Annotated in this window: 60 protein-coding genes (1 of these 60 running past the window's edge); 39 read left to right on the forward strand and 21 right to left on the reverse strand. The window is 42.6% G+C overall.

Annotated features, from left to right (window positions below):
* The first annotated feature begins 102 nt into the window (after positions 1-102).
* From GGE08_RS16255 to GGE08_RS15240, 3 genes are all read left to right on the forward strand, one after another.
* Positions 103-411 (forward strand): type II CAAX prenyl endopeptidase Rce1 family protein, encoded by a 309-nt coding sequence (locus tag GGE08_RS16255; RefSeq protein ID WP_409553499.1) that lies wholly within the window; start codon positions 103-105, stop codon positions 409-411.
* Between the two features lie 111 nt (positions 412-522).
* Entirely contained in the window at positions 523-765 is a 243-nt protein-coding gene (locus GGE08_RS15235) for a hypothetical protein (RefSeq protein WP_179385745.1), read from the forward strand.
* Positions 766-1,077: 312 nt separating this feature from the next.
* On the forward strand, positions 1,078-1,851 hold the full coding sequence (locus tag GGE08_RS15240; RefSeq protein ID WP_179385746.1) for a CPBP family intramembrane glutamic endopeptidase: 774 nt from the start codon (positions 1,078-1,080) through the stop codon (positions 1,849-1,851).
* Between the two features lies 1 nt (position 1,852).
* On the opposite strand, the gene GGE08_RS15245 is transcribed toward GGE08_RS15240, so the two are convergent.
* The 7 genes from GGE08_RS15245 to GGE08_RS15270 all read right to left on the reverse strand — a co-directional run bounded on the left by GGE08_RS15245 (position 1,853) and on the right by GGE08_RS15270 (position 7,000).
* Positions 1,853-2,323, reverse strand: coding sequence for a helix-turn-helix domain-containing protein (locus tag GGE08_RS15245; RefSeq protein ID WP_179385747.1), 471 nt, complete (start codon positions 2,321-2,323; stop codon positions 1,853-1,855).
* Between the two features lie 132 nt (positions 2,324-2,455).
* Positions 2,456-2,833, reverse strand: a complete 378-nt coding sequence (locus GGE08_RS15250) for a DUF4258 domain-containing protein (RefSeq protein WP_179385748.1) — start codon at positions 2,831-2,833, stop codon at positions 2,456-2,458.
* A 5-nt stretch (positions 2,834-2,838) separates the two neighbouring features.
* On the reverse strand, positions 2,839-4,038 hold the full coding sequence (locus tag GGE08_RS15255; RefSeq protein ID WP_127141945.1) for an alanine dehydrogenase: 1,200 nt from the start codon (positions 4,036-4,038) through the stop codon (positions 2,839-2,841).
* 44 nt (positions 4,039-4,082) lie between these two features.
* Positions 4,083-4,628, reverse strand: a complete 546-nt coding sequence (locus GGE08_RS15260; protein ID WP_179385749.1) for a hypothetical protein — start codon at positions 4,626-4,628, stop codon at positions 4,083-4,085.
* 93 nt (positions 4,629-4,721) lie between these two features.
* Complete coding sequence (locus tag GGE08_RS16140) at positions 4,722-4,856, reverse strand: hypothetical protein (RefSeq protein WP_257024048.1); 135 nt, start codon at positions 4,854-4,856, stop codon at positions 4,722-4,724.
* Positions 4,857-5,031: 175 nt separating this feature from the next.
* The gene (gene tsaE, locus GGE08_RS15265) at positions 5,032-5,448 is read right to left on the reverse strand and encodes a tRNA (adenosine(37)-N6)-threonylcarbamoyltransferase complex ATPase subunit type 1 TsaE (protein ID WP_179385750.1); all 417 of its coding nucleotides are present in this window, start codon (positions 5,446-5,448) and stop codon (positions 5,032-5,034) included.
* A gap of 7 nt (positions 5,449-5,455) precedes the next feature.
* Positions 5,456-7,000, reverse strand: a complete 1,545-nt coding sequence (locus GGE08_RS15270) for a PglZ domain-containing protein (protein ID WP_179385751.1) — start codon at positions 6,998-7,000, stop codon at positions 5,456-5,458.
* A 37-nt stretch (positions 7,001-7,037) separates the two neighbouring features.
* Between GGE08_RS15270 and GGE08_RS15275 the strand changes: the two genes are divergently transcribed.
* The 21 genes from GGE08_RS15275 to GGE08_RS15375 all read left to right on the forward strand — a co-directional run bounded on the left by GGE08_RS15275 (position 7,038) and on the right by GGE08_RS15375 (position 28,253).
* The gene (locus GGE08_RS15275; protein WP_179385752.1) at positions 7,038-8,261 is read left to right on the forward strand and encodes an HD domain-containing protein; all 1,224 of its coding nucleotides are present in this window, start codon (positions 7,038-7,040) and stop codon (positions 8,259-8,261) included.
* Between the two features lie 23 nt (positions 8,262-8,284).
* A complete protein-coding gene (lpxD, locus tag GGE08_RS15280) occupies positions 8,285-9,322 on the forward strand; it encodes a UDP-3-O-(3-hydroxymyristoyl)glucosamine N-acyltransferase (RefSeq protein ID WP_179385753.1) in 1,038 nt (345 codons plus the stop codon).
* Positions 9,303-10,715 carry a bifunctional UDP-3-O-[3-hydroxymyristoyl] N-acetylglucosamine deacetylase/3-hydroxyacyl-ACP dehydratase gene (locus tag GGE08_RS15285; protein ID WP_179385754.1) on the forward strand — a complete coding sequence of 471 codons (1,413 nt, stop codon included), beginning with the start codon at positions 9,303-9,305 and terminating at the stop codon, positions 10,713-10,715. Before lpxD ends, GGE08_RS15285 begins: the two co-directional genes overlap by 20 nt.
* A complete protein-coding gene (gene lpxA, locus GGE08_RS15290) occupies positions 10,716-11,501 on the forward strand; it encodes an acyl-ACP--UDP-N-acetylglucosamine O-acyltransferase (protein WP_179385755.1) in 786 nt (261 codons plus the stop codon).
* A gap of 4 nt (positions 11,502-11,505) precedes the next feature.
* Positions 11,506-12,072: an elongation factor P gene (gene efp, locus GGE08_RS15295; RefSeq protein WP_179385756.1), complete on the forward strand. Its 567-nt coding sequence runs from the start codon at positions 11,506-11,508 to the stop codon at positions 12,070-12,072.
* 5 nt (positions 12,073-12,077) lie between these two features.
* Entirely contained in the window at positions 12,078-13,013 is a 936-nt protein-coding gene (locus GGE08_RS15300) for a UDP-3-O-(3-hydroxymyristoyl)glucosamine N-acyltransferase (protein WP_179385757.1), read from the forward strand.
* A 62-nt stretch (positions 13,014-13,075) separates the two neighbouring features.
* A complete protein-coding gene (sucD, locus tag GGE08_RS15305; protein ID WP_179385758.1) occupies positions 13,076-13,948 on the forward strand; it encodes a succinate--CoA ligase subunit alpha in 873 nt (290 codons plus the stop codon).
* Between the two features lie 107 nt (positions 13,949-14,055).
* Positions 14,056-14,805 carry a 3-oxoacyl-[acyl-carrier-protein] reductase gene (gene fabG / locus GGE08_RS15310; protein ID WP_179385759.1) on the forward strand — a complete coding sequence of 250 codons (750 nt, stop codon included), beginning with the start codon at positions 14,056-14,058 and terminating at the stop codon, positions 14,803-14,805.
* Between the two features lie 103 nt (positions 14,806-14,908).
* The gene (locus tag GGE08_RS15315) at positions 14,909-16,843 is read left to right on the forward strand and encodes a vWA domain-containing protein (RefSeq protein WP_257024049.1); all 1,935 of its coding nucleotides are present in this window, start codon (positions 14,909-14,911) and stop codon (positions 16,841-16,843) included.
* 13 nt (positions 16,844-16,856) lie between these two features.
* Positions 16,857-17,672 (forward strand): prohibitin family protein, encoded by an 816-nt coding sequence (locus GGE08_RS15320; protein WP_179385761.1) that lies wholly within the window; start codon positions 16,857-16,859, stop codon positions 17,670-17,672.
* Between the two features lie 199 nt (positions 17,673-17,871).
* Complete coding sequence (gene hisG / locus GGE08_RS15325) at positions 17,872-18,729, forward strand: ATP phosphoribosyltransferase (RefSeq protein ID WP_179385762.1); 858 nt, start codon at positions 17,872-17,874, stop codon at positions 18,727-18,729.
* On the forward strand, positions 18,729-20,012 hold the full coding sequence (hisD, locus tag GGE08_RS15330) for a histidinol dehydrogenase (RefSeq protein WP_179385763.1): 1,284 nt from the start codon (positions 18,729-18,731) through the stop codon (positions 20,010-20,012). Before hisG ends, hisD begins: the two co-directional genes overlap by 1 nt.
* Positions 20,012-21,058: a histidinol-phosphate transaminase gene (gene hisC, locus GGE08_RS15335; protein ID WP_179385764.1), complete on the forward strand. Its 1,047-nt coding sequence runs from the start codon at positions 20,012-20,014 to the stop codon at positions 21,056-21,058. Before hisD ends, hisC begins: the two co-directional genes overlap by 1 nt.
* A complete protein-coding gene (gene hisB, locus GGE08_RS15340; RefSeq protein WP_179385765.1) occupies positions 21,058-22,194 on the forward strand; it encodes a bifunctional histidinol-phosphatase/imidazoleglycerol-phosphate dehydratase HisB in 1,137 nt (378 codons plus the stop codon). The genes hisC and hisB overlap by 1 nt, the downstream gene beginning before the upstream one ends.
* Positions 22,195-22,275: 81 nt before the next feature.
* A complete protein-coding gene (gene hisH / locus GGE08_RS15345) occupies positions 22,276-22,857 on the forward strand; it encodes an imidazole glycerol phosphate synthase subunit HisH (protein WP_179385766.1) in 582 nt (193 codons plus the stop codon).
* A 2-nt stretch (positions 22,858-22,859) separates the two neighbouring features.
* On the forward strand, positions 22,860-23,591 hold the full coding sequence (gene hisA, locus GGE08_RS15350; RefSeq protein ID WP_179385767.1) for a 1-(5-phosphoribosyl)-5-[(5-phosphoribosylamino)methylideneamino]imidazole-4-carboxamide isomerase: 732 nt from the start codon (positions 22,860-22,862) through the stop codon (positions 23,589-23,591).
* On the forward strand, positions 23,584-24,099 hold the full coding sequence (locus GGE08_RS15355; RefSeq protein ID WP_179385768.1) for a DinB family protein: 516 nt from the start codon (positions 23,584-23,586) through the stop codon (positions 24,097-24,099). Before hisA ends, GGE08_RS15355 begins: the two co-directional genes overlap by 8 nt.
* 13 nt (positions 24,100-24,112) lie before the next feature.
* Positions 24,113-24,868, forward strand: coding sequence for an imidazole glycerol phosphate synthase subunit HisF (gene hisF, locus GGE08_RS15360; protein WP_179385769.1), 756 nt, complete (start codon positions 24,113-24,115; stop codon positions 24,866-24,868).
* A gap of 80 nt (positions 24,869-24,948) precedes the next feature.
* Positions 24,949-25,545: a bifunctional phosphoribosyl-AMP cyclohydrolase/phosphoribosyl-ATP diphosphatase HisIE gene (hisIE, locus tag GGE08_RS15365; protein WP_179385770.1), complete on the forward strand. Its 597-nt coding sequence runs from the start codon at positions 24,949-24,951 to the stop codon at positions 25,543-25,545.
* A gap of 63 nt (positions 25,546-25,608) precedes the next feature.
* Positions 25,609-26,775 (forward strand): VWA domain-containing protein, encoded by a 1,167-nt coding sequence (locus GGE08_RS15370; RefSeq protein ID WP_179385771.1) that lies wholly within the window; start codon positions 25,609-25,611, stop codon positions 26,773-26,775.
* Between the two features lie 8 nt (positions 26,776-26,783).
* Positions 26,784-28,253, forward strand: coding sequence for a magnesium chelatase (locus GGE08_RS15375; protein WP_179385772.1), 1,470 nt, complete (start codon positions 26,784-26,786; stop codon positions 28,251-28,253).
* Position 28,254: 1 nt separating this feature from the next.
* On the opposite strand, the gene GGE08_RS15380 is transcribed toward GGE08_RS15375, so the two are convergent.
* The 3 genes from GGE08_RS15380 to epsC all read right to left on the reverse strand — a co-directional run bounded on the left by GGE08_RS15380 (position 28,255) and on the right by epsC (position 30,559).
* Entirely contained in the window at positions 28,255-28,737 is a 483-nt protein-coding gene (locus tag GGE08_RS15380) for a hypothetical protein (RefSeq protein WP_179385773.1), read from the reverse strand.
* 153 nt (positions 28,738-28,890) lie between these two features.
* Complete coding sequence (gene cysM, locus GGE08_RS15385; RefSeq protein WP_179385774.1) at positions 28,891-29,775, reverse strand: cysteine synthase CysM; 885 nt, start codon at positions 29,773-29,775, stop codon at positions 28,891-28,893.
* Positions 29,768-30,559 carry a serine O-acetyltransferase EpsC gene (gene epsC / locus GGE08_RS15390; RefSeq protein ID WP_179385775.1) on the reverse strand — a complete coding sequence of 264 codons (792 nt, stop codon included), beginning with the start codon at positions 30,557-30,559 and terminating at the stop codon, positions 29,768-29,770. The genes cysM and epsC overlap by 8 nt, the downstream gene beginning before the upstream one ends.
* 91 nt (positions 30,560-30,650) lie before the next feature.
* On the opposite strand from epsC, the gene GGE08_RS15395 reads away from it, so the two are divergent.
* The gene (locus GGE08_RS15395) at positions 30,651-31,334 is read left to right on the forward strand and encodes a DUF2461 domain-containing protein (protein WP_179385776.1); all 684 of its coding nucleotides are present in this window, start codon (positions 30,651-30,653) and stop codon (positions 31,332-31,334) included.
* Here GGE08_RS15395 and GGE08_RS15400 read toward each other — a convergent pair.
* Positions 31,320-31,733: a glyoxalase gene (locus tag GGE08_RS15400; RefSeq protein WP_179385777.1), complete on the reverse strand. Its 414-nt coding sequence runs from the start codon at positions 31,731-31,733 to the stop codon at positions 31,320-31,322. The genes GGE08_RS15395 and GGE08_RS15400 overlap by 15 nt on opposite strands.
* Positions 31,734-32,049: 316 nt before the next feature.
* Between GGE08_RS15400 and GGE08_RS15405 the strand changes: the two genes are divergently transcribed.
* Entirely contained in the window at positions 32,050-32,949 is a 900-nt protein-coding gene (locus GGE08_RS15405) for a DUF72 domain-containing protein (protein WP_179385778.1), read from the forward strand.
* A gap of 171 nt (positions 32,950-33,120) precedes the next feature.
* Positions 33,121-33,540 carry an acyl-CoA thioesterase gene (locus GGE08_RS15410; protein ID WP_179385779.1) on the forward strand — a complete coding sequence of 140 codons (420 nt, stop codon included), beginning with the start codon at positions 33,121-33,123 and terminating at the stop codon, positions 33,538-33,540.
* Here the strand turns inward: GGE08_RS15410 and GGE08_RS15415 are convergent.
* Positions 33,537-34,820 carry a dipeptidase gene (locus tag GGE08_RS15415; RefSeq protein ID WP_179385780.1) on the reverse strand — a complete coding sequence of 428 codons (1,284 nt, stop codon included), beginning with the start codon at positions 34,818-34,820 and terminating at the stop codon, positions 33,537-33,539. The two genes, GGE08_RS15410 and GGE08_RS15415, sit on opposite strands and share 4 nt — an antisense overlap.
* A gap of 129 nt (positions 34,821-34,949) precedes the next feature.
* Between GGE08_RS15415 and GGE08_RS15420 the strand changes: the two genes are divergently transcribed.
* Both GGE08_RS15420 and GGE08_RS15425 read left to right on the forward strand, forming a co-directional pair.
* Positions 34,950-35,729: a hypothetical protein gene (locus tag GGE08_RS15420; protein WP_179385781.1), complete on the forward strand. Its 780-nt coding sequence runs from the start codon at positions 34,950-34,952 to the stop codon at positions 35,727-35,729.
* Between the two features lie 10 nt (positions 35,730-35,739).
* Positions 35,740-36,093: a hypothetical protein gene (locus GGE08_RS15425; protein WP_179385782.1), complete on the forward strand. Its 354-nt coding sequence runs from the start codon at positions 35,740-35,742 to the stop codon at positions 36,091-36,093.
* Between the two features lie 418 nt (positions 36,094-36,511).
* On the opposite strand, the gene GGE08_RS15430 is transcribed toward GGE08_RS15425, so the two are convergent.
* Entirely contained in the window at positions 36,512-37,375 is an 864-nt protein-coding gene (locus GGE08_RS15430) for an RNA polymerase sigma factor RpoD/SigA (protein ID WP_100818963.1), read from the reverse strand.
* Between the two features lie 244 nt (positions 37,376-37,619).
* Between GGE08_RS15430 and GGE08_RS15435 the strand changes: the two genes are divergently transcribed.
* From GGE08_RS15435 to GGE08_RS15445, 3 genes are all read left to right on the forward strand, one after another.
* A complete protein-coding gene (locus GGE08_RS15435; RefSeq protein WP_179385783.1) occupies positions 37,620-39,131 on the forward strand; it encodes a DEAD/DEAH box helicase in 1,512 nt (503 codons plus the stop codon).
* 165 nt (positions 39,132-39,296) lie between these two features.
* Positions 39,297-40,535, forward strand: a complete 1,239-nt coding sequence (locus GGE08_RS15440) for a glycosyltransferase (RefSeq protein WP_179385784.1) — start codon at positions 39,297-39,299, stop codon at positions 40,533-40,535.
* Between the two features lie 132 nt (positions 40,536-40,667).
* Positions 40,668-41,288 (forward strand): SDR family oxidoreductase, encoded by a 621-nt coding sequence (locus GGE08_RS15445; RefSeq protein ID WP_179385785.1) that lies wholly within the window; start codon positions 40,668-40,670, stop codon positions 41,286-41,288.
* A 113-nt stretch (positions 41,289-41,401) separates the two neighbouring features.
* On the opposite strand, the gene GGE08_RS15450 is transcribed toward GGE08_RS15445, so the two are convergent.
* The 4 genes from GGE08_RS15450 to GGE08_RS15460 form a co-directional block, all read right to left on the reverse strand.
* Positions 41,402-41,791: a hypothetical protein gene (locus tag GGE08_RS15450; protein WP_179385786.1), complete on the reverse strand. Its 390-nt coding sequence runs from the start codon at positions 41,789-41,791 to the stop codon at positions 41,402-41,404.
* A gap of 53 nt (positions 41,792-41,844) precedes the next feature.
* Positions 41,845-42,492, reverse strand: coding sequence for a beta-lactamase family protein (locus GGE08_RS16145; RefSeq protein WP_257024050.1), 648 nt, complete (start codon positions 42,490-42,492; stop codon positions 41,845-41,847).
* Positions 42,493-42,499: 7 nt separating this feature from the next.
* Positions 42,500-43,195: a serine hydrolase domain-containing protein gene (locus tag GGE08_RS16150; protein ID WP_257024051.1), complete on the reverse strand. Its 696-nt coding sequence runs from the start codon at positions 43,193-43,195 to the stop codon at positions 42,500-42,502.
* Positions 43,196-43,264: 69 nt separating this feature from the next.
* Positions 43,265-43,978, reverse strand: a complete 714-nt coding sequence (locus GGE08_RS15460) for an NUDIX hydrolase (protein WP_179385787.1) — start codon at positions 43,976-43,978, stop codon at positions 43,265-43,267.
* An 82-nt stretch (positions 43,979-44,060) separates the two neighbouring features.
* Here GGE08_RS15460 and GGE08_RS15465 point away from each other — a divergent pair, with 82 nt between their 5' ends.
* Positions 44,061-46,472 (forward strand): glycoside hydrolase family 3 C-terminal domain-containing protein, encoded by a 2,412-nt coding sequence (locus tag GGE08_RS15465; protein ID WP_179385788.1) that lies wholly within the window; start codon positions 44,061-44,063, stop codon positions 46,470-46,472.
* 66 nt (positions 46,473-46,538) lie between these two features.
* Here the strand turns inward: GGE08_RS15465 and GGE08_RS15470 are convergent, their stop codons facing one another.
* The 3 genes from GGE08_RS15470 to GGE08_RS15480 all read right to left on the reverse strand — a co-directional run bounded on the left by GGE08_RS15470 (position 46,539) and on the right by GGE08_RS15480 (position 49,907).
* Positions 46,539-48,296, reverse strand: coding sequence for a serine hydrolase (locus GGE08_RS15470; RefSeq protein ID WP_257024052.1), 1,758 nt, complete (start codon positions 48,294-48,296; stop codon positions 46,539-46,541).
* A gap of 183 nt (positions 48,297-48,479) precedes the next feature.
* Entirely contained in the window at positions 48,480-49,103 is a 624-nt protein-coding gene (locus tag GGE08_RS15475) for a bifunctional 2-polyprenyl-6-hydroxyphenol methylase/3-demethylubiquinol 3-O-methyltransferase UbiG (RefSeq protein WP_179385790.1), read from the reverse strand.
* A gap of 57 nt (positions 49,104-49,160) precedes the next feature.
* Positions 49,161-49,907, reverse strand: coding sequence for a hypothetical protein (locus GGE08_RS15480; RefSeq protein ID WP_179385791.1), 747 nt, complete (start codon positions 49,905-49,907; stop codon positions 49,161-49,163).
* Between the two features lie 44 nt (positions 49,908-49,951).
* Between GGE08_RS15480 and GGE08_RS15485 the strand changes: the two genes are divergently transcribed.
* Positions 49,952-50,794, forward strand: coding sequence for a 1,4-dihydroxy-2-naphthoyl-CoA synthase (locus GGE08_RS15485; protein ID WP_179385792.1), 843 nt, complete (start codon positions 49,952-49,954; stop codon positions 50,792-50,794).
* Between the two features lie 648 nt (positions 50,795-51,442).
* Here GGE08_RS15485 and GGE08_RS15490 read toward each other — a convergent pair.
* Entirely contained in the window at positions 51,443-52,777 is a 1,335-nt protein-coding gene (locus GGE08_RS15490) for a serine hydrolase domain-containing protein (RefSeq protein WP_179385793.1), read from the reverse strand.
* A 52-nt stretch (positions 52,778-52,829) separates the two neighbouring features.
* Between GGE08_RS15490 and GGE08_RS15495 the strand changes: the two genes are divergently transcribed.
* From GGE08_RS15495 to GGE08_RS15515, 5 genes are all read left to right on the forward strand, one after another.
* Positions 52,830-53,702 (forward strand): pirin family protein, encoded by an 873-nt coding sequence (locus GGE08_RS15495; protein WP_179385794.1) that lies wholly within the window; start codon positions 52,830-52,832, stop codon positions 53,700-53,702.
* A gap of 71 nt (positions 53,703-53,773) precedes the next feature.
* Positions 53,774-55,222 (forward strand): VCBS repeat-containing protein, encoded by a 1,449-nt coding sequence (locus GGE08_RS15500; RefSeq protein ID WP_179385795.1) that lies wholly within the window; start codon positions 53,774-53,776, stop codon positions 55,220-55,222.
* Complete coding sequence (locus GGE08_RS15505) at positions 55,219-55,659, forward strand: 3D domain-containing protein (protein ID WP_257024053.1); 441 nt, start codon at positions 55,219-55,221, stop codon at positions 55,657-55,659. The genes GGE08_RS15500 and GGE08_RS15505 overlap by 4 nt, the downstream gene beginning before the upstream one ends.
* The gene (locus tag GGE08_RS15510) at positions 55,646-56,308 is read left to right on the forward strand and encodes a peptidoglycan recognition family protein (protein ID WP_179385796.1); all 663 of its coding nucleotides are present in this window, start codon (positions 55,646-55,648) and stop codon (positions 56,306-56,308) included. Before GGE08_RS15505 ends, GGE08_RS15510 begins: the two co-directional genes overlap by 14 nt.
* A 5-nt stretch (positions 56,309-56,313) precedes the next feature.
* A protein-coding gene (locus GGE08_RS15515) for a M14 metallopeptidase family protein (RefSeq protein WP_179385797.1) crosses the window boundary here: on the forward strand, positions 56,314-57,671 show its 5' portion. 94 nt of this gene lie beyond the right edge of the window; 1,358 of the gene's 1,452 nt are visible here — the first part of the coding sequence; its start codon is at positions 56,314-56,316; its stop codon lies beyond the right edge, outside the window.

Raw genomic sequence — 57,671 nt, forward strand, 5'->3', positions numbered from 1 at the left:
GCTCTCGGTAAACTTGCTTTTTTTCATGTGACAGTTAAAATTTAAAGTTAGAAAATCTGAATTTTAAACTGTCCTATTTTTAGGGAAGGCTACAGGGTTTTTATTGTTTCAATAGTTCTTGGTCCTTTAGTTGAAACCTTCGTTTTTCAATTTGGAGTGATTTTGCTACTAAAAAAAGTCAACCTTCCTAATAAAATAATCATTGCAATATCATCTTTGCTTTTTTCAATTTCCCATAACTATAACTTAGTATATATTTTAGCCGTAATTATACCTGGGCTAATTTACGCTTGGTATTTTGTAGAACTGGAAAAACGAAATAGGATGGTCGCATTTTTTTTCGTTTTTCTTCTGCATGCATCATCTAATTTTTATGCTTTTTTGGTGGATGATTTATTGGGTTGGTTTTAAAATTTAAATGAAAAATGTCGTCAAATCCAAAAACAGGCAAGACCATTTACTTGCTACTAATATTGATTTTTATAGCTGCGTTTGCTATCGGTTATTTTGTAAGCAAAAATTATGGGTAACATAGAAAACAAAAATATCATCCAACAAGAATTTGAAGATGACATTCTTTTGAGTGAATCTTCCAAAGAGTTCAAACGGATACGTGCCAAAGCGGATAGTATTTATAATAAAAAAATTAACACTCAACGTAATTACGCGAAAAAGCAAATTGTTCTTTTCAAAAAAAGGATCTTTATCCTAAAAGAAAAAACTAAGTTTAGGCTTAAAAGGTTTTATAGATTATATTCTCGCTAGCGTTATAAAATCAGAAGTATTTTTATGCACTTTTTATTAAGTTATTCACATGAAAAAAAGAGATTATTTTTGGGTTAGTCTTATAGTTGCGTTGATAATACTAGGGTCTGTTTATTATTTAGGAAAGAGCGACGGAAAGCAGCATAAAGCCGAACCAATAGTTGTTGTAAAATAATGGACTAATTATTCCGCTGTTCAATTTTGGCAAATAGATTGGAATACAAGACAAATAAAGATTCAAAAATCAAGGGCTGGGCTAGGGTACTCCTTATTATAATCCCATATTTTTTAATAGTAGGCCTCTTTCAGGTTATGGGGGCTTATTTAACAGGTAGGGATTTAGGCGACGAACTTGCTTATGAAACTACCGAACAACATCTAGTTATCTCATTTTTTGGCTTATTGGGTACCTTTTTGGTCATCTACTTGTTTGTGAAGTTTGTTGATGGTGAGCCCTTTGCCAATATTGGACTATACTTTAAAAACGATAAAAAAGGTTTTTGGGTAGGGGTGTTGGCAGGTTTTCTTATTATGGTTTTTGGATATTTGGCCCTCTATGCTTTTAATCAAATAACATTCGAGGGAACGCAATTCTTGGTTGGAGAATTTTTTATGACGCTGCTGTTGTTTCTCACGGTTTCCATTTCCGAAGAATTAATGTTCCGTGGATATGTTCTTCGAAACCTTATGGAATCCATGAATAATTTTATAGCCTTGTTGCTATCTGCAATGGTATTTGCGTTAATGCATGCAGCCAACCCAAATCTTTCCCTTGTTGGGAATATCAATCTTTTTCTTGCTGGAATTTTATTGGGCCTACCCTATATGTATACCAAAAGCCTCATGTTTCCCATTGCTTTCCATTTTAGTTGGAATTTTTTTCAATCGGTAATTGGATTCAATGTAAGTGGAATAGATTCTTATTCGTTGATAGAATTTAAAATCAAAGAAAGCACGATCTTAAATGGAGGTAATTTTGGTTTTGAGGGGTCCGTTTTGGCTACACTATTTCAGATACTATTGATTTTAGCGTTTTATGCTGTTTTCAACAGGGATAAAAGAAAGGAACTGAAAACAGGTGTTTAGATTATTTTTCCCATTCATCCTCCAAAAGCTGTTTGAAGAACTTCCCTGGTGTTATTGCCGTTTTATGCTTAAACGACGCTGTAAAAACACTTAACGAATTGAACCCATACATTTCCGCTATTTGAATCATGGATTTGGTTTTGACCATTTCCGGGTTTTCCTTTAAATGATTTACGGCATGGGTAATACGGATGTCCTTAAGATAACTTGCAAAATTCTGCTGTTTTTGTTCATTGACCACTTTGGAAAGATATGCCGTATTTGTATTTAACTTTTTGGCCAAGCTGTTTAGGGTAATGGAATTGTCCAAAAATCCCTTTTCCGATTCCCATATGGCTAGTTTCTTGGTAATGGCCTTTAAAACAGGGTCTTTTAATTCTGATTTATCCCTGTTCCGTGCAATGGTTGTATAAGATTTTTTTCCCTCTATGAATTTGCCAACATCAATGTTGAAAATTGTAAATACCTTCATTCAAGTGTTTCTCGTTTCATTTACATCAGAAATATAACACTTGATAGGTTTAAAAAGCTTACAAATTGACGGATGGCCTGTTTGAATTGACGGATGCCCCTTTTGAATTGACGGATGAGAATTTTTAGCTAATTAGCTTTTGGTTTTTTCAACACTTTCCACCAATACTTCCTCCTCGCAATTTTTGGTGGTAAGTTCCAATTCCACTCCCTCGTGCTCGTGTGAAATCACATAGGTTTTACAGGGCTCGGATTTGGTATCGCTTTTCCCAAAATCCACATCACCTTCTTTTAAGAATGACTGTATTAGAAGGGTGTCACGGTATGTTTCCGGTAAATTCTCTGAGAACGTTATGGGTTTGGACCGCATATCCTTGAGTACCCTACAATTGGGTAAATAGCAAAAATCCAAGCCACCTTCCCCTGTTTTTTTCTTCAGTATAAAAACCAAAAAAATCAATCCAATGGATAGGCCAACCAAGTACCATCCCAATCGTTTCAAAAATGCCATTTCAATTAAAAAATAAGAAAATTAATGTCGTTGTAGTTCAGCCCAAACCAATCGCCTACCGATTTGTTGGTCAAAATACCGTGGTACATATAGAGTCCGTTGCGCAATCCCTTGTCAAACCTGAGCGAATGTTCAAGGCCCCCTTCCTCGCCGATTTTCAATAAATAGGGCGTAAAGATGTTACTGATGGAAATAGAGGATGTTCGCGGATAGCGCGATGGGATATTGGGCACCCCGTAGTGGACCACCCCGTACTTTTCAAAAGTGGGTTTTCTGTGCGTAGTGATTTCCGAGGTTTCAAAGCAACCACCCATATCGATACTTACATCGATAATCACGGAACCTTTTTTCATGTTCTCCACCATGGATTTGGATACCACAATTGGGGAGCGATCCTTTCCACGGGTCGCACCAATGGCCACATCGCAGCGTTTTAGTGATTTTAATAGGTTTTTGGGTTGCACGGTAGAGGTGTACAAGGTCCTGTTCAGATTCGTCTGCAGTTTCCTGAGTTTGCTGATGGAATTGTCGAACACCTTTACATTGGCACCCAATCCCAGGGCCGACCGTGCTGCATATTCGCCCACGGTTCCTGCTCCTATAATGACGACTTCTACCGGTGGAACACCACTAATGTTACCGAACATCAATCCATTCCCTGTTGATGGGTTCGACATCAGTTCGGAAGCAATGAGAATAGAGGAGATGCCCGCAATCTCGCTCAAGGAGCGCACCGCAGGATAATTGCCATCATCGTCGCGGATGTATTCAAAGGCAATGGCCGTGAGCCTTCGTTTGGCCATGACTTCAAAATACTCCTTGTTCTGGGTCTTTATTTGAAGCGCAGAAATTACAATGGTCTGCGGGTTCAACATATCTATTTCGGAAAGGGTGGGAGGTTCCACTTTTAAAATCAACGGACAGGAAAACACTTTTTTGGTGTCCCTTGTGATTTCTGCTCCTGCATTGGTGTAATCGATATCGGAAAAATTGGCCCCTTCGCCGGCTCCGGATTCCAACAATACACGGTGACCGTTGGCGGTAATGGCGTTTACGGCATCTGGGGTAAGGCAAACCCGCTTTTCTTGGTATTGGTTTTCCTTGGGAATTCCAATGAATAACTCGCCCTTTTGTTTGATGACCTCCAGGGTTTCTTCTTGGGGAAGCAGTTGTTGTTTGCTAAAAGGAGAGGAAGCTTGGCTCATATGCAGTAAATCTATTCAAGATACCTAAAGGTATTCGAGCAAATTTACATTTTTTTTGAAGCAGTCTTTCTGCGCTGTTCCAATTTCTCGCGCTCTTTGCGCAATTCTTCTTTTTCCTTAAGAATTTGAAGCTCGGTATCCATGGCATCCAAATCAATGCCATGCACGTGTTTATCCACCAGTTTTACCCTGATAAAATACACAATGGGTATCACCACCATAGTTACAGCGATAACATACAGGATTTCATTTTCGTCAATGCGTTCACTGTTGGAGTAATTCAATACCGTGAACAATTGAAAACTGTACATAGCTATGGGAATCAATATAGCGTGGTACCACCAGTTTTTGGAAGTGACAAACCAGATGACCAATAAGAGAAGGGGAACAACTTTGTTCAAATAGTAATAGAATGCCAAACTAACATCATCGAAACCATTGTGACCGAACTCTATACCAAGGAATGTCCATGTTTCTGCACCAACTGGTAAATACTTATATCCATAAAACAATAAAGGCGAAATAGCAATAAATAATGCTACTACTCCCTCAATAACAAACTTCTTTCTGATTCTAGCCTTGTCCTTCATTGTTGTAGATAACTAAAAAAAGGACGGATTATTGTAAAAAAAATAATCCCTTCTCGAAAAAAGGGATTATTGCTTCAATTAGGATAAAGTCGACTATAATTTCTTAAGCTGACTTTTTTTAATGCTAGTAGTTTGGTCACTGTCAGCTTTAACAACGCTTGTTGAAACAGCGGTCATTGCCAAAAATGCAACAGCTAGCAATCCAAAAAAAACTTTTTTAGTGTTCATCGTAAAAGAGTTTTTGGTTAATAAATGAATTCATTCACAAAGCAAATGTAGGAAAATATTTCAACTAACCATACCTTTTATCGATAAAATTGGTTTTTTAACGTAAAAAAATGTCATTTCATCGAAATCGGCTTGCCCTGTGCAATAATTTCTTTGAAGATAGACCGATTGTGTTTTAAGAAACATTTAACTCGATTGAACGCGTGCTTTCTTCGATAAAGTGCAAGAATACCCCCACAGCATCTTCGGGCAAAAGGGAGGCGACCTTATCGGGCCATTCTATAAATAGCCAGGCATTGGAATTCAAATAATCCTCGAAACCCATGTCCAAGGCTTCCATTTCATCCTCAAGGCGATAAAAATCAAAATGATAGGCTAGGGGCACCTCATTTGCATCGCAATATTCATTTACAAGTCCGAACGTAGGGCTGTTGGCAATGTCTACGGCGCCGAGCTCCTTTACCATTGCTTTTACCAAAGTCGTTTTGCCCACACCCATATCGCCATACAGGCACAACACTTTGTTGGGTGCGTTTTGAAGGACCTCTTTGGCTATCTGGTGGATATCATCCAACTGAAATTGTCTCTTCACGCTTTGTTTATTTGGGGTCCAACACTACAAAGGGAACAATCATTTCCTCCAAGGAGACTCCACCATGCTGATAGGTGTTCCTGTAATAACTCACATAGTGGTTGTAATTGTTCGGATAGGCAAAAAATAGATCGTTCTTGGCAAAAATATAGCTGCTGCTCAAATTGATGTTGGGCAAATGTATTTCCTGCGGATTTTTGGTCGATAGCACATCCTTTTCTTGATAGGTAAGACTTTTCCCGGTCTTATACCTTAGGTTAAGACTGGTTTCGCGATCACCGATTACCTTTGACGGCTGCTTCACATTGATGGTGCCGTGGTCCGTGGTCAAAATCAACTTCATGCCCAAATCCTGCGCTTGTTGAATGATTTCCAACAAAGGTGAGTTTTTGAACCAGCTCAAGGTCAAGGAGCGGTAGGCCTTGTCGTTGGAAGCCAGTTCCTTTACCACTTCCATTTCGGTTTTGGAGTGGGATAGCATGTCTACGAAATTATAGACCACTACGGTCAAATCGTTGTCTTTTTGTGCCCTAAAGTTTTGGGCCAATTGTTTCCCTTGCTTCAAGTTGTTGATTTTGTGGTATTCCCATTTAAGGTCGAGCCCCAAGCGTTTGAGCTGCTCTCCCAGAAATTCGGATTCGCGAAGATTTTTGCCACCTTCGTCGGTATCGTTTTTCCACCAATCAGGATATTGTTTTTCCATGTCGGCCGGCATCAGGCCAGAGAAGAGGGCGTTACGGGCATATTGTGTAGCGGTGGGCAAAATACTGAAATAGGCACACTCTTGTTTCTTCTTATAATGCACCGATAGGGTTTTCTCGAACGCCAGCCACTGGTCGTACCGCAAATTATCAATGACCACCAAAAGTGTTTTGTGGCCTTCCAGTTCGGGCTGAATTTTGTTTCTAAAAAGCGTATGGGACATCACCGGGGCATCACCTTCCTTGAACCAACTTTTATAATTCTTGTCCACAAACTTTCCAAACTGGGAGTTGGCCTCGACCTTTTGTGATTCCAATATTTCGAACATCCCCGAATCCTCGATTTGTTCCAGTTCGAGCTCCCAATAGATCAATTTCTTATAAAGCTCTACCCATTCTTCTTGGGAGTTGATCATGGAAAGGTCCATGGCGATTTTTCGAAATTCTTGCTGATAGTTCGCCGTGGTTTTTTCGGAGACGAGGCGGGAATTGTCCAAACTCTTTTTTAAGGAGAGTAGAATCTGGTTGGGGTTGACTGGCTTAATGAGGTAATCGGCAATTTTGGACCCGATGGCCTCGTCCATAATATATTCCTCTTCGCTTTTGGTAATCATCACCACGGGAATGGAGCCGTCGTATTTTTTGATTTCGGTCAAGGTTTCCAAGCCAGAAAGTCCTGGCATATTTTCATCCAAAAAAACAATATCAAAAAAGTCTTCCCGAATTTCCTCAAGCGCATCTTGGCCACTTTGGCTGGTGACCACCTTGTACCCTTTGCTCTCTAAAAACAGGATGTGGGGTTTTAAAAGGTCTATCTCATCATCGACCCAAAGAATTGTAATCTTGTTCATATAGTGATTATCTTTGTGGGAATTAAAACGAAAAACTTTGGTAAAAACCAATAAGCTTCATGTTTTCAACGATCCAATTTACGGTTTTATTGGAACTCCCAACGAACTAATTTTTAGTCTCATCTCGCATCCTTACTTCCAACGGTTGAGGCGCATATCCCAAATGGGGCTTTCTTATTTGGTCTACCCCGGAGCCCACCACACCCGGTTTCACCATGCTTTGGGCAGTATGCATTTAATGACAAAGGCCATTCAGGTGTTAAAAGTAAAAAATGTAGAAATTACGGAGGCTGAAGAAAAAGGTTTGTTGTGCGCCATTTTGCTTCACGATATTGGCCACGGCCCGTTTTCCCATGCTCTGGAAGGCTTTGTGGCCAAAGAAATAAGTCATGAGCAGATTTCCCTGCGCTTTATGATGGAGCTTAACAGTGAGTTCAACGGTCAGTTGGATATCGCCATTTCCATATTTAAAGGGGATTATCCAAAACCGTTTTTGAACCAATTGGTCTCGAGTCAACTGGACATGGACCGTTTGGATTACCTTAAACGGGATAGCTTTTATTCTGGGGTTACCGAAGGAAATATCAATTCGGAGCGTTTGATTTCCATGCTCAATGTGGTGGATGGCAATTTGGTATTGGAAGAAAAAGCGATCTATGCCGTAGAAAAGTTTTTGATGGCCCGAAGGTTCATGTATTGGCAGGTATATCTCCACAAAACCGGATTGGTGGCCGAACAATTGCTGGTGCGCATCATGCAACGGGCCAGATGGTTATTGAGCCAAGGGAAGAGTTTGGCGGGTAGTGAACCGCTATTGTTTTTTTTAAAGAACAATGGTACCTTAAACTTCGATAAGGAAGTGCTGGAAACATTTGCGAAGTTGGATGACATTGATATCCTGGGCGCATTAAAGAGCTGGCAGTCCAACGAAGATTTTGTGCTTTCCAAATTGTGTGGAATGCTACTGGAACGAAGGCTTTTGCACGTAAAAGTGAAAAAGCGGCCCATGGCGCAAGAAAAATTGAATGAAAAATTGGATTGGATCATCAAAAAGCATGATCTTTCCGTTGAAGAAGCTTCCAATTTTGTGTTTGAGGGCGAGATTTCCAATAAGGCCTACAGTAGGGACGAGGCAATTCAGATTTTGAAAAAGAACGGAAAAATTTCGGATGTACTTAAGGAGTCGGACCAACTTAGCTTAAAAGCTTTGGCAAAAACGGTCACCAAATATTACAGCTGCTATCCGAAGAAAGCCGTTTAACAAATTTTGTTACTTTTGCACCAATGAAATTTACAGCTACCCAAATTGCCGGAATCTTAGAAGGGGAAGTTGAGGGAAATCCTCAAATCGCTGTCCATAAACTATCCAAGATTGAAGAAGGTGAAAAAGGCTCTTTGACCTTTTTGGCCAATCCAAAATATACCTCATACATTTATTCCACCAAAGCCTCCATTACCATTGTGAATAAGGATTTTGTGCCAGAGCAATCCATTTCAACCACTTTGATCAAGGTTGAAGATGCCTACAAATCCTTTTCCAAGCTTCTGGAATATTACAATCAAGTAAAAAATAACAAAGTTGGGATTGAAAATCCCTGCTACATTTCCGAAACGGCCTCGTACGGTGACGAATTCTATTTGGGAGCGTTCGCCTATTTGGGCGACAATGTAAAAATTGGGAATAATGTTAAAGTCTATCCCAACGCGTATATTGGTGACAATGTACGAATTGGAGATAATGTGGTTGTTTTTGCTGGTGCCAAGATATACTCTGAGACAATCATTGGCAACAACTGCGTGATACATGGCGGAGCCATTATCGGGGCCGATGGTTTTGGATTTACTCCCAATGCCAATGGCGAATACAGCAAGGTGCCACAAACAGGAAATGTGATCATTGAAGATAATGTAGATGTTGGTGCGGGAACGACTATCGATAGGGCAACTTTGGGCTCCACTATTTTGAGGAAAGGCGTCAAATTGGACAACCAAATCCAGATTGCACACAATGTAGAGATCGGAGAAAACACTGCCATTGCTGCACAGACTGGGGTTGCTGGTTCAACCAAAATCGGCAAAAACTGTTTGATCGGAGGCCAAGTCGGTATCGTAGGACACATCACCATAGGGGATAGGGTCCGTATCCAAGCCCAATCGGGTATCGGAAGAAATGTAAAAGATGATGAAGTGCTGCAAGGTTCTCCAGCCTTGAATTATGGCGACTTCAACAAATCATATGTACACTTTAAGAATTTGCCCAAGCTGGCAAATCAAATCTCTAACATCGAAAAAAGAGTAAAAGGTGAGCAAACCAAGCAATAAACAACGCACCATAGCCAAAAAAGTAACGCTACAAGGTGTAGGACTGCATACAGGCGAAAATGTGACCATGAGCTTTCTTCCCGCTGAGGAAAACCATGGTTTTGCCTTTAAAAGAATTGACCTGGAAGGGGAACCCATTATCGAGGCAGATGCCAATTATGTGGTGAATACCCAAAGAGGGACCAATCTGGAAAAAAACGGTGTAAAAATCCATACATCAGAGCATGTGTTGGCCGCACTGGTAGGGCTGGACATAGATAATGTGCTCATTGAATTGGACGCGCCTGAACCGCCCATTATGGATGGTTCTTCCAAATTTTTTGTGGAAGCCTTGGAAGAGGCCGGTATCGTTGAGCAAGAACAGGAACGCGAGGAATATGTGGTGAAGGACGTTATTTCCTATAAGGATGAGACTACTGGGAGCGAAATCACCATCATCCCCGCAGATGAGTACCAAGTCACCACTATGGTCGATTTTGGCACCAAGGTGTTGGGCACGCAAAATGCCACTTTGGAAACCATGTCCGATTTTAAAACGGAGATCGCTGATTCCCGCACCTTTAGTTTTTTGCACGAACTGGAAATGTTGTTGGAGAATGGACTTATAAAAGGTGGTGATTTGAATAACGCCATCGTTTATGTGGATAAAGAGATTTCTGAATCCACCATGAAAAAATTGGAGAAGGCCTTTGGAAAGGAAAAGTTATCGGTAAAGCCCAACGGTATCTTGGATAATTTGACCTTGCACCACCCGAATGAGGCTGCACGACATAAACTTTTGGATGTGATTGGGGATTTGGCCTTGGCCGGAACACGTATCCGAGGTAAGGTAATCGCCAATAAACCCGGACACTTTGTGAACACGCAGTTTGCCAAAAAATTGTCCAAAATCATCAAAATAGAAAAAAGGAACAAGGTTCCCAGCTATGATTTGAATCAAGAACCCTTGATGGATGTGAACGAAATCATGGCCAGATTACCACACCGTCCACCCTTTTTATTGGTGGACAAAATTTTGGAACTGTCGGACACTCACGTAGTGGGCGTGAAAAACGTGACCATGAACGAGCCATTTTTCGTAGGGCACTTCCCAGGAGCACCTGTAATGCCAGGAGTACTGCAGGTGGAGGCGATGGCCCAAACAGGCGGAATCTTGGTGCTGAGTACGGTTCCAGACCCTGAAAACTACCTGACCTTCTTCATGAAGATTGACAAGGTGAAATTTAAACAGCAAGTAGTGCCGGGGGATACCTTAATATTTAAGTGCGATTTGATTTCTCCCATCAGGCGAGGTATTTGCCACATGCAGGCGTATGCATATGCCAATGGAAAATTGGTGTCCGAAGCTGAGTTGATGGCACAAATCGTAAAAACAAAAAATACAGATTCGTAGATGAACCAACCATTAGCATATGTACACCCAGGGGCCAAAATCGCCAAAAACGTGGTTATTGAGCCCTTTACCACCATACATAATAATGTAACCATAGGGGAAGGCACTTGGATTGGTTCCAATGTCACCATTATGGAAGGAGCGCGTATCGGAAAAAACTGCAGCATCTTCCCAGGAGCTGTTATTTCGGCCATGCCCCAAGACTTAAAATATCAAGGAGAGGATACCACTGTTGTGATAGGCGATAACACCACCATTCGGGAATGTGCCACCATAAATAAAGGTACCTCCGACCGTATGAAGACTGTTATCGGAAACAATTGCTTGATCATGGCCTATTGCCACGTAGCACACGATTGTTTGGTAGGTGATGGCTGTATCTTCAGCAACAACTCCACGTTGGCAGGTCACGTCACCATTGGCCAAAATGTGGTTTTGGCGGGAATGGTGGCGGTTCATCAATTTGTATCCATAGGCAACCATGCTTTTGTAACAGGAGGTTCCTTGGTGCGTAAAGATGTACCTCCCTACGTGAAGGCAGCACGGGAGCCGCTATCCTATGTGGGTATCAATTCCATCGGATTGCGAAGAAGAGGGTTTGAATCGGACAAGATTCGCGAAATCCAGAACATTTATAGAATACTGTATCAACAAAACTACAACAATTCCCAGGCGGCATCCATCATTGAAGCGGAGATGGAGGCAACTCCAGAAAGGGATGAAATCCTTCAATTTATAAGGGATTCGCAGCGAGGAATTATGAAAGGTTATTTTAGCTCAAATTAAATTTATGGCAAGTACTTCTGATATAAGAAAAGGGTTGTGCATCCGGTACAACAACGACATCTATAAAATTATAGAGTTTCTTCATGTAAAACCAGGTAAGGGACCTGCTTTTGTCCGTACCAAACTGAAAAGTGTGACTACTGGAAAAGTGGTCGACAATACGTTTTCTGCAGGACATAAAATCGAAGATGTCCGCGTAGAAACTCGTTCGTACCAGTATCTCTACAATGAAGGTGACACCTATCATTTTATGAATACGGACGACTATACCCAAATTGCTTTGCAAAAAGATGCACTTGATGCATCTGACCTTTTGAAGGAAAGCGAAGTGGTGACCATTATTTTCAATGCGGAGGACAATATGCCCCTTTCGGTGGAAATGCCCGCAAGTGTGGTGTTGGAAGTAACGCATACGGAACCCGGAGTGAAAGGAAATACGGCCACTAACGCGACCAAACCTGCTACCGTGGAGACAGGAGCAACGATCAATGTACCCCTTTTTATTAATGAGGGTGACAAGATAAAAATCGATACGGAGAAAGCGGCCTATTTGGAACGTGCCAAAGAATAGATGGAATGAAATTCCCTAAAACGCATACTTTAAAGGAAATTTCGGAAATCATTAAAGCCGATTTTGTAGGCCCTGATGACTTCCCCGTTCTGGGCATGAACGAAATCCATGTGGTCGAAGAAGGCGATATCGTATTTGTGGACCATCCCAAATATTATGATAAAGCGCTTCAATCGAAGGCCACAGTGGTGCTCATCAATAAAGAAGTGGAATGCCCAAAGGGCAAAGCTTTATTGGTATCTGATGACCCTTTTCGGGATTTTAACAAACTGACCCGCCATTTTAAACCCTTTAAAAGTGCAGCTTCATCCATCGCTGAAACAGCCGAAATAGGAGAGGGAACTGTGATTCAACCGAATGTTTTCATTGGTAATCACGTAAAAATTGGCAAGAATTGCGTCATTCACCCCAATGTGACCATTTATGATGGATGCGTACTTGGTGACCATGTCACCATCCATGCAGGAACCGTTCTCGGTGCTGATGCGTTCTATTACAAAAACCGCCCCGAAGGCTTTGATAAATTGCTTTCCGGAGGGAACGTGGTTATTGAGGATTATGTGGATATCGGCGCGGGATGCACCATAGACCGAGGAGTTACAGGGTCAACCACCATCGGCAAGGGCTCCAAGTTGGACAACCAAATCCAAGTGGGGCACGACACAGTAATAGGCAAAAAATGTTTGATTGCTTCTCACGTAGGCATTGCAGGATGTTGCATTATCGAGGACGAAGTAACGCTTTGGGGGCAAGTAGGTATCACCAGCGGAGCGACTATTGGCAAAAAGGCGGTGATTTTGGCCCAATCCGGTATTTCAAAATCACTCGAAGGAGGTAAAACGTACTTCGGTTACCCGGCCGAGGAAGCACGTGAAAAGTTGAAACAGATTGCATCCATCAAAAGGATACCGGAAATCTTGCAAAAACTCAAAAAGATTTAAAAAATCAATAGATAAAAACTTTAGTAAACCATATTTTTGTATTTCTACATTAAGTTAAATATATGAGCGTCTTAGTAAACAAGGATTCAAAGATAATTGTACAAGGATTTACCGGTAGTGAAGGAACATTCCACGCCGAACAAATGATCGAATACGGAACCAACGTGGTTGGTGGCGTTACCCCTGGAAAAGGAGGTCAAGAACATTTGGGGAAACCAGTTTTCAACACAGTGGAAGAAGCTGTAAAAGAAGTGGGTGCCGACACCACGATTATTTTTGTACCTCCCGCTTTTGCTGCCGATGCCATTATGGAAGCTGCCGATGCAGGAATCAAAGTAATCATTACGATTACCGAAGGTATTCCCGTAGCCGATATGGTAAAAGCCAACGATTACATCAAGGATATGGATTGCACCTTGATCGGTCCAAACTGTCCCGGTGTAATTACTCCAGGAGAAGCCAAGGTAGGCATCATGCCCGGCTTTGTTTTCAAAAAGGGAAAAGTGGGAATCGTTTCAAAATCCGGAACACTAACGTATGAAGCTGCAGACCAAGTGGTTCGTCAAGGTTTGGGAATTACCACGGCCATCGGGATTGGTGGTGACCCCATCATTGGTACTACCACCAAAAAAGCGGTTGAACTATTGATCAACGACCCAGAAACCGAATGTGTTGTGATGATTGGGGAAATCGGCGGTCAATTGGAGGCTGAGGCTGCCAGATGGTATAAGGAAAGTGGTAGCAAAAAGCCCGTTGTTGGCTTTATTGCTGGCGAAACTGCACCTGCAGGACGTACCATGGGTCACGCTGGAGCCATTGTGGGCGGTAGCGATGATACGGCCCAAGCCAAGAAAAAAATCATGCGCGATTGCGGTATACACGTAGTGGATTCTCCCGCTGAAATCGGTGTAAAAGTGAAAGAAGTGGTTGGGTAACCAACCGTTAAAACCATACTAAATCCCGTTTTATGCGGGATTTTTTTTCGTCTAAACATAAAACAACAACTATATTTGGTTAATAACCATTCAAACACAAGCATCGTATGAAACTTTTGGAAGGGAAAAACGTAATCATAACAGGAGCCAGTAGGGGAATCGGGAAAGGAATTGCCGAAGTATTTGCAAAACATGGTGCCAATGTGGCATTTACCTACAGTTCCAGCGAAGGTCCTGCCTTGGAATTGGAAAAGGAATTGACCGAAATGGGCGTTAAAGCCAAAGCCTATAAAAGTAATGCCGCCAGTTTTGAGGACTCTGAAGCCCTTGTGGCTCAAGTTCTGGAGGATTTTGATGGTAGAATAGATGTATTGATCAACAACGCTGGAATCACCAAAGACAATTTGTTGATGCGTATGGGAGAAGCTGATTTTGACCAGGTTATCGAAATCAACTTAAAGTCCGTATTTAACATGACCAAAGCGGTACAACGCACCATGTTGAAACAGCGCAAAGGTTCCATTATCAATATGAGCAGCGTGGTAGGGGTGAAAGGAAATGCGGGGCAGACCAACTATGCCGCTTCCAAAGCAGGAATGATCGGGTTTACCAAATCCGTAGCCTTGGAGCTGGGTTCCAGAAACATTCGCTGCAACGCCATTGCCCCGGGTTTCATTGAAACAGAGATGACCGAGAAATTGGACGAAAAAACAGTTCAAGGTTGGAGAGAAGGCATTCCATTGAAACGTGGTGGAAGCCCCGAAGATGTGGCCAATGCTTGTGTATTCTTGGCATCGGACCTTTCCGACTACGTAACAGGGCAGGTATTGAATGTTGACGGTGGAATGTTAACCTAAATGAATGGAGTTGAGCACGGTATTTCTTATTGTTATAGCAGTAGCTGCCGCGCTTACGCTTGTCTATTTTCAATATTTTTATAAAAACCCTAGAAAGGGTTCAATGCATATAATATTGGCCGCATTGAGGTTTGTCACCTTGTTCTGCGGCCTTTTGCTTTTAATCAATCCTAAGTTTGTGAGCAAGGATTATTTTGTGGAAAAAGCAAACTTGATTTTTTTGGTGGACAATTCCACCTCTATGCAGGATGCCACTTCCGAATCCGAAATATCGCAAGCCATAACACAACTGAAAGCGAATGATGCGGTGAACGAAAGGTTCAAAATTCATCAATATGGATTTGGGAATACCGTCTCGGCAACTGATTCCATACGGTTTAACCAAGGAAATACTGATGTTTCCAACGCACTTTCCACGTTGAACGAAGTTTTTGTAAATGGCAACAATGCCATCGTGCTATTTTCCGATGGGAACCAAACTTTGGGCAGGGATTATGGATATGTCAAACTAAACGAGAATACGAGCGTTCATCCAGTTGTTGTGGGGGATACCACCCAATACGAGGATATTGCTGTGGGACTCATCAACGTGAATAAATACGCCTTTTTACGAAATAGTTTTCCGATAGAAACTTCCATTCGGTATCAAGGTACCCGGCCGATTTCGAGCACGGTGACCATTTCCATCAACGGGAGTAGGGTGCACCAAGAACGTGTGAATCTCAACGCAACCAAGAACAGTCAAACCTTTAATACTTTGGTTGAAGCCCAAAGTGTGGGGATCAAAACGATTACCATTCAAGTGGAGGCCTTGGACAACGAGCGAAACACTTCTAATAATATCAAAGAAACCGCTATTGAGGTCATAGACGAAAAAACCAATGTGGGTATCGTTTCCGATATACTTCATCCGGATATTGGAGCGTTAAAAAAATCCATTGAATCCAACGAGCAACGGTCAGTTACACTATTAAAACCCACCGCGGACCAATCCCAACTGGAAGAAATGGGGCTGATCATGCTGTATCAGCCTAACCGTAATTTCAGAAATGTGTACACATTTTTGGAAAATTCAGGAGCCAATTATGTTACCATTACAGGAAGTCAAACGGATTGGAACTTTTTAAATGGTGTTCAAGAGAGCTTTTCGGTGACGGGAAGCAGACAACCTGAAGATATTCTCCCTGTTTTGAACAATGCCTTTGGGCTTTTTGGACTAAGCGGTTTTTCCGTAGATGGGTTTCCGCCACTAAAAGGTACACTGGGCGATATTGAACTGAATAAAGAGAGTGAAGTTTTGATGTTCCAACAATTGCAGGGCGTCCAACTAGACAAGCCTTTATTTGCAATTTTGACTGCATCCAACACCAAGGAAGCCGTACTTTTTGGGGAAGATATCTGGCGATGGAGGGCACAAGTATATCGTAACGACCAAAATTTTCAAAGGTTTGATGATTTCATAGGAAGTTTGATGGTCTATTTAGGCTCGAACAAACAGCGAAATCGATTGGAGTTGGACTATGAGCTGGTGTTCGACAACGCCAGCATAGCCAAAATCAGGGCTTCCTACTTTGATGAAGCCTACCAATTTGATGGCAATGCCAGTCTTTCCATTTCCATCAAGGGAAAAGACAATGATTTTTCGAGAGAAGCGCCTATGTTGTTGAAAGGAGCTTTTTACGAAGTGGATTTGAGTGACTTGGAGGCTGGCGGGTATAATTTCACTGTTACCGTAAAGGACGAGAATTTGAGTCGTTCCGGTTCTTTCCGAATCTTGGATTTCAACCCAGAAAAGCAACTCATTTCCTCAGATTATAAGAAAATGGAACGATTGGCCAACAACAATAAGGGGCGATTGTACTTTTTAGATCAGTTGGACGAACTAGAAACCAATTTGATTTCATCACAAGAATTTCTCCCTGTTCAAAAGAGCAGGGATAATGTTGTATCTTTGATAGACTTCCGTATTCTGTTGGGAGTAATGGTACTTTCCTTAGCTACGGAGTGGTTTGTCAGAAAATATAATGGATTAATATAAATAGTGATTAAACATGGATAAATTACCAAAGATTGCGCTGCCGGCTTTGGCAGCGATTATTTTCTTGATTATCATCATTTCCAAATCGGCCATAACCATTGGCTCCGGGGAAGCTGGAGTGCTTTACAAGACCTTTGGTGGCGGTGTGGTTACCGAGGAGCCTCCATTGAGCGAAGGTTTCCATTTGGTGGCACCTTGGAACAGGGTCTATATCTACGAAGTGAGGAGACAAGAAGTATTTGAAAAAATGAAAGTGTTGTCATCCAATGGTCTGGACATTCAATTAGATGCGTCAGCCTGGTACAAGCCTACATATAACGAGCTAGGAAAGTTGCACCAAGAAATTGGGGAAGACTACCTCAATCGTATTATTCTTCCTACCATTCGGTCTGCTGCGCGTAGTGTAGTGGGTCGATATACCCCAGAGCAGCTCTATTCCAGTAAGAGGGATGCCATCCAGAACGAGATTTTCGAGGAAACTAAGAAAATTGTGAGCGACCAGTACATTGAATTGGATGATATTCTGGTCCGCGATGTTACCTTGCCACCTACCATCAAAGAAGCCATTGAGCGCAAACTGAAAGAGGAGCAAGCTTCATTGGAATACGAATTCCGATTGGAACGTGCACAAAAAGAAGCGGAACGGCAGCGTATTGAGGCTCAAGGTAAGGCGGATGCGAACCGAATTTTGAGCGCATCGCTTACAGACAAGATATTGCAGGACAAAGGTATAGAAGCCACATTAAAATTATCGCAATCTCCCAATGCCAAGGTGGTAGTGGTAGGTTCCGGTGATGATGGCCTTCCATTAATTTTGGGAAATAACTAATTTTCGCTTTTTTGATATAAAAATATGTCCTACTTTTGAAGCGTAATGAGAAACAAAAACACACATCATCATTTTTGCACTTGCTCTCAAGCGAGGTAGAAATGTATTGTTGTTTTTAAAATATATTCTAACCCGTTTGAGAAATCAAACGGGTTTATTTTTTGCACCCCTTTGGTTTTTCGGACAAAACGATTGAAAAATGACAAAAATTAGAATTGCTGTTCAAAAAAGTGGCCGTTTAAATGAAGATTCCCTGGCCATTTTAAAAGATTGCGGTATTTCCATCGACAATGGGAAGGACCAATTGAAAGCTACCTCGCGTAATTTTCCCTTGGAAGTATTTTACCTTCGTAATGGCGACATACCCCAATACTTAAGGGATGGGGTAGTAGACATCGCCATTATTGGGGAAAACGTTTTGATCGAAAAAGGAAAGGATATTTCCATCGCAGAACGTTTGAACTTTTCCAAATGTCGTGTGTCCCTTGCCGTCCCAAAGGGTGTAACCTACAATTCCATCAAGGATTTTGAAGGTAAAAAGATTGCGACCTCTTACCCGAATACAGTGAAAGAGTATTTGGCATCAAAAGGTGTTACGGCAGATTTGCACATCATCAACGGTTCGGTGGAAATTGCCCCGAACATAGGTTTGGCATACGGAATCTGCGATATCGTTTCCAGTGGAAGCACCCTGTTCAAAAATAATCTGAAAGAGGTCGAAGTGATGTTGACCAGCGAAGCCGTTTTGGCCGTATCGCCCACAATCTCGGAAGAGCGCAAAGAATTGTTGAAAAAAATCCAATTCAGGATCAAATCGGTGCTGCAGGCACGTCAGAACAAATATGTATTGATGAATGCCCCAAATGACAAACTCGACCAAATCATTTCCATTCTTCCGGGAATGCGAAGCCCCACGGTATTGCCTTTGGCCGAGGAAGGTTGGAGTTCGGTGCACACCGTAATCAATCGGGAAACATTTTGGGAGGTCATCGACGAGCTGAAAGCAGCGGGTGCCGAAGGAATATTGGTTTGTCCTATTGAAAAAATGGTATTGTAATGCAACGTATCAACTATCCACAACCCACGGAATGGGATGAAGTTTTAAAGCGCCCCACCCAGACAGTTACCGACATCGAGGAAATCGTAAATAGTATTTTTAAAGAGGTTCAGGTAGATGGGGATGCGGTCATCAAAAAATATACGGCCCAATTTGACAAGGTCACGTTGGAATCCCTGTTGGTAACTGATGATGAAGTGGAAAAAGCGCGCCTTGCGGTCTCCGATGCACTGAAACAGGCTATCAATTTGGCCAAATCCAATATTGAGAAGTTCCACGCAGCACAAAAAACGCCCAAATTGGAAATTGAGACCATGCCCGGCGTAGCATGTTGGCAGGAAAAGCGTCCCATTCAAAAAGTAGGATTGTACATTCCAGGAGGAACGGCGCCTTTGTTTTCCACTATTTTGATGTTGGCCATTCCGGCAAAATTGGCTGGTTGCCAAGAAATTGTGCTCTGTAGCCCCCCGGATAAAAATGGGGAAATCAATCCAGCGATTTTATATACCGCCCAATTGTGTGGCGTAACGCAAATCATTAAAGTGGGAGGCATTCAGGCGATTGCCGGCATGACCTTTGGTACGGAAAGCATTCCTAAGGTGTACAAAATATTTGGCCCCGGTAACCAATATGTAACCGTTGCAAAGCAACTGGCCACCAAATTCGGGGTAGCGATTGATATGCCAGCCGGCCCAAGTGAACTGTTGGTCGTGGCAGATGATTCTGCCAATGCATCCTTTGTGGCTTCGGACTTGTTGAGTCAGGCAGAGCACGGCGTTGACAGTCAAGTGATTTTGGTATCCACATCGGAAAAGTTGATTGAAGCCGTAGAAAAGGAGATTGAAAGCCAAATCAAACAATTGCCAAGGGAAGAAATTGCACGAAAATCCATAAGCAATAGTAGATTGATTTTGGTCGAAAATGACCAAGAAGCTTTGGAACTCATCAATGCTTATGGTCCTGAACATTACATCGTTTGTGTGGAAAATGAGGAATACTATTTGGAAAATACCTTAAATGCCGGTTCAGTTTTTATCGGAAACTTTACGCCGGAAAGTGCAGGCGATTATGCGTCGGGTACCAACCATACCTTGCCCACCAATGGCTATGCCAAACAATATAGCGGCGTGAATCTGGACAGTTTTATGAAGAGCATGACTTTTCAAAGAATATCCGAAAAAGGCATCCAAGGTATCGGAAGTGCCATTGAATTGATGGCCGAAGCAGAGGGATTGCAGGCACATAAAAATGCCGTGACCCTTAGACTAAAAAGTTTGAAATAATGGAGGGCTTCGATGTAAACAGATTGTTAAGGGAATCGGTTCGTAAGCTACAGCCGTACTCTTCGGCCCGTGATGAATACGTTTCCGATGGCTCGGAGATGATTTTTTTGGATGCCAATGAAAATCCTTTCGATAATGGCGTCAACCGTTATCCCGACCCGTATCAGCGGAGCCTGAAATCCGTGTTGTCAGAACAAAAAGGATTAACGGAGCAGCAAATTTTATTGGGAAATGGCAGTGACGAAGTATTGGATTTGATTTATAGGGCGTTCTGCGAACCGAATCAGGACAATATTATCACTTTGCCGCCAACGTATGGAATGTACAAGGTGCTGGCAGGTATAAACGCGGTGGAGAACAGAGAAGTGTTGTTGACAAAGGATTTCGAACCCAACGTAACTGAAATTTTGAAGGTGGCGGATTCCAATTCCAAGTTACTTTTTATCTGTTCGCCCAATAATCCTACGGGAAATGCCTTTCAGAAAAAAGGAATCAAGGAACTATTGGAATCGTTCAATGGCTTGGTGGTGGTTGATGAGGCTTACATTGATTTCTCGAACGATGAAAGTTGGGTATCCGAACTCAAGCAGTATCCCAACTTAATCGTGACCCAGACCTTGTCCAAGGCATACGGACTGGCAGGCATCCGATTGGGGATTTGCTACGCATCCGATGAAATCATCGGAATACTGAACAAAATCAAACCACCTTACAACGTCAACCAATTGACCCAGCAACGAGCCTTACAGCGCGTTTTGCATCAGGATTTAGTGAAACAAGAGGTGAAGCAAATCCTTGACGAAAGGGAAGAATTGATCAAAGCCTTGAAAGATTTGGAATTTGTGACAGCATTGTATCCTACCGACGCCAATTTTATACTGGCCAAAGTAGATGATGCCAACAAACGCTACCAACAACTTTTAGAGAAACAAGTGGTGGTCCGAAACCGAAGTACCCAACCGCTCTGCGAAAATACACTGCGATTTACGGTAGGAACGCCAGAAGAGAACAAAAAATTGATTGCTATTTTAAAAGAATTGAACTGATGGGCAAAAAAGTACTATTCATTGATCGTGATGGAACCATCATCAAGGAAACTGTTGATGAGCAAATAGATGCCTTTGATAAAATGGTTTTTTATCCCAAAGTATTCACGTATTTGGGGAAAATCGCCAAGGAATTGGATTATGAATTGGTGATGATCACCAATCAGGATGGCTTGGGAACCGATAGCTTTCCCGAAGATACCTTTTGGCCCGTTCACAACTTTATCATCAAAGCTTTTGAAAATGAAGGTGTTGTGTTTGATGGTGTTTTTATCGACAGGACATTTCCGAAAGATAATGCGGACACCCGCAAACCAGGTACTGGACTGCTGACTGCCTATTTTTCAGAGGAATACGATTTGAAAAATTCTTTCGTCATCGGAGACCGATTGACCGATGTGGAATTGGCCAAAAATTTGGGTGCCAAAGGAATTTTTATAAATGATGAAACCCATTTAGGAACCGATGAAATCACTGTAAAGCGCGGAGAATTGGACGACTACATTGCTTTGGAAAGCAACGATTGGGAAAAAATCTATGAATTTTTAAAACTGGAAAACCGGGTAGCAGAAATATCCCGAAAAACCAATGAAACGGACATCCAAATCAAAATCAACCTCGATGGTACCGGAAAAAGTGACATCAATACTGGTTTGGCCTTTTTTGACCATATGTTGGACCAATTGGCCCGACACGGACAAATGGATTTGGAAATCAGAGTGGACGGCGATTTAGAGGTGGACGAACACCACACCATCGAGGACACGGCCATTGCCTTGGGCGAGTTGTTTTCCAAAGCATTGGGCAACAAACTGGGTATTGAGCGCTACGGATTTGCTTTGCCCATGGACGACTGCCTAGCACAAGTGGCCATAGACTTTGGCGGACGCAATTGGTTGGTCTGGGATACGGAGTTTAAACGTGAAAAGGTGGGCGATATGCCAACTGAGATGTTCATGCACTTTTTTAAATCGTTTGCGGACGGTGCCAAGGCCAATTTGAACATCAAGGCAGAAGGCACCAATGAGCATCATAAAATCGAGGCTATTTTTAAAGCTTTTGCCAAGTCCATTAAAATGGCGGTGAAGCGAGATGCGGAAAAAATGGTGTTGCCCTCCACCAAAGGGATGCTATAAAAACTGTTATGTCGAAGGAGCTTGCGACTGAGAAATCCAGATTTCTCGTTATGCTCGAAATGACAAAAGATTAAAGAATAAATGAAGATTGTAATAATCGATTACGGAGCAGGAAACATCCAAAGTATCATGTTTGCCATAAAACGCTTGGGATATGAAGCGGTTTTAAGCCATGATGCGGAAGAGATACGCAATGCGGACAAGGTGATTTTTCCTGGAGTCGGGGAGGCCAGTTCAGCCATGGCAAAGTTAAGGGCTACTGGATTGGACAAGGTAATCCCAACGCTGAAACAGCCCGTTTTGGGTATCTGCTTGGGTATGCAGTTGATGTGCCATTCATCCGAAGAGGGGGAAACCGAAGGTCTCGGCATTTTTGATTTGGATGTGGTGAAATTTTCCAACAACGTAAAAGTACCCCAAATTGGTTGGAACCAGATTTCAAATCTAAAAAGTAAATTGTTCACCAATATTCCCGAGAAATCCTATATCTATTTGGTGCATAGTTTTTACGCCCCGACCGGAGAGAAAACCATTGCTACCTCAGAATATGATGTGGAATACAGTGCAGCGCTGCAGAAGGATAATTTTTATGGGGTTCAGTTTCACCCAGAAAAGAGTAGTGAGGTGGGGAGTGAGATTCTCCAAAATTTTCTAAAAATATAAGTATGAGAATTATTCCAGCCATAGATATTATCGACGGGAAGTGCGTCCGTCTTTCCAAAGGTGATTACAGCACCAAAAAAATCTACAATGAAAATCCGTTGGAAGTCGCCAAGGAATTTGAGGCCCATGGAATCCAATATTTACATCTGGTGGATTTGGATGGCGCTAAGTCCCAACACATTGTCAACTACAAAGTATTGGAAACCATTGCTTTAAAAACCAATTTGCAAATTGATTTTGGGGGTGGGCTAAAATCTGGAGATGATTTACACGTCGCTTTTGAAAGCGGGGCACATCAAATCACAGGTGGAAGCATTGCAGTAAAGGATAGGGATACCTTTTTGAGCTGGTTGTCGACCTACGGAGCCAGAAAAATTATTCTGGGAGCCGATGCGAACCATGGAAAAGTTGCTGTATCGGGCTGGCAGGAAGAATCGGACCTGGAGCTGATTCCTTTTGTACAAGAGTACCAATCCGAAGGAATTGAATATGTAATCTGTACCGATATCAGCAAAGATGGCATGTTGCAAGGTCCTGCTTTTGACTTGTATCAAAAAATGCTGTCCGAAACCAAAAAAGGATTAAATTTAATAGCCAGTGGTGGCATCTCCACCTTTGACGAACTCCCCAAACTTGCCGATATTGGTTGTGAAGGCACAATCATTGGCAAAGCCATTTATGAAGGCAAGATCAGTTTAAAGCAATTGGAACATTATATTCTTGAAAATGGATAAGGAAAAAGAACTCCAGGAAGAATTGGTTTGGAATGCGGGTTATCGAATGAACGAGAGCCTTCGCATGATCAAAATTTGTTTGGAACAACTGTCGGAAGAGCAGGTTTGGGAAAAACCGAACGAATCGAGCAACAGTATTGCCAATCTCATCCTTCATTTGTGTGGAAACATTACCCAATATGGGATAGCGTCCATTCAAAATTTGGAAGATGAGCGCAAGCGGGATGAGGAATTTTCAACGGAATCGGGCTACACAAAAGCGGAATTGTTGAAAAAATTGGAAGATACGTTGTCCGATGCCAAAAGGGCGTTTTATGATGCTCCCATCAATGAATTATTGCGCAAACGCAATGTTCAGGGCTTTAACTTTTCCGGGGTGGGGAACATCATCCATGTCACGGAACATTTATCCTATCACACTGGGCAAATAGCGCTTTGGACAAAGATTTTAAAGAATAAGGATTTGGCATTTTATGGAGGTGTCAATCTAAATGCCAAGAATGAATAATAGTATTCTCTAAATGCTCACCAAAAGAATTATACCCTGTCTGGATATTAAAAACGGACGAACTGTAAAAGGAATCAACTTTGTGGACCTACGCGATGCGGGCGATCCTGTGGAACTGGCGTCCATTTATGCCCAAGAAGGTGCCGACGAGTTGGTTTTTTTAGATATTTCGGCCACCGAAGAGAAAAGAAAGACCCTTGCCGAACTAGTCTATCATGTAGCAGAGACCATCAATATACCTTTTACCGTGGGTGGTGGGATTTCGTCCATAGAGGATGTAGACATACTTTTGAAAAACGGTGCCGATAAGGTTTCCATCAACTCATCAGCGGTAAAACGGCCCGAATTGATCAATGAATTGGTCGCCAAATTTGGTTCTCAATGTATCGTTGTTGCCATTGATGCCAAACAAATAAACGGACGATGGAAAGTACATTTGGTAGGGGGGAAGGTTCCCACGGAATTGGACCTTTTTGAATGGGCAAAGGAAGTAGAAAAGCGTGGTGCAGGTGAAATTTTGTTCACTTCCATGGACCACGACGGTACCAAAAATGGCTTCGCCAATCAAGCATTGGCCAAATTGTCCGAATTGGTTAATATTCCGGTGATCGCTTCAGGTGGGGCAGGAACCATTTCACACTTTACGGACACTTTCAAAGATGGAAAAGCTGATGCTGCTTTGGCTGCCAGTGTTTTTCATTTTAAGGAAATCGAAATCAATACGCTCAAACAAGAATTAAAGGAGGAAGGAATTCCGGTAAGGATATAAATTAGGTTTGTCATATCTCGACTGCTCCTTCGACTGCGCTCAGGATGACATCTCGATATGACAAGTACAATACATACAAAATGCAAATAGACTTCAATAAAAATTCAGACGGACTTGTGCCGGCCATTGTTCAAGATGCAACAACCAAAAATGTTTTGATGCTCGGCTACATGAACCAAGAAGCGTTTGAAAAAACCCAAGAAACACAGAAAGTCACATTTTTTAGCCGTTCCAAACAGCGATTATGGACCAAAGGCGAGGAAAGCGGGAACTTTTTGAACCTAGTGGATATGCAAGTGGATTGCGATAACGATACGCTTTTGGTCAAGGTAAATCCAGTTGGTCCTACCTGCCATAAAGGAACCGATACCTGCTGGGCCGAGGAAAATGTTCAAGGCTATGGTTTTTTATCCACCTTGGAAGCTGTTATCGAATCAAGGAAAAATGACCAAGAGAATCCCGATAGCTATGTCGCGTCCTTGTTCCGAAAAGGCATTAATAAAATCGCCCAAAAAGTGGGGGAGGAAGCTGTGGAGACCGTAATAGAGGCCAAAGACGACAACGAGGAGCTATTCTTAAATGAGAGTGCCGATTTGTTGTTTCACTACCTCATTCTTTTGCAGGCGAAGGGCTATTCGCTCAACGATATTGCCCAAGTCCTCGAAAAACGGCATTAAACAAATCCGTTAAGTTTTTTCTAAACGTTTAGCCTTTACAGCGAAATACCGTAAATTTATGTGATGGCTATGAACACAAGAAAAGGGTTCCGTTTTACCAAATACGAGGCTCCGGACCAAACTCCGTTCGAAAAACTATTTGAGATTTTCCAAGAACTCGTCACCCATACTTCGGGCGATGTGGAGGAGGCTTTGGACTGGCTGCGCGAACTCGACAAGGAATACGAGCTTACCGACGACGATTATACCATCGACGATTTTATAGAAGATTTGAAGTCCAAAGGGTATATCCGTGAAGAATTCGATATGGATAATCCCCAAGGCGGCGAAGGTGAAGAAGGTGAGGAAAACGGTGGTCGAGGTGGTAATCTTTCCATTACCGCCAAGCTGGAACGAATGCTGCGTCAACGGGCCTTGGACCAAATCTTTGGAAAAATCAAACGAAGTGGTTCTGGAAACCATAAAACAGGAAAATCTGGTAAAGGCGATGAGCATACAGGTGAGTTGCGGGAATATCGATTTGGGGATTCGCTGGAACATATTAGCATGACGGAAAGCCTTAAAAACGCCCAGGTCAATCACGGATTGGATAATTTTTCCTTGAGCGAGGAGGATTTGGTGGTAGAAGATACACAGCATAAGGCCCAGATGAGTACCGTGTTGATGATCGATATCAGCCATAGTATGATTCTGTATGGCGAGGACCGCATTACCCCCGCCAAAAAGGTGGCGATGGCTCTGGCAGAACTGATTACAACTCGTTATCCAAAGGATACCTTAGATATTTTGGTGTTCGGAAATGATGCATGGCCCATCCCCATCAAAGATTTGCCGTATTTGAGGGTGGGACCTTACCATACCAATACGGTTGCCGGTTTGCAGCTAGCCATGGATATGCTCCGTAGAAAACGGAACACCAATAAGCAAATATTTATGATTACGGATGGAAAGCCGTCGTGCTTGCGTCTTCCCAATGGCGACTACTATAAAAATAGCGTTGGATTGGACGAATACATTGTTGAAAAATGCTATGCCATGGCACAACAGGCCCGAAAACTCCATATTCCCATAACTACCTTTATGATTGCAGAAGACCCTTATTTGATGCAGTTTGTTCGGGAATTTACCAAAGCCAACAAGGGAAAGGCCTTTTACACGGGACTTAAAGGTTTGGGCGAAATGATTTTTGAAGATTACGAACAGAATAGAAAAAGAAGAATAAAAGGATAAAACAATATATGAACTTGGACCATACCAAAATCAATACGCTTGGCGAACTAAAAGCGGCGGGTTATACCAGCAAAAGTATCAAGGATGAACTTCGGGAGAACCTTTTGGAAAAGATAGCCAAAAAGGAACAAGTCTTCGAAGGGGTTTGGGGATATGAGAATTCCGTAATCCCAGAATTGGAAAGAGCGATTTTATCCCGTCACAATATCAACTTATTGGGACTAAGAGGGCAGGCCAAAACACGCTTGGCCCGCTTGATGGTGCAACTTTTGGATGAATGGATGCCCATTGTGAAGGGTTCCGAAATCCATGACGACCCCTTGGCGCCCATTTCCCGATTTGCGACCGAGTTGGTAAAGGAAAAAGGGGATGAAACGCCAATCAGTTGGGTGCACCGCAGTGAGCGCTTCTATGAAAAATTGGCCACTCCCGACGTAACCGTAGCGGATTTGATTGGTGATGTGGACCCCATTAAAGCGGCCAATCTAAAATTATCTTACGCCGATGACAGGGTGATTCACTTTGGAATGATACCGAGGGCCAACCGTTGTATTTTTGTCATCAACGAACTCCCTGACCTTCAAGCAAGGATTCAAGTAGCGTTGTTCAATATCCTGCAGGAAGGAGACATACAGATTAGAGGCTTCAAGCTTAGGTTGCATTTGGATATTCAATTTGTGTTTACGGCCAACCCCGAAGATTACACCAACAGGGGCAGTATTGTCACCCCATTGAAAGACAGGATTGGTTCCCAAATATTGACGCATTATCCTGAAAATATTGAGGTAGCAAAAAAAATCACTAAGCAGGAAGCGAAACTAGATAAGCGTCAGTCTGATTTTGTGTATGTTCCCGAAATCGCCATGGATTTGCTGGAACAAATCAGTTTTGAAGCTAGAAAAAGTGAGTACGTAGATGCTAAAAGTGGCGTAAGTGCACGTATGAGCATCACCGCTTTTGAAAATTTATTGAGTACTGCCGAACGCAGGGCCATTATGGCTGGAGACCAAAAGACCACACTGCGTTTGAGCGATTTTATGGGTATAGTGCCCTCAATTACTGGAAAAATAGAATTGGTGTATGAAGGAGAGCAGGAGGGAGCAGGCTCAGTGGCCGAAAACCTGATTGAAGATGCGATAAAATCCTTGTTTCCCAATTACTTCCCGAAAATCGACAAGCTTCAGCGCAAAGAAGAAGAAAATGAATATGATGAATTGGTAAGCTGGTTCTTTGATGGCGAAGGTTTCGATTTATTGGATGATGAAAAAGATGACGATTATAAATCAAAATTGGACTCCATCGGCCCATTAAACCAACTGATAAAGGAGTATCAGCCCGATGCCTCAAGAGAGGATGTATATTTTTTGAAAGAGTTACTGCTTTGGGGCTTGGTGGCCTATAAAAAATTGAGCAAACACCGCTTTCAGCAAGGCTATCAGTTTAAAGATCTTTATGGAAGCTATATCCGAGGCCTGTAAGCTATTGCCAAATGTTTAGGTTGTCGTTGTAGTTCTCAAAATTATAGACACCCACGAATCGTTTCCTTAACCAAAAGGTGTAAAGCGTCAGAATCGGTAAAATACTGTAGAGTACCACGGAGAGAGTCGCGATGGGCTTAAAAGTAGTTGGGATTACGTGTTGTCCGTAGAATTCTATCGAATTTAAAACAGCTACGCTATCATATATTTTAAAAAGGTATACGATCATTATGGCGTAGAGCACATATTCGATATTACGCATCTTTGGGTCGGGAAGTTCATCTTCGGTAATTTTAAACCAAACCACGTAGAGGTACAGAAAATGAACGGAGGCCAATAGTGGGAATATGTAGTTGTCCGGCTTTAAAAAATAAAATTGATTGGTGTACACTCCATAAAAGCTCAACACTATAAGGCTTGCCAAAACGGCTACACTGGCCAAGATATTCCTTTTCCAAGTGATGATTTTTGATATTGTATGCATCTTTAACTTCGATTTGGGACTATTGATAAGTTAAAGAACGGGGTTTTTGGAGTACTATTTCAAAGAAATCGATGACCCGCAAACCAATGTTGGATAATGCGAAAAATCCGTCATGAAACGCACAAAAATGGATATAAAAACATCCTGAAGAAATCAGTCAAACAAGTCTGATGACAGATACCGGTCCCCGCGGTCACAAACAATGGAAACGATGGTGCCACTTTCCAAAGCGTTTGCCAATCGCAAAGCGACAGTAGCGGCTCCTCCGCTGCTCATTCCGGAAAATATGCCTTCCTCTCGCGCCAAACGCTTGGCCATTTCAATAGCTTCCTGTTCACTGACTTCCATTACAGTATCCACTTTTTCAGGATTGAAGATTTTTGGCAGGTATGCTTCGGGCCATTTTCGTATGCCCGGAATCTTAGCATCGTCCGTGGGTTGTACGCCCACAATTTGTATGTCCGGATTCTGTTCCTTCAGATAAGTAGAAGTGCCCATAATGGTCCCCGTAGTTCCCATACTGGAAACAAAATGGGTGACTTGACCATCGGTATCCTTCCAAATTTCAGGTCCCGTTGTTTTGTAGTGCGCTTTCCAATTATCGTTGTTCGAGAATTGATTGAGCATCTTAAAGCCATCTTCCTTTACCTTGGTTTCGGCATAATCGCGGGCACCTTCAATACCCACATCGGCAGAAGTCAAGGTCACCTTTGCGCCATAGGCACGCATGGTCTGAACACGTTCTTTTGTAGAGTTTTCGGGCATCACCAATTCAATGTCAAGGCCAAAAAGGCTAGCTATCATGGCCAAAGCAATACCGGTGTTGCCGCTAGTGGCCTCAATCAATTTGGTCTCTTTGGTAAAATCACCGCGCTCCAGACCACTTTTGATCATGTTGTAGGCAGGACGGTCTTTAACGCTTCCACCAGGATTGTTTCCCTCAAGTTTAAAAAAAAGTCTTACGTTAGGATTGGTATTCAATACTTTGGATTCCACCATGGGGGTGTTTCCGATAAGGTCTAGTATGCTGTTAGACATTTGGGGTTGTCTTTATTTTGATTTCTGGTTTGTGATAAACAGTTGAGTTGGGCGGCACGGAGGAAGTGATCCATGCATTACCACCAATGACGGAATTGGCCCCCACTACGGTTTCACCGCCTAAAATGGTAGCATTGGCATATATGGTCACATTGTTTTCAATGGTCGGGTGCCGTTTTGTTTTTTCCAAATTCTTCGCCACATACAAGGCACCCAAGGTCACCCCTTGGTAAATTTTAACGTTGTCGTGGATTACGGCAGTTTCCCCGATGACCACACCTGTGGCATGATCGATAAAAAAGGATTTACCAATGGTAGCTCCAGGGTTGATGTCGACCCCGGTTTGTCTATGCGCATATTCCGTCATCATTCGTGGAATCAAAGGAACACCCTCCGCATAAAGCTCGTGCGCCAAGCGATAGATGGCGATGGCATAAAAACCTGGGTAGGCCATGTAGATTTCTTGGATAGAAAGGGAAGCTGGGTCACAATTTAAGATGGCCTCGGCATCCAAAATTAGGTTTTCCAGAATCTTTGGTAAATGTTCCACATATTCGTTCCAGAGTTCCTCACTGGGCTTTTCCAAGTCCCAGCAGGCCATGTCCATCAGCCTATTGAACTTTTTTTCCAATAATTCCAAGTTGACCGCTACGGGGGTATTGGCGTCAAATAAGGTGTGAAAAAGCGTATCCGTGAAATCCTCGGTCTCTTGTTTCAAACGAAAATCCAAGTAAGGCAGCTTTTTGTGCCTAATGAGTTCGGCTATAATTCTCTCCTTGTCCATACTGCGGTTTATAGTCTAAAATTAGACAAAACCTTACCAAACCATGGTATAAAAGGCTAACTTTAGAGTAAAAATAACATATTACCGATATATGGCATCCAATGTAACCATCTCTAAGGAAGTTTTTGATTTTTTGACCGAATTGGAGAAAAATAATGACCGGGATTGGTTTGAAGCAAACAAGAAAACCTTCAAAAAACGGCAATCGGAGGTCAAAAATTTTCTGGAAGCGGCCAAACTTAATTTGAGCCATCATGATGAGATTGAAAAAATGAAGTTGTTCCGGATTTACAGGGATGTACGTTTTTCCAAGGATAAAAGTCCGTATAAAGCCCATTTTGCTGGTTTCTTTTCCCGGTTGGGCGCACATTTACGAGGAGGATACTACATTCATCTAAAGCCTGGTCAATCCTTTTTGGGAGTTGGGTTTTGGGCTCCGGAGAAGGAAGACCTTTTTCGTATACGCAAAGAATTGGAGATGGACGCGGATGAATTTCGCAAGGTTATCAACCAGCCCGAATTAAAATCGATTTGGGGCGAGCTACAGGGCGACGAAGTGAAAACGGCTCCCAAGGGATTTGACAAGGAACATCCCGATATTGACCTTATCCGAAAAAAGCAATTCGTTTTTATGCGGAATTTCAAGGATTCGGAAGTGTTGTCGTCCACTTTTTTGGATGAAGTGGACAGGTCATACAAGGCCATTCGCCCTTATTTTGATCTAATGAGCGAAATTCTCACCACTAATTTAAACGGCGAGTCAATTCTGGAATAACGTTTCTTCCTCTAAAAGCTGTATTTGATCCTTGAGACGCTCCACCACCATGTTCATCATACGCTTGTTTAATGCAGAGGAATTGGTGATGTAATCGCGATATTCTTCCACCGTAAACTGGCCAATAACCATTCCCTTTAGGGAATTTCGGAACTTGATGTCCTTTTGGATGGCCCGCTCAATATACTGGAACTTTTTCTCCAAGGAAAGTTCGTAGAAAACACCTTTATGCTTGTTCGCATAATTTTTGAAGGCCTCTATCAACAAATAATTTTGGAGTTTGAGCACCGGGCGAAGAGTCTTGTTCTGAAAATGCTCGTCAAAACCCATTTGGCTGTTAAAATGTGTGGATGAAATGGTGGGACGAATGTCCAATCGGCGGTCGGATGCTGAATCCATTGCTGTGATTTTTAATAAAATTACAGAATCAACCACCGCACACTTTTAAATAGGGCAATAGTTGTCAACGATGTTATGAACAAATTGCAGTTTGTGTCCATTTGGACTTCAAAACAACTTCGAAATCCAATAAATGGCTAGACAAAGTATGCACACTGTAAATTCAATCAGCACTAAATACCTGAAGAGTTTGACGATTTTAATGGGTCTATTGAAAGGTGTCATGTCTTAAAAATACTAAAAAAGAAACAATCTTGGTCCTGTCTGCCAGAAAGCAAAATGCTATTTTTATATTCTATTCGCAACTAGAACGCATATGAAATTCGGAAAAGTAGACCATCCTGAAAACGTTGATTTTACCATTCCCCCTGATCATCCCGATACCCAAGTTGTTTTGTCCAAAACCAAGACTGGCGCTAAAACCAAGGTATATGTGGGCTGTGCCAAGTGGAACAGGCAAGATCTGAAGAATTTTTACCCGAGGGGCACAAAAGATGAACTGGAATACTATTCGACCCAATTCAACAGTATTGAACTGAATGCGACCTTTTACCGCATCTTTCCTGCGGATACTTATGAAAAATGGCGCGACAAAACCCCGGAGGACTTCAAATTCTTCCCAAAAATGACCAATGAGGTCAGCCATTTGCGCCGTATGAACGATAAGGCGCTCGAGGCGGTGGACCGGTATTTGGCCGTAACCCCTTTGCTTGGGGACAAACTCGGCACCATCTTTTTACAAATGCACAACAACTTTGGTCCCAAAAACTGGGATAGGGTAGTGCGGTTTGTGGAATATTGGCCCAAGGAATTTCCGCTGGCCATGGAATTTCGACACACCGATTGGTTCAATGATGAAAAAGTGGCACAGGAACTTTTCCATTTATTGGAAGAAAACAACATCACCAATGTTTTGGTGGATACCGCAGGCAGACGAGACCTTATGCATATGCGATTGACCACTAACGAGGCCTTTATTCGTTATGTAGGAGCCAACCATCCTTCGGATTATCCCCGTTTGGATGACTGGATAGATCGATTGTCTTCGTGGATAGCCATGGGGCTTGAACACATTCACTTTTTTGTGCATCAGAACATGGAGGTAGAATCACCCCTCTTATCGGCTTATTTTATAAAACAACTAAACTCCAAATTGGGTTTTGACCTACATATTCCCAAAACTACGCTGCCGCCGCAGAATGGGCTGTTCGATTAAAAATCGCCGAATTCATCAAGTCAAAAATCCCAAACGGCAAAAATTACACACTCAACAGTTGTTCCCACCCAAAAGTTTCAAATTCACAATTCACATGAATTTAAAGGGTTGGCCAGCATATTCTTATAGGTATTGGACTAACTTTGCAATGGAATTCAAAATATTTCAACTATGCGATTTCATACAAGAAAATGGGTTAAACCAGAAGATTTGAACGCCAATGGAACGCTTTTCGGGGGCAAGGTGCTGGCCTGGATAGACGAAGAGGCGGTATTGTACAGCATCATTCAGTTGGAGAACAAAAAAATCGTGACCAAGTACATGTCCGAGATCAATTTTATGAGTACCGCCCACGAGGGAGACATTATTGAAATCGGGATTGAAGTCATAAAATTCGGGGTCACCTCAATTTCGCTCAATTGTGAAGTACGAAACAAGATGACCCACGAAAGTATTGTTACGGTTGACAATATCATTATGGTCAATCTAGATGAAAACGGCAACCCTAAGCCACACGGCAAAACAAAAATCGAATACGTAAAGGACCGATTGGCGAAAAAAGAAAAAGAAGAGGATAAAGCCGCTTCCTAATCCATGGTTTGGGCCACGGCCTGAACTTCGTCCAAGACGCGCAAAAGGTTACCGCCCCATAATTTAGCGATTTCTTCCTCGGTATACCCTCTTTTGACCAGTTCCAAGGTAACATTGAAGGTTTCCGAGGCATCGGACCAGCCTTCGATACCGCCACCTCCATCAAAATCGGAACTGATACCTACGTGGTTAATACCGATCAACTTTACCATATAGTCAATGTGGTCCACAAAGTCGGCAACATTAACAGCTGGTGGGGCAGAAGCATCTGTTTCGGCCCATTCCTCGCCAATGTTCATCACTTTTCGATAGTTTGCGAAAAACTCCTCCCGTTGCGCATCGGTCAGTGTAGCAAATTGAGAGCGCTCGTACCAAGCAACTCCTAAGGAATCCGCTACTTTTTTATACACTTCGGTCATGTAGGCAGATCGCGCTTCGTGCTTTTCGGTGTTCAAATAGGAGCTAAAGGCCACTGTTTGCACTACACCACCATTTTCTTTCATCAACATCAGTTGTTCGTCGTCCAAGTTTCGGCTGTGGTCGCAAAGTGCCCTAGCAGAAGAATGCGAGGCAATAATGGGAGCCTTAGACAGCGCTATCATTTGTTTCATCGCTTCTTTGGATGGATGGGACACATCGATCATGATTCCTACACGGTTCATTTCTGCTACCGCCTTCTTGCCCAATTCGCTTAGGCCGTTATGCAACCAAACGCTATCTCTTTCCCCTGTGTTCGAATCACTGAATTGGCTGTGACCGTTATGGGAAAGCGACATGTAAAGTGCTCCTCTTTTTTGGTATTCCTCTATTTTGGATAGATCTTCACCGATGGGATAAGCATTTTCAACTCCGATCATGGCCACTTTTTTGCCAGATGCGGCAACACGTCTTACGTCGTCCGAAGTTAACGCCAATTCTATCTGGTCCGGTGCTATCTCTTCACAGAGTCGGTGAATGGCATCGAACTTGGCCATGGCATTTTCGGATGCCTTGGCATATCCTTCGGTGGTCAACGTATCCTGACCTGTATACACGATCAAAAAGACGGCATCCAGTCCACCTTCTTTCATTTTGGGAAGGTTGACTTGGGTTTCCAGTCGTTGGGTGTAGTTAATGCTGTCCGTAAAGTTTTGCACGTTGATATCGTCGTGCGTATCGATAGTGATCACGGAATCATGAATCCGTTGTGCTTTTTCTTCCAAGCTTTCTGTTTTTTCAGGTTTTTTCTCCGCACAGGAGACAAGTAAGGCAAGGATCAATAGTAAACTTAAATATTTCATGGTTGGTTTTTTTTACACATACAAATAACGCAATTTGACAACAAAATCCGAATGCTACGGAACAATAAATTGTAATCCCTTGGTATTATCCACACTTTTAAGTGTAATAATAACCATTAGCACAAGACATTGGGAACACGAGAACTATTGAGGTATCTGGAAAAGTTGGAAATCGGATTGAGCTCATTCTCCTACGAAGAGTTGGGCGTGGTAGAGGCCGGAAAGCTTAAAAAGTCCTTTGAGGTATTTAAAATGGGGCTGGAAAATAAAGTTTTTGGGGCCTCAGAAATGAAACAGCTCGAAAACATCTACGAAAAAGTGGGTATCCAAAGCTTGGACAAAAGGGAGTTTAACGAGGTGAATCCGGACAAATTGATTTCCCTTGTTGGCGCACTTGAAGCCACAACACTGTCCCCAGAGCAACAGGAACTTGTGAATGAACTTAAAAAACTGGCCCAACATCCGAAGAAAAACACACAGAATCAACATAAAAATGTAGACGGTATGTCCACCGATTTTGAATTTATAGAAAAAAGCTTGCAAGCTGGTTTCTCTTCCCAAAAAATTGACCTTCAGCCTGTTTTGGAAGACTGCATGGGCCAAATGGAGCTTTTGGAAGAATTGGTTCGCATGTTCCAACAGCATGTTTTTGAGTTTATAGGAAGTGCCAAGGTCAATCTAATCAACAAAAACTTTGTGGAACTGGAGCTTTCCTGTCAAAAAATAATGCCATCCCTGCGCATGATGAAAACTTTTGGGCTGCTGGAAGTTGCTCAGCAGATTTCAAGACTGTGTAAAACGGATAGGGATGAAAGACATTTGAATTTTTTATACGACCAGTTTCTGCAGGAATATCCCAAGATTCAAGAGCAGATAGATTTTGAAATGGAGATATTCAGAACCTTGTAAAAAAGTGAAGATGGCGACCCATGAGCTTCCCAAATACTTGCAAAGTGTTTTTTACCCTTTGTTTCAGCATACTACGGACCTGGAGTGCCAATTGTTGCTGTTGGATGAAATGTTGGAAGTAGGGGACCATAAGGAAATACCCTTTTTGAAGGAACTGGAGTCGCATGACAATCCCAAAATTAGCAGCAAGGCCTTTCAAATTAAGAATGAACTGCAGGAAAAATTGGGATTGATGACAGAAACCGAACGAAGAAGATTGCCCATGAACCTTTGCTTTATTTACGACGAGTTCAACATTCGTCCCAGTAAAGTGGACAAGGAGTTGGATTTTGAGATAGCATTGGACATTTTGAACATGAAATAAAAAAGGATTTCACCACCCGAAGCAGGTGTTTCACCACAATTTGAGGAAAGCACATAATCTTTGAAATGAAATCACGTTATACAAAGACCCAAACTTAAATTGAGATAACGATGTTGTACGACACCTACGGTGAGGAATACTTGGCTTTTTTGCAAGAACTCAACGAAATTTTGACAGTAAACCAACTTGCTGAACTTGATTACCTATAGTTAACAAACAAACCCAAAATTTGTTACCATGAACAACCAGAACAAAGAAAACACCGCCTACTTGAATTTTATTCAAGATTTGAAAGACTTGCTTACGGACTTTGATATCAGTCTATTGAGCAGATCCTAATTATTTAAGTGATTATCATGGAAAAGGGGATGTTGATAAAATCAGCATCCCCTTTTCTATTACATATTTTTGAGGTAACCTATCCCAAATAAGATTTTAAGATCTTGCTTTTGGAGGTATGTCGCAATTTTCTAATGGCCTTTTCCCGTATTTGTCTTACGCGTTCGCGGGTCAAATCAAACGTACTGCCGATTTCTTCCAAAGTCATAGAGGGTTGATCTCCAATACCGTAATACAGGCGAACCACATCCGCTTCCCGCGGGGAGAGGGTATCCAAGGCTCGGTTAATTTCCGTGTTTAGGGATTGATGCATAAGGCCCTTATCCGGTTTGGGCGAATCCCCAGCGTTCAATACATCATATAAATTGGAGGTTTCCCCTTCTTTTAAAGGTGCATCCATAGATACGTGCCGCCCTGTGTTCTTGAGGGATTGCTTCACTTCGGAAACGGTCATGTCCAGCTCCTTGGCAATTTCTTCTGGCGATGGTGGTCGCTCATGTGCCTGTTCCAAATAGGAAAAGGTCTTTTTTATCTTGTTGATGGAACCAATTTTGTTCAACGGCAACCGTACCACACGTGACTGTTCTGCCAAGGCCTGCAGAATGGATTGTCGGATCCACCAAACCGCGTAGGAGATAAACTTAAACCCTCGGGTTTCATCAAAGCGTTTGGCAGCTTTTACCAGACCCACGTTTCCTTCATTGATCAAATCTGGGAGTTTAAGACCCTGATTTTGATATTGTTTTGCCACGGAGACCACAAACCTGAGGTTGGCATTGGTCAACTTTTCCAAAGCAGCTTGGTCTCCGGCCCTGATCTTCTGTGCTAGCTCAACTTCTTCCTGTGCGGTGATCAAATCGATTTTGCTGATGTCCTGCAAGTATTTGTCGAGAGATTTGGATTCGCGGTTCGTGACCTGTTTGATAATTTTAAGCTGCCTCATTCTTATATCTGGTTTACTAGTGTTACAAGCTATCATTATACATTATAATCTCCATTTTTCCAAGTCGAAATTGTTATTGTTATCAAAATGTTATGAGTAAATCATCGAAAAAGTTGAATTGTGGGCCAAATGGTAATTGTTGATACTATTTTGATAGAATTAACCTCTGGGATTGGTCACAAGTACAAAAAACCCCTAATTTTGTAGGGTTTTTTATTTAAGAATCCAAAATGCCATTTTCCCTTTGGAAGTAAACAACTCAATCAAAAAGAAAACGCTTTACGGCTATCAGGAGGAAGACCTGAACAAAATCTTCGAGCAACTGGACAAGCTTCCTGCGGGCAGTAATATCTTGTACCAATTGCCCACGGGAGGAGGAAAAACCGTAGTGTTTTCGGAGATTACACGAAGGTTTATCCAACAGACCGGAAAAAAGGTGATGGTACTTACCCACCGTATCGAGCTGAGCAAGCAAACCTCCAAAATGCTCAAAGGGTTTGGCGTGGCCAACAAAGTCATCAACAGTGAAGTGAAGGAACTCTACGACCAGGATGATTATATGTGCTTTGTGGCTATGGTGGAAACCTTGAACAACCGCCTTCAGGAAGAAAAAGTAAAAATCAACAATGTAGGCCTGGTAATCATTGATGAGGCCCACTACAACTCGTTCCGAAAGCTGTTCAAATATTTCGAGAAGTCTACGATTTTAGGTGTAACGGCCACTCCGTTGAGCTCCAACATCAAACTGCCCATGAAGGACAATTACAAGCACCTGATCATTGGGGAGTCGATAAAATCATTAATTGAAAAGAACTTTTTGGCCAGGGCCAACCTGTATAATTACGATGTTAGCCTACGCACCCTTAAATTGGGCATTAATGGTGACTATACCGTAAAATCCTCGGACGAGTTTTACAGTGCACACAGCATGCTCGGGAAATTGCTCTCCGCCTATGAAGAAATTGCCAAGGGGACCAAAACGCTGATCTTCAACAACGGAATCAATACATCGCTTTATGTATACGAGACCTTTAAAAAGGCTGGGTATAATGTTCGGCACCTCGACAATAAGAACACGGCCTCCGAACGCAAGGACATTCTGGATTGGTTTGCCAAAACACCCGATGCCATTCTCACCTCGGTGAGTATATTGACCACGGGTTTTGATGAACCTACGGTGGAAACCATTATTTTGAATAGGGCTACACGATCACTCACTCTATATTTCCAAATGATTGGTAGGGGATCTAGGGTGCTTCCTGACAAAGATGAGTTCAATGTAATCGATATGGGAAATAATATTGCCCGTTTCGGACCTTGGGATGCACCTGTGGACTGGCAAGAAATCTTTCATTTCCCTGATTTTTACCTGGAAAACATCAAAAATGATGAGGAAATCGAGCGGGATTTTGTATATGAGATGCCCGAAGAACTTCGCGCCAAATTCAGCAAGTCGGAGAACATCACCTTTGATGTGAAGGAAGAGTACAAAAAGATATTTGCACAGGGCAAAAAATCAAAAATTGTACTGGAGAAGAGTATTGAACAGCACGCGAAAATCTGTGTGGAAAACAGCGAAGATGTTTTTGATGCCCGAATCTTGGCCAAGGAGCTCAAGGATGAGATTTCCTATCGAGTAAAGCAATATTCCTATTGCATTATGAACAATACCAAGAACTATAAGGAATGGCTGGAGGAAGATTATGAGCGAAAACTGCGTTCCAGCATCTCCAAAATGTTCGCGGCCAAAATGTAGATTAAGTTGGCAGAAATGTCTGCAGCTCCGTTTTTTGGATTTGAGCTTTAGCATGATAGTTGAACTTACACTTACCATTGCATTTGAAATTTGAGCTTGAACTTGATAATTGAGTTTGAATTTTAATCCCCAATAGTATACGGCCATCTTTGTATTTTTACCTCCATGTCCAAAAAACTACTTGTAATTGGTTATGTATGGCCAGAACCCTCAACAACTGCGGCAGGAAGTCGTATGCAACAATTGTTGGAGGCGTTTTTGGCGTTTGGTTATCAGATTACATTTGCCAGCACGGCAAGTAAAACCGAGTTCAGTCTGGATTTGGAAGCCATGGACATTGCAACAGTCCAAATCCAACTCAACCATTCGAGTTTTGATGATTTTATACAGCAATTGAAGCCCAATGTGGTGATGTTCGACCGTTTTATGGTAGAGGAACAATTTGGGTGGCGCGTAGCTGAACACGCACCAAGTGCGTTGCGTATACTCAATACCGAAGATTTACATGCGCTGCGCAAGAGTAGGGAAGAGGCACTTAAAAAGAACCAAGTCTTTAAGATTGAAGATTGGAAAAACCATCCAACAACGTTACGGGAAATTGCAAGTATCTATCGCTGCGATCTTACGTTGATGATTTCCAGCTACGAAATGGAAATTTTACAGCAAAAGTTGAAGGTCCCTTCGGATTTGCTGCTGTGTATTCCGTTTATGGTAGATGTTGGGAGTATATCTGCTGAAAAAAAACCTCCATTCGATGCCAGAAATGGTTTCATAAGTATCGGAAATGGCAAACACGCACCCAATGTGGATGCCCTAAAGGTCTTGAAAAGTGAAATTTGGCCCCGAATTCGCCATCAACTGCCCAATGCTGAAATCCAAATTTATGGCGCATATCTACCGCAACAGGTCAATGAAATGCACTACCCCATAACAGGGTTTTACGTTAACGGATGGGCGGAAGATGCGTTCAGGGTGCTCCAAAGTGCCAGGGTTTTGTTGGCTCCACTTCGATTTGGTGCCGGAATCAAAGGAAAGTTGTTGGATGCCATGCAAACCGGAACCCCAAGTGTAACCACCATCATAGGTGCCGAGGGCATGCATGCTGACGTGGCATGGAACGGATTTATTGCCGATGATTGGGAAGCATTTGCCCAAGCTGCCGTGAAATTGTACCAAGACCAAAAAAGCTGGGAAAGTGCCCAACACAACGGTAATGCATTGCTCCAACAGTTGTATGATAGGCAAAGCTTACAAAGTAGTTTGGAAGAACGATTGGAACCCCTGATGATGGATTTGGAAGCCCATCGCACACAAAATTTCATTGGAAAACTGTTACAGCATCAAACCATGAGTAGCACCAAGTATATGGCCAAATGGATTGAGGAGAAGAATAAGGAGAAGTAACGTAATTAGTTATGGCTAAGATTAGCTAAGTTTTCCTGAGCATTTGATATTAAAAATGTTTCAAATGATATGCGGCGTTAAAACTGCGTTAAGCATCTTGGATGACTCCTCAATAGTTTTATCTTATCAACTATGGAAAATATTTTAATCGCAGGTGCCACTGGTACAACAGGAGAAAAAGTTGTCAAATTAGTAAAACAAGCCGAAAATTATCGCCCGGTAGCCTTGGTACGTAATAATGAGCAAAAGGAGCAATGGGAATCGCAAGGGGTAGAAACTGTTATGGGAGACCTAACCAAAGATGTATCTCATACCACCAAAGGTATAGATAAAGTAGTTTTTGCTGCAGGCTCTGGAGGTAAAAACGTGGTCGATGTGGACCAAGAAGGTGCCAAAAAGCTCATCGATGCATCAAAAAAGGAACGTGTACGTAAATTTGTAATGCTCAGTTCTATGGGCGTGGACAATCCACGTGGTGAACTTAAGGAATACCTACAGGCGAAGCAAAATGCTGACCAATACTTGGACATCAGCGGTCTAACATTCACAATAGTGAGGCCAGGCGCATTGAACAACAATGAGGGAACTGGAAAAATCAAACTTTCACAAAAACTGAACGAGCGGGGTGAAATTCCAAGATGGGATGTCGCTCGTACGCTTGTGAAGAGTCTCGAAGATGATGTTGCCAAGAATAAAGTGTTCGAAATTTTAACGGGCGAAACCAAAATAGAAGAAGCTGTACATGAATTCTAAGCATTATTTCCCATATAGAAATTGGAAGGTATGCAAAGCGACTACCAAGTATATGGCCAAATGGATTGAGGAGAAGCATAAAGGTTGAACCCTTTAATGCTGCCCAAAGTACATCAATCCAGTAATTGGTCCGTAATGATCAAGGTGTATTCAAAAACATTTTCCAAAGGTTCCGATAACACCCACAATTCGTCATCAACAGGAGTTTGCTGATACCGCAATACGTAATCTCCATTTTCCGAAGCGTACAGCTTAATGGTCTCAAAGAGTAAAGACGCTGTTGGCATGACCGCTATCGTCTCATTGTTCAGGGTAGAGCCAATGATACTGGATGACTGTTTGGGTATTTGCGAAATTTGGTTGGAATCATCAATGTAGAACAAATCCACATTGGAGTTGTTTTGAATTTTGTATGATGTTTCAAATCCAGCGTTTTCGAAATCGTCCTCACATTGAAATGACGTCAAAAATGGGAAGAGCATCAATAAAAATACTTTTTTCATGGCTTTTTTATCCTAAAGATAGATTTATTCTTCCTTCTCACGTTAAGTTGATGTTACTTCTTTTTAAAATTCACTCTTACCCCACGTTGTTTAAAAAATAGGGTGTTCTCTTCGGGATCAAAGGTCATTTCGATACCTGCGGAGACAAATTCAAATTGATGCTCGTCCACAGGGTTCAAAGTAAATGCTGGCTGACCCGTAGCTCTGCCCTTGAGCACCCCATCCTCAATGAAAATACTTATGTCCAAAGGAAAATCAGGGGCGGTATAGTTGCCCACATAAACCTCCAATTGTTCGGGTGATACTTCATAAGTATTGAATTTTGGCAATTCAAAAGGCTCATTGTAGACCGTGCTCAAAACGGCAATGGCAATGTCATTGGTATTCATGTTGTTGCCATTTGAGGTAAGGGCAAAGGATACATTCCCGTCATCAAAATGACCGAATAAAGAAGAGAATTTATCAATCCCTCCCGTGTGACCATAACTGGTTCGCTCATGAAAAGGAAAGCTGAACAATCCCAATCCATAGCCGTCCGTAATCTTTTTCATGGCTTCTACATACTCCAAATCAAGCAATTTGCCTCCAAAAAGGGCATCACTAAATTTGACAATATCTGTTGGATTGGAAACTATGGCACCTGCACCAACAGGGATGGACATATCGGTTTCTGGATGTTCTTGCCATTTATCCAGGTACATGTACGATTTACATGTTGGCCTTTGTGCCAATTTTTTCACCGACATAGGTATCGGTAAGCCCTAAGGGCTTAGCAATAAACTCTTCAAGCAAATCACGATAGGGTTTTCCCATGCTTTTTTCAAGAATGTAGGTCAGCAACACAAAATTGGAATTACTGTATTGGAATTTGCTATCGGGCTCAAAATCACTTCCCGCCTTTACAATGATTTCCACCATTTCTGATGCAGATTTTGGCTGGGTCATGTAGGTAGCATAAGCAGGGTCATCCGTAAAATTGTGGATACCGCTTCGGTTGCCCAACAGTTGTTTGATGGTAATATTTTCCGATTTCGGAACCTCTGGAAAAAACTGGTCCAAGGTCTGGTCCAAAGACAGTTTCCCTGCCGATATGGCCTTAAAAACCAATACTGCTGTAAATGTTTTGGTAATGGAACCAATGCGATATCTGGAAGCCACCGTTGCTTTGGATTCGGAAGTGACGTTACAATACCCCACCGAACGTGTATAGATCAACTCACCGGCTTGGGAGACGGCAACACTGCCCATGAACTTATTGTTCTCTTCCAGGAGATCAAAATATTGGTCCATTTTAACGGTATCAAACTCTTGGGACCATAACGAAGCGGTAAAAAGGAAAAGAACGGTCACAGTCCAATGCGTTTTGAACTGTTGTTTATAAAATAAAGAAAGTGGGCTTTTCATGTCATGGAGGTTTAGTGTTGCCACCAAATTAGAGCATTTCCATGTCAAACCAAAAAGAACCTGCCTTCACTATACCTTTTTCACGCGATATTGGTAAGGTTTCCGGCCCGGGGCATCTGTTTGGAGTTTCGGCAAACGCTCAAAAAAACCGGAACCTATCATCTTCTTTTGAAAACGGCTACGGTCCAGGGTTTCCTCCAAAATGGTTTGGTGCAATTGGTGCAATTGTGGCATCGTAAATTCCGTAGGCAATAAATTATAGGTCAATGGTTCTTGTTGTACATCTTCCTTGAGCCGCTCCTTGGCCTCTTGTACAATATCCCGATGGTCCATCCACATAGGAGGGAGGTCATTCATGTTAAACCAACCAAAAGCCGAGTCCAAATTACCGATTACCGGTCGGGTCTCTTCAAAGTTGACCAAGGAATAGTGAGCGAGGGTCACAAAACGGTCGTTCAACCAAGAATTTTCTTTAAAGGGAAAGTCCAATTCCTTAAAAAATTGCTGCCATTCCTCTGTAAACTTACGGTCTTCACCCCCAAAAACGGACAAAAACTTAAAGTGGGGGTCTTCCAACCCGGTTCGTTCCCTTAGGATACGCACCGTGGCCGCTTCCACAGATTCCGAACGTAGGATATACCCACCGGGCAATAGCCACTTATCCCCAATCTGAAGCAACAAACACTTGAGTTGGTCTTCATGAAATCCGATGATGACCATATCCACCGAAAGATTGGGCAAATAATCTTGTTGACCGTTTTCGATAAAAGTTCTGATGTCCATACTGCAAAAATAATGATTTGTGTCATTTTGCCACAATTAAATCTTTTTTATATTTGTGTCAAGGTGACACAAACTATATATTATGAAAAAAGCACTCCGCATTTCGTTGAAAACCATCGGTGTTCTTCTGTTATTAGTTTTAGTAGGAGGACTATTAGGATGGTGGTATTTACGCTCACAATTTCTGGATTTTGAGGATGACTACACAGAAAAGGCAGAAATACCGTCGGTCACTATTGATGGTTACACGTTTCTGGACCGAAATGGCAATGGCCAGTTGGATGTATATGAAGACAGCCGTCAACCCATTGAGGCTAGGGTAGCCAATGTGCTTTCCCAAATGACTGTGGAGGAGAAAATCCACTTATTGAAGGGTTCTGGAATGGCTTCCGGCATGGGAATGGTGGAACCTGGAGAAGGCATTCCCGGAGTGGTGGGTACCATTGTGGCCACACCACGGCTCGGCATTCCGAGTATCAATCTTTCCGATGGGCCGGCGGGGCTCAGAATAGAACCTAAACGTGATGGTATAGATCGAACATTTTACTGCACCGCATTCCCGATAGCTACGCTGTTGGCATCAACATGGAACACCGAATTAGTGGAAAATGTGGGCAATGCCATGGGCAATGAAGCACTCGAGTATGGCATCGATGTCATATTGGGCCCGGGAGCAAACATTCACCGACACCCGTTTTGTGGACGGAACTTTGAATACTATTCCGAAGATCCACTAGTGACCGGGAAAATTGGGGCTGCCATGGTCAATGGCATAGAATCCAACGGCGTTGGAACTTCCGTGAAGCATTTTGTGGCCAACAACCAAGAGACCAATAGAAACTATAATGACACCAGGGTTTCCGACCGGGCCATGCGTGAAATCTATCTGAAAGGATTTGAAATCATCGTGGAAGATGCACAACCGTGGACCATTATGTCATCTTACAACAAGGTAAATGGCACCTATACCTCGGAGAGTAAGCATTTATTGACCGATGTATTACGTAACGATTGGGGCTTTGAAGGTCTAGTGATGTCCGATTGGTTTGGAGGGAACGATGCAGTGGCTATGGTCAATGCCGGGAACGACCTATTGGAACCTGGCACCAAAAAACAATGGAAAGCCCTAACGGCAGGGTACGAGGACGGTTCTTTGGACATGGATGCCGTGGATACTTCGGTAAAGCGTATTTTGACATTGATTTTCAAGAGTAAAAAAATGACCGATTTTACCTTTGGTGAAAATCCCGATTTGGAAGCCCATGCGGCCATTACGCGAAAATCAGCATCGGAAGGAATGGTATTGTTGAAAAATGATGATGCACTTCCCTTGGAAAAAGGACAGAACGTAGCATTGCTCGGGGTGTATTCGTATGATTTTATTGCTGGAGGAACAGGTTCTGGCGATGTAAACGAAGCCTATACGATTTCTTTGGAAGAGGGACTCATCAATGCCGGATTCCGTGTGAGCCCCACTGCAAAGCAGGCTTATCAAAAACACAAGGCAGCCAATGAAGAGGCCTTTGAAAAACCCGAAGGCATGTCGGCCATGTTCAATCCATATCTTCCTCCCGAGATCAGCTACGATAAGGATTTAATGAAAACCATCGCTTCAGAAAGTGATTTGGCCATCATCACCATTGGCCGAAACAGCGGAGAGGGCGGTGACAGGGTCGTTGCGAACGATTTTCTGTTGTCCGACAAGGAAAAGGAGGTGCTGAGCACGACTTGTGAAGCTTTTCAAAAAGCAGGGAAAAAGGTCATTGTGGTGTTGAACATTGGTGGTGTCATCGAAACAGCTTCGTGGAAAAACCAACCGGATGCCATTGTACTCGCATGGCAAGGCGGGCAAGAAGGTGGTAACGCCGTAGCGGATATTTTGAGCGGAGACGTTAACCCCAGCGGAAAATTGACCATGACCTTCCCTGTTGATGTGGCAGATCATGCCAGCAATGCAAATTTCCCGCAAAACGGTTTGCCCATGCAAATAACGGATATGTTGTTTGGTAAGGATGAAGTTCCGGAAGATGAAATGGTAAAGGATGTCGATTATACCAATTATGAAGAAGGAATTTATGTGGGCTACCGTCATTTTGATAAGGCAAATCTAGAGGTGTCCTATCCTTTTGGTTTTGGACTCTCCTATACCGATTTTGCGTATGGCGATATGGAAACAGTGCAGGAGAACGATACAATTAAAATATCTATTCCCGTAAGCAATATTGGAAAAACCAATGGAAAAGAAGTTGTTCAGTTCTACGTTTCCAAGGACTCCACTCAAATCGATAGACCCGAGCAAGAACTTAAGGCCTTTGCCAAAACAAAATTACTCGGTGCAGGAGCAACAGATACGCTTCGCGTGAACATTCCTGTGAACTATCTGAGGTATTGGAACGAAAATAGTTCACAATGGACCTTGGAGCCTGGAAAATATATAATCAAGGCTGGAGCTTCATCACGCGATATTAAAAAATCAACAGAAATAAAGATTTAATTAGGTAGTTCACCAGTTTAGTTAAGAATTCAGGCAATCGCATTGATTGCCTGAATTTATTTGATGCTATTCCGCCACATTGTAGGGAATATAATTCTCCCATTCCCATGGTGTATACTCATCTTTCAGCGTAACTTCGAGCAATTCCTTGAAAATACTATTGCCGCGTTCAAAATTGGTCATGATCATGATGCCTTTGCCCGTTTCTGGAAAAAGTACGGAGTGGTGCACGAATCCGCTGCCGTGGCCTTCCTTGAATACAGCTTTACCATAGGGTGTCTCAAAATAGCCCCAACCTAAGCCATAACCCAGGTTGATGTCTTCGTATTTATCTGTAATCTTGTTGGTTCCTTGACTAAATTGTTTTTCGGTGCGAATACGAATATGCGGACTAAAAATCTCATCATAGGATGTTTTACTGATCAATTTATGATTGAGCACTGCGGTCAAGAATTTGGTGTAATCTGAGGCCGTCGTTTCTAAAGTTCCTCCACCTCTGGGTTCGTTGTCCTTGTCTTTTTTCAGCGCTTCGGCGTGTTCGTTGTGGCCTAGGGCAAAATCTTTATCAAACCTTGATTTCCATTCGTAAGCAGAGTTGTCCATACCCAATGGTTCAAAAATGTTTTCTTGGGCCAATTGTTCCAATCCTTTTCCTGTTAATTTTTCCAAAACCACTTGCAGGTAAATAAAACCTTCACCACTGTAACCAAATTTGGTTCCCGGCTCTTGGTGTACCCTCAATTTATAATCTTTTTCAAACCATCGGTAGTTTTTAAATCCTGTGGTATGGTTTAAACACATTCTTGCCGTTATTTTATGATATAATGAATCTTCCTTCAAACTGGAAAAGTCATCGTGCCAACGGGTCTGTGGTTCATATTCATAAATTTTTTGCGGCAAATAGGATTCCAATGGAGTGTCTAGGTCAATTATACCATCTTCAACCAATTTCATGGCCAAAACCCCGAAAACTGCCTTACTAAAGGATGCTCCGTAGATATTTGTGGAATCGGTCAACACTATTTTATTCGGATAATCCTTATACCCAAAAACCTTTTGATAAACAGGCTGGTTATCATTAAAAATCGATATGGCCATACCGTACACTTCAGCGTCGGTCATTAACTGGTCTATTTTTTTGGTAATGGAATCCTTGGTAATTGTAGTACCGTCCAAACGCTTCACAGTTTCCTGCTTTGGACCTGCACAACTGCAGATCATTGCAATCCCAAGTATAAGGAGAAGACTAAATGCTTTGTCCTTCTTTAAACTTAAAAAAGGAATTGAAAAGGGATAGTAGCACTTGTTTTTTTGTACCACATAAATGATATTGAAAATGATAATGCCGATACAAATGGGAACCACGGAAATAAAAATGAAAAAGCCCCATTTCTCGATGGTCAACAAACTCACAAAAGACAGCACGGCCAAAATCAATACGGTGATTTGAAAATTGATGACCTTAATACCGTGTTCGTTATAAATCGGGTTATCTTCCCGTTTGTGAATCCAAAGAAAAAGTGGAATGAGCACATTGAGCAAGGGAAGAAATATCCCAGTCAAAGGAGTGGCGTGCATTAAAAGCAACCATTTTTTCTTTACGGTTTCTTCTTTGGGGTCGTCTAAAGGAAACAACTCATCCACTTCTATCTCCAAGGCAACAGCCAATAGTTTTATCGTATTCAGGTGTGGGGATACCTCTTCTTTTTCGATACGCTGAATGGTGCGTACCGTAACATTGGTTCTATGGGCGAGTTCCTCTTGGGAATACCCTTTTATTTTACGTTGATACTTGAGTCGTTCACCGATTGATGTATTGCTCATATTTTTTGATTTTAATTCATGAACAAAGGTATCCATGGGGGCATGACAGCACCACGACATTTAGATGTCACCTTTATGTCAAGCCCAGTAAAATCGGTACTTTTGCGATAATACTAAGGATTTTGGAAGCAAAAATCCCAACTGAACCATAGTTTTGACAAACCTTGGGGAAAACAGCATCAACTATTTCTTTTTGCCTAAAAACCGGATAACGGAGCCTGTTCCCACATGGCCGTCACCTTCGTTGAGTTCTATGGTCATTTTTTTAAGTTCCAAAAATTCAAAATTGGCGAAATCGGTTTGTAGCTCCTGCAAGGAGAACAAGTAATCTTCATTATTGGGGCCGCCTACCTTCGGATTCTTCTTTTTAAACGCTTGATGGTCCTTGCTGAAGCCTTCAAAAATGATGGTGCCGCCTTTTTTTAGATAACTGTTCAGCAATTTATGATACTTAGAGCGGATGTTGGGCGGAAAATGGGCGTATATCAAAGCTATGGCATCAAATTGTTCGGGTTGATAGTGAAGATTTGGAAGTTCACCGACCACATAATCCAATTCAACACCTTTCTTTTCGGCTAATTGGAGTGCTTTTCGTTGTCCTGCCTCGCTTATATCAAAAGCAGTTACCTTCCAGCCCAATTGTGCGGCATAAACCGCATTTCTACCTTCACCCTCGGCAGGAAATAATATGGAACCAGGCTGTAAATTTTTCAGTTTTTCCTTCAAATAGGCATTGGGAGCGGTTCCATAAACGTATTCTTGCTGCCCAAATCGGGTATTCCACATTTCAAGCCAGTCGTTTTGCATGCTTTAAGTTGATTTTGACCTAAAATTAACGCAATTCCTTTAACCGGTAAAAATCAATTACTCCATACTCACAATCCCTGTAGTGGTGCCATCGTGCATGTATTTGGAGGCAGCATACAGCAGAAGTGATTCACCTTTAGGGTTTTGTATGGTGGTTTTATATGCCCAACTGTATTTTAATCCGCCGCTGCTCATCATGGTAAATTGAGAAGATTCATAAAATGGGATTCGGCCACGCACACCTTCATGTTTTGTGATGTAGCTTCGCGGTATCGCAATCGTGTACCGTTCCGCATTGATGTTATCGTCAAATATGCTGTTTTCCACCTTTCCCAAGACAAAAGTGGCACCTGTGGGGATTTCGGTCAAAATAAAATAACCATTGGAATCCACCTCAAAACCAAATGATTGGTCATCCAAATCATAAGTAGTCCCTAAATTAAAAGCCGTTTCTTCCAAAATAGGTTTCAAGCTAATGCCTCCTATAAAATCCTGTACTTCAATATGGTCAAAAGATAATGACGGAGTCCGTTTTACAAAGTAACGGTCTGGATTGATATGCCGTTTGAGCACCAAATATCCCATAACTACCAAACCGAATACTACAGCTAGGAGTATTCCCAAAGTTTTAAATCGCATCATATGGTAAATGTATATGGAAATCCTAAACGAACATGCTGCCAATTGACGGATGCCCTGTTTGATCTGACGAATGAGGTGATTTGGCCAAAATTCATCCAAATACAAACTTTTTTTCCATCTTAAATGATAGGGGGTTTGATTATCCAAAACAGAATCGGTCATAACGTAGAATTTCCGTTATTTTGTGATAAACAAAACAGACATTTATGGAATCACCCAACTGGCAGACAGCCATGGAATTTGAGGATATCACCTATAAAAAATGTAATGGCGTAGCCCGGATTGCGTTTAACCGCCCCGATGTACGCAATGCCTTTCGCCCCAAAACGACCAGTGAACTTTACAAAGCCTTTTATGATGCCCAAGAGGACACCTCCATTGGGGTTGTGCTCCTTTCTGGGGAAGGGCCGTCGTCCAAGGATGGCAAATGGGCCTTTTGCAGTGGTGGCGACCAAAAAGCTAGGGGCCATAAAGGATATGTTGGCGAGGATGGCTACCACAGGTTGAATATTTTAGAAGTCCAGCGATTGATTCGTTTTATGCCCAAGGTGGTCATTGCCGTGGTGCCCGGTTGGGCCGTTGGGGGAGGGCATAGCCTTCATGTGGTCTGTGATATGACCCTAGCCAGCAAGGAACACGCCATTTTTAAACAGACTGATGCCGATGTGACCAGTTTTGATGGAGGATACGGTTCTGCCTATTTGGCCAAAATGGTCGGACAGAAAAAGGCGAGGGAGATTTTCTTTTTAGGGAGAAACTACTCCGCACAAGAAGCGTATGAAATGGGAATGGTGAATGCCGTTATCCCGCACGATGAATTGGAGGACACCGCCTACCAATGGGCCCAAGAGATTTTGGCCAAGTCCCCAACATCCATTAAAATGCTCAAATTTGCCATGAACCTTACCGATGATGGTATGGTGGGCCAACAAGTGTTTGCAGGGGAAGCCACGCGACTGGCGTATATGACCGACGAGGCCAAAGAGGGCCGGAATGCCTTTTTGGAAAAGCGCAAGCCCGATTTTGGCAAGGATAAATGGATTCCGTAAGCCAATTTACAGCTGCCAACAAACAATTTACAATTACCCCTTGTCATTTTCTGTGGGAGTGAAATGGTTGGGGCATCTATAGTTCTCGACTGCGCTCGAAATGACAAGAAATGAACAACTGTAGTTCTCACATCGAGCGAAGTCGAGATGCGTCTTGGATTATTCAGGATGGCCTAAAATTGAAAAGAGCCCTGCCACTTGGGTCAGGACTCTTTTACGAGAACACTATATGAAAATGAAAAAATTACTTTCGTTTTTTATTACATAGTAAAAGTACCACCACTGTTACCGTAAATGAAATTATTGTTGTCAAGTAGCCTTTTGCTGTTGTCATCTATGTGATTCTTGTAATTCAAGGGTTGATGATGGGATTATAATCAACGTTTTTCAAGAAGCATAAGAGGTATCAGCGATTCGTGCAATCAAGTTGTAGGGAAGCAGACAAAGCTTTCAGGATGGCCTAAAATTGAAAAGAGCCCTGCCACTTGGGTCAGGACTCTTTTACGAGAACACTATATGAAAATGAAAAAATTACTTTCGTTTTTTATTACATAGTAAAAGTACCACCACTGTTCCCGTAAATGAAATTATTGTTGTGAAGTGCCCGTATTCTGTGGTTTTTCGGGCATTTTAGTATATCATATCGATTTAAGGTACCGCTTTTACGATGTTTGACAACACCCCGTTCACATCGAATAGGGGTTCTTCCGCCAATCCCGTTCGTACCACCACCAAATCCTTGGATGGAATCATAAACACATATTGCCCTTCATAACCATTGCATGAAAATAGGTCCGTAGGTACATCGGGGTACTTGCCCTCCGCGTTCAACCAAAAATGGGCGCCATAGGTACCATCGGAGTTAATGGTCGGGGTGGTGATGTAATCCACCCAATCCGAACCGAACAATTGTTCCCCGTTCCAATTCCCCTTATCCAAATACAATTGGCCAAAGCGCGCCCAATCGCGGGTGCTGGCCCAGGCGTAGGAAGAACCCACGTAGTTTCCGGCAATATCCGCTTCCAACACCATAGAGTACATTCCAATTTTATCAATTAAGGCGGAATATGGGAAATCCAGATACTCTTGATGGGTTCTAAACTGCTGACGAAGAATACCCGATAATAAATTTGTGGTTCCCGAAGAATAATTCCAGACCTCTGTTGGCTTGGCGATTGCTTTTTTCTTTTTGGGCTGCTGTGTCATGTCACTGTCCAAGAACAGCATCTTGGTAACATCTGAAATCTTGGTATAATCCTCCTCCCATTCCAATCCACTTTGCATGCGCAGCAGATGGTTCAGGGTAATATTTTTTCGCTCATCATCCTTCCATTCGGGAATAGGGGCGGGCCAATCCATCTCCAGTTTCCCTTGATGCTCCAATATTCCGTAGCAGGTGGCCAATACACTTTTGGTCATGGACCATCCCAATATGGGTGTATTTTGATCAAAACCATCCACGTAGCGTTCTGCGATCAGGTGGCCTTTGTACAGAACGAGTATAGTGCGCGTTTTTTGGGTCTCGGGCTCAGCAAACGCCATGGCAATGGCCTTGTTAATTTGGTCCATATCCACCTCCGGAAAAACGGTGTCCTTCGGCGCAGCCTGGCCATAAGGATAGGGAATCGTATCCATAACTTGATTTCGGTTGGGACGAAGGGTCATGGCTTCCGGGTCATAATCTTCGTTGATCAATACCGCACCCAGTCCATCGCGATAAACAGCGGTACGCTCCATCAGGCCATACACAGTAGCCGTGGCCGAACGTTCAGTTTCGTTAACCTCGGTGGAAGCCAGTTCCACCAGCGGGGCCTTGTTGTCAATTTGGTTCATGCTGGCCGCCGAACGGTGCGCCACATACACCCCGGAGGCCACATTTTTGGCGGCATAGCCGGAAATCATGTTCAATTTGGGATAATTCAGGTACACAATCACTCCGATGGCAATGATCAGGAGCAATAAAACACGCTTAAGTAGTTTCATGGTTATCAGATGTATTTGTAACTTTCTGCTTCTAAATATAAACATTAAATGTATGTCCAACATCGGATTGATCATCGAGGAACGCAGCAGGGATATCGGTGATTTTTTGGTCGGGCGCTTGATTCCCTTCCGCAAAAAAAGAATGATCGGCCCGTTTATTTTTATCGACCATATGGGCCCAACGCAATTGGGACCCAAAAAATATATGGATGTAGACCAACATCCACATATGGGACTCTCTACCTTGACCTTTATGCTCGAAGGGGAGATTATCCATGAGGACAGTTTGGGAACACACCAAAGAATTAGGCCGGGTTCCGTGAACTGGATGACGGCAGGTAAAGGGGTAACCCATACCGAACGAACTCCAAAGGACCTTAGGGATGGGAACACTTTCACCGCTCATGGCTATCAAATTTGGGTGGCCTTGCCCAAGGAACTTGAGGACATGGAACCACAATTCCACCATATCGATGGGAAGGATATTCCCAAATGGACGGATGGTACGACGGAGTTCAAACTGGTTGCTGGCGAAGGATATGATAAAAAGTCCCCCGTTCCCGTTCATTCCAACCTATTTATGGTCGAAGTCAAAACTCCAGAAAGCTATATCCTCAATGTCAACGGACATCTAAAAGGAGAAATCGGTATTTGCATTGTAGAAGGAAGCATAGAAGCCTGCGGTGAACGTGTGGGCCAGGGCAATATTTTGGTGTCCAAAGTGGAAGATACTTGCAATATCAAACTACATCCGAACACGCACCTGTTGCTTTTTGGGGGGGAACCTTTTCCAGAGGAACGCCACATCTATTGGAACTTTGTTTCTTCCAGTAAGGAAAAATTGGAGCAGGCCAAACAGGCATGGGCCAACAAAACCTTTCCGATGATGGAAAACGATGACACCTACGTCCCTTTGCCCAATTAGTGCCATTGCCACAACCTCTAGACCAAAACCATCCAATGCCAAACCATTCATTATTTTATCAACTTGTAAGCTTGATTCTTGTTTTAGTGCTGGGGTCCTGCAAAAAAGAAAGGCCTATAAGTCAAGAAGAACAGCTATACCAAACCTATTGCGCCAGTTGCCATCTGCCGCCCAAAATAGATGCATTGCCCAAGCACATGTGGAAAAACTCGGTGTTGCCCGCCATGATGGAACTGATGGACGTGGAGGGCATGTACCAAGACCCAGAATGGGAGCCAACAGGGTTTCGGCCTCAAATAAGCTTGGGCGACTGGGCCAAATTACAGCGTTATATCTTGGCGAACGCCCCTGAACAATTGGAAAGCATACCAATGCCCAAGGCCGATACGCTGATGCAATTTGCTTCCCAACCTTTTATGGTAGATTCCCTAAATGGGGGGATGGTAACCTATCTAGAGTTTAAAAATGAACCAAATCAAGTGTATTTTGGGGATTTGGAGGGTAGGTTGGGTTATTTTGATTTTACCACCAAAAAAGTAACCCAAATGTTCCAAGGGGCAAGTCCTGTAACATGGTTTAACGAAAAGGACTCTATCCAATTTATCAATGAAGTCGGGATTATTCATCCGTCCGAACAGAAAAAAGGAATATTGTTTCGGAACACCCCTTCGGACACCACAACGATAACCAATGACCTACATCGACCCGTACACACCTTGATGGAAGATTTAAATGGAGATGGAAATCAAGAATTGGTCGTGAGCGAATTTGGAAACAAAACCGGTAAACTGTCCCTATTCAAGCTAAACGAGAGTGGAGCATACAAAAAAGAGGTGCTGCTGAATTTACCAGGAGCTATCAAAACCGTGGCAAAGGATATGGACAATGATGGAAAATTGGACATTGTTGCCTTAATGACCCAGAGCAGGGAAAGCATCACTGTTTTTTATCAGACCGCAGATTTGGTTTTTGAACCGAGAAATATTTTGGAATTTAGTCCCATTTATGGAACCAGTTGGTTTGAGTTGGTGGATTACAACGGAGATGGCTTGGACGATATTATCACCGTGCATGGCGACAACGCCGATATTTCCTATGTGCACAAACCATATCATGGAATGCGCATCTTTCTGAATAAGGGTAGCGATGTATATGAAGAAGCCTATTTTTACCCACTTAATGGTGCCACAAGGGTACTCTCCCGTGATTTTGACCAGGATGGGGACATCGATTTTGCCGTAATCAGCACCTTTCCGGATTATTCGACCTTTCCCGAGCGAAGTTTTGTCTACCTGGAAAACAACAATAGCGCTGACTTCGATTTTACCACAAACATTTTGGAAGACCCTTCCTTGGCCCGATGGTTTTTGATGGATGCTTCGGATGTGGATAATGATGGTGACGAAGATATTGTGCTAAGTTCCTTAACTTTTGGATTTACACCCGTTCCCGAAATATTGACCGAAAGATGGAATACCAATAATGTGGACCTTCTTTTATTGGAAAACCTATTGCATTGAAAAAATTGGCTTTCATAGTATGCGCTATCGTTTTGGGCTGTTCTCCGAAAGAACAACCCAAAGACACATCATCCAAATACAAATGGTTTGGCCATGAGGTTACGGCATCGGCCTACAATTCGGTATTTTGGCAAACGGACAGCATAAGCCCTGCAGTCGCAGCTTGGGGAGACACCTTAAAACCGGGAATGAAGAGCATCGCCGTGTCACGAGATCTCATCAAAATGGGGTTGACACACAATACCATGGTAAAAATTGATACCTTTCCCGATACGTTTTATGTGAAGGATAAAATGCACTGGCGCTGGAGGAATAGAATCGACATTTACATGGGCATCAACGTGAAAAAGGCCAGGGAGTGGGGCAAGAAGAAATTGATTATTTGCTATGCTGTTCCTTTGGACACTGTTTTAAACACCAACAATGAAAAAAACTAGTTTACTTTTAGGTCTGGCAGCACTTTTTGTAGCCTGCTCCGTACAGCGGGAAATTGTGGACATCCCTATTATTTTTGATGAACAACGGATGGAACTGACCAAGGAATATTTGCTCAATCGGTACAATCTGGACCAAGAAACCCCAGAAATTACTCCGAAAATGGTGGTGTTGCACTGGACAGCCATTCCTTCCCTGAAAAAATCCTTTGAAGCCTTCAACCGTTCTACACTGCCCAATTGGCGGCCCGATTTGGAGAATGTGAGCGGACTTAATGTGTCTTCCCATTTTTTGGTGGACCAAGACGGCACCATTTACCGTTTAATGCCCGAAACCCTTATGGCACGCCATACCATTGGCCTTAACCATTGTGCCATTGGCATTGAAAATGTGGGTGGCACGGAAGGCATGCCCCTGACCAAGGCGCAGTTGCGTTCGAATATTTATTTGGTGAATTATTTGGCATCCAAATACGACATCGACTACGTTATCGGGCATCAAGAATATACCCTTTTTGAAAATCATCCGCTTTGGCTGGAGGTGGATGATGGATACCGTACCGAAAAAACAGACCCGGGAATGGATTTTGTGGAAAAAGTCCGAAAAGCCACCAAAAAATTTAACTTTAAGCCCGTTCCATCAAAACCATAAAATACATGAAACTAATACCACTTTTTCTATTCACCTTACTAACCTTTTCCCTTCAGGCGCAAGACAAACTGACCTCACAGCTATATGACACCTACGAGGAATTTAAAGAATCCCGTTTAGGGGAACGGCGCATAAAGCATGTCGATATCCAGCCGTTGATTCAAAAATTTAAGGCCAACCCAAAATTTGAGGTCCAAAAAGTGGGCGAGTCGATTCAAGGACGGGATTTGCATTTGATCAGTATTGGGGAAGGAGAGTCGAACATTTTCCTTTGGTCGCAAATGCATGGGGATGAACCTACGGCCACCATGGCTATTTTTGATATTTTGAACTTTTTGGATGCCCCCGATTTTAAGGCCGAAAAAGAAGCGATTTTGTCCAAGTTAAAACTTCATTTTTTGCCGATGCTCAATCCAGATGGCGCAGAGGTCTTCACCAGAAGAAATGCCTTGGGAATCGATATCAACCGGGATGCACTGCGGCTTCAGTCACCCGAAGGGCAAACCTTAAAACGGCTTCGGGACAGTTTGGATGCTGATTTCGGCTTCAATCTGCACGACCAGAGTACCTATTATAATGCTGAGCGTACCGAAAAACCGGCCACGATTTCCTATTTGGCAACGGCCTACAATTACGAGAAGGATATCAATGAAGTCCGCGCCAACGCCATGAAAGTGATCGTGTACATGAACAACATTATCCAAAATTATGCGCCAGGGCAGGTAGGACGGTACAGTGATGATTTTGAACCTCGTGCTTTTGGTGACAATATTGCCAAATGGGGGACAAGCCTTATTTTGATAGAATCTGGAGGCTTCCCGGATGATCCCGAAAAACAGGAAATCCGAAAACTCAATTATGTTTCCATCCTATCCGCATTGTACACCATTGCCAATGGCTCCTACAATGATATTCCGATTGAAGATTATGAAAAAATTCCAAGAAACGACCGTAAACTTTTCGATTTGAAGATTGAGAACGTCACCTATGAACTTATGGGCAATGACTATATCTTGGATTTGGGGATTTTTAACCAAGAAGTGGACCTAAAAGACCATGATGAATTCTATTACAAAAGTACCATTGGCGACCAAGGTGATTTATCCACTTACTACGGCTACGACACCTTTGATGCTGAAGGATATACCATTGTGCCGCCAAAAGTGGCAAAAATGGAACGTATCGACAACCCTATGCAGGTACTAAAACAAGGCGTGGCGTATGTAAAGACACAGCAACAGGATAAAAGTGCTTTTGTCCGTTTTCCATTGCTATTGGTGGATGATAAATTCGAACTCAAGAACTTTACGCTTCAACCAGGCATCAATCCTACTTTCTTTTTAAAGAAAGAAGAAAAGTTGAC

The organism is Allomuricauda sp. ARW1Y1, assembly GCF_013407935.1.
Classification (GTDB): domain Bacteria; phylum Bacteroidota; class Bacteroidia; order Flavobacteriales; family Flavobacteriaceae; genus Flagellimonas.

Excerpts from the sequence above, each read along its gene's own strand:
- GGE08_RS15235 (WP_179385745.1), top strand. The coding sequence starts at position 523 with ATGGGTAACATAGAAAACAAAAATATCATCCAACAAGAATTTGAAGAT.
- GGE08_RS15240 (WP_179385746.1), top strand. The coding sequence starts at position 1,078 with ATGGGGGCTTATTTAACAGGTAGGGATTTAGGCGACGAACTTGCTTAT.
- GGE08_RS15245 (WP_179385747.1), bottom strand. The coding sequence starts at position 2,323 with ATGAAGGTATTTACAATTTTCAACATTGATGTTGGCAAATTCATAGAG.
- GGE08_RS15250 (WP_179385748.1), bottom strand. The coding sequence starts at position 2,833 with ATGGCATTTTTGAAACGATTGGGATGGTACTTGGTTGGCCTATCCATT.
- GGE08_RS15255 (WP_127141945.1), bottom strand. The coding sequence starts at position 4,038 with ATGAGCCAAGCTTCCTCTCCTTTTAGCAAACAACAACTGCTTCCCCAA.
- GGE08_RS15260 (WP_179385749.1), bottom strand. The coding sequence starts at position 4,628 with ATGAAGGACAAGGCTAGAATCAGAAAGAAGTTTGTTATTGAGGGAGTA.
- GGE08_RS16140 (WP_257024048.1), bottom strand. The coding sequence starts at position 4,856 with ATGAACACTAAAAAAGTTTTTTTTGGATTGCTAGCTGTTGCATTTTTG.
- GGE08_RS15270 (WP_179385751.1), bottom strand. The coding sequence starts at position 7,000 with ATGAACAAGATTACAATTCTTTGGGTCGATGATGAGATAGACCTTTTA.
- lpxD (WP_179385753.1), top strand. The coding sequence starts at position 8,285 with ATGAAATTTACAGCTACCCAAATTGCCGGAATCTTAGAAGGGGAAGTT.
- lpxA (WP_179385755.1), top strand. The coding sequence starts at position 10,716 with ATGAACCAACCATTAGCATATGTACACCCAGGGGCCAAAATCGCCAAA.
- efp (WP_179385756.1), top strand. The coding sequence starts at position 11,506 with ATGGCAAGTACTTCTGATATAAGAAAAGGGTTGTGCATCCGGTACAAC.
- GGE08_RS15300 (WP_179385757.1), top strand. The coding sequence starts at position 12,078 with ATGAAATTCCCTAAAACGCATACTTTAAAGGAAATTTCGGAAATCATT.
- sucD (WP_179385758.1), top strand. The coding sequence starts at position 13,076 with ATGAGCGTCTTAGTAAACAAGGATTCAAAGATAATTGTACAAGGATTT.
- fabG (WP_179385759.1), top strand. The coding sequence starts at position 14,056 with ATGAAACTTTTGGAAGGGAAAAACGTAATCATAACAGGAGCCAGTAGG.
- GGE08_RS15315 (WP_257024049.1), top strand. The coding sequence starts at position 14,909 with ATGCATATAATATTGGCCGCATTGAGGTTTGTCACCTTGTTCTGCGGC.
- GGE08_RS15320 (WP_179385761.1), top strand. The coding sequence starts at position 16,857 with ATGGATAAATTACCAAAGATTGCGCTGCCGGCTTTGGCAGCGATTATT.
- hisG (WP_179385762.1), top strand. The coding sequence starts at position 17,872 with ATGACAAAAATTAGAATTGCTGTTCAAAAAAGTGGCCGTTTAAATGAA.
- hisD (WP_179385763.1), top strand. The coding sequence starts at position 18,729 with ATGCAACGTATCAACTATCCACAACCCACGGAATGGGATGAAGTTTTA.
- hisC (WP_179385764.1), top strand. The coding sequence starts at position 20,012 with ATGGAGGGCTTCGATGTAAACAGATTGTTAAGGGAATCGGTTCGTAAG.
- hisB (WP_179385765.1), top strand. The coding sequence starts at position 21,058 with ATGGGCAAAAAAGTACTATTCATTGATCGTGATGGAACCATCATCAAG.
- hisH (WP_179385766.1), top strand. The coding sequence starts at position 22,276 with ATGAAGATTGTAATAATCGATTACGGAGCAGGAAACATCCAAAGTATC.
- hisA (WP_179385767.1), top strand. The coding sequence starts at position 22,860 with ATGAGAATTATTCCAGCCATAGATATTATCGACGGGAAGTGCGTCCGT.
- GGE08_RS15355 (WP_179385768.1), top strand. The coding sequence starts at position 23,584 with ATGGATAAGGAAAAAGAACTCCAGGAAGAATTGGTTTGGAATGCGGGT.
- hisF (WP_179385769.1), top strand. The coding sequence starts at position 24,113 with ATGCTCACCAAAAGAATTATACCCTGTCTGGATATTAAAAACGGACGA.
- hisIE (WP_179385770.1), top strand. The coding sequence starts at position 24,949 with ATGCAAATAGACTTCAATAAAAATTCAGACGGACTTGTGCCGGCCATT.
- GGE08_RS15370 (WP_179385771.1), top strand. The coding sequence starts at position 25,609 with ATGGCTATGAACACAAGAAAAGGGTTCCGTTTTACCAAATACGAGGCT.
- GGE08_RS15375 (WP_179385772.1), top strand. The coding sequence starts at position 26,784 with ATGAACTTGGACCATACCAAAATCAATACGCTTGGCGAACTAAAAGCG.
- GGE08_RS15380 (WP_179385773.1), bottom strand. The coding sequence starts at position 28,737 with ATGCATACAATATCAAAAATCATCACTTGGAAAAGGAATATCTTGGCC.
- cysM (WP_179385774.1), bottom strand. The coding sequence starts at position 29,775 with ATGTCTAACAGCATACTAGACCTTATCGGAAACACCCCCATGGTGGAA.
- epsC (WP_179385775.1), bottom strand. The coding sequence starts at position 30,559 with ATGGACAAGGAGAGAATTATAGCCGAACTCATTAGGCACAAAAAGCTG.
- GGE08_RS15395 (WP_179385776.1), top strand. The coding sequence starts at position 30,651 with ATGGCATCCAATGTAACCATCTCTAAGGAAGTTTTTGATTTTTTGACC.
- GGE08_RS15400 (WP_179385777.1), bottom strand. The coding sequence starts at position 31,733 with ATGGATTCAGCATCCGACCGCCGATTGGACATTCGTCCCACCATTTCA.
- GGE08_RS15405 (WP_179385778.1), top strand. The coding sequence starts at position 32,050 with ATGAAATTCGGAAAAGTAGACCATCCTGAAAACGTTGATTTTACCATT.
- GGE08_RS15410 (WP_179385779.1), top strand. The coding sequence starts at position 33,121 with ATGCGATTTCATACAAGAAAATGGGTTAAACCAGAAGATTTGAACGCC.
- GGE08_RS15415 (WP_179385780.1), bottom strand. The coding sequence starts at position 34,820 with ATGAAATATTTAAGTTTACTATTGATCCTTGCCTTACTTGTCTCCTGT.
- GGE08_RS15425 (WP_179385782.1), top strand. The coding sequence starts at position 35,740 with ATGGCGACCCATGAGCTTCCCAAATACTTGCAAAGTGTTTTTTACCCT.
- GGE08_RS15430 (WP_100818963.1), bottom strand. The coding sequence starts at position 37,375 with ATGAGGCAGCTTAAAATTATCAAACAGGTCACGAACCGCGAATCCAAA.
- GGE08_RS15440 (WP_179385784.1), top strand. The coding sequence starts at position 39,297 with ATGTCCAAAAAACTACTTGTAATTGGTTATGTATGGCCAGAACCCTCA.
- GGE08_RS15445 (WP_179385785.1), top strand. The coding sequence starts at position 40,668 with ATGGAAAATATTTTAATCGCAGGTGCCACTGGTACAACAGGAGAAAAA.
- GGE08_RS15450 (WP_179385786.1), bottom strand. The coding sequence starts at position 41,791 with ATGAAAAAAGTATTTTTATTGATGCTCTTCCCATTTTTGACGTCATTT.
- GGE08_RS16145 (WP_257024050.1), bottom strand. The coding sequence starts at position 42,492 with ATGTACCTGGATAAATGGCAAGAACATCCAGAAACCGATATGTCCATC.
- GGE08_RS16150 (WP_257024051.1), bottom strand. The coding sequence starts at position 43,195 with ATGAAAAGCCCACTTTCTTTATTTTATAAACAACAGTTCAAAACGCAT.
- GGE08_RS15460 (WP_179385787.1), bottom strand. The coding sequence starts at position 43,978 with ATGGACATCAGAACTTTTATCGAAAACGGTCAACAAGATTATTTGCCC.
- GGE08_RS15465 (WP_179385788.1), top strand. The coding sequence starts at position 44,061 with ATGAAAAAAGCACTCCGCATTTCGTTGAAAACCATCGGTGTTCTTCTG.
- GGE08_RS15470 (WP_257024052.1), bottom strand. The coding sequence starts at position 48,296 with ATGAGCAATACATCAATCGGTGAACGACTCAAGTATCAACGTAAAATA.
- GGE08_RS15475 (WP_179385790.1), bottom strand. The coding sequence starts at position 49,103 with ATGCAAAACGACTGGCTTGAAATGTGGAATACCCGATTTGGGCAGCAA.
- GGE08_RS15480 (WP_179385791.1), bottom strand. The coding sequence starts at position 49,907 with ATGACCGATTCTGTTTTGGATAATCAAACCCCCTATCATTTAAGATGG.
- GGE08_RS15485 (WP_179385792.1), top strand. The coding sequence starts at position 49,952 with ATGGAATCACCCAACTGGCAGACAGCCATGGAATTTGAGGATATCACC.
- GGE08_RS15490 (WP_179385793.1), bottom strand. The coding sequence starts at position 52,777 with ATGAAACTACTTAAGCGTGTTTTATTGCTCCTGATCATTGCCATCGGA.
- GGE08_RS15495 (WP_179385794.1), top strand. The coding sequence starts at position 52,830 with ATGTCCAACATCGGATTGATCATCGAGGAACGCAGCAGGGATATCGGT.
- GGE08_RS15510 (WP_179385796.1), top strand. The coding sequence starts at position 55,646 with ATGAAAAAAACTAGTTTACTTTTAGGTCTGGCAGCACTTTTTGTAGCC.